Origin of the sequence: Streptomyces griseorubiginosus (genome assembly GCF_017614965.1) — a bacterium.
Classification (GTDB): domain Bacteria; phylum Actinomycetota; class Actinomycetes; order Streptomycetales; family Streptomycetaceae; genus Streptomyces; species Streptomyces griseorubiginosus_B.
This window is the reverse complement of sequence record NZ_WVUG01000043.1, coordinates 1-41,127: the sequence shown is the minus strand read 5'-3', so window position 1 is coordinate 41,127 and position 41,127 is coordinate 1. Positions and strand designations below refer to the sequence as shown.

Annotated in this window: 36 protein-coding genes; 13 read left to right on the top strand and 23 right to left on the bottom strand. The window is 71.3% G+C overall.

Annotated elements, in window-relative coordinates; translation table 11 throughout:
* Positions 1–350 precede the first annotated feature (350 nt).
* Positions 351–1,322, top strand: coding sequence for an LLM class flavin-dependent oxidoreductase (locus tag GRC12_RS11570; protein WP_208779117.1), 972 nt, complete (start codon positions 351–353; stop codon positions 1,320–1,322).
* 110 nt (positions 1,323–1,432) lie between these two features.
* Here GRC12_RS11570 and GRC12_RS11565 read toward each other — a convergent pair whose 3' ends face one another.
* From GRC12_RS11565 to GRC12_RS11550, 4 genes are all read right to left on the bottom strand, one after another.
* Complete coding sequence (locus GRC12_RS11565; protein WP_208779116.1) at positions 1,433–2,854, bottom strand: sugar porter family MFS transporter; 1,422 nt, start codon at positions 2,852–2,854, stop codon at positions 1,433–1,435.
* A gap of 193 nt (positions 2,855–3,047) precedes the next feature.
* Positions 3,048–6,659: a chromosome segregation protein SMC gene (gene smc, locus GRC12_RS11560; RefSeq protein ID WP_208779115.1), complete on the bottom strand. Its 3,612-nt coding sequence runs from the start codon at positions 6,657–6,659 to the stop codon at positions 3,048–3,050.
* A gap of 220 nt (positions 6,660–6,879) precedes the next feature.
* Complete coding sequence (locus GRC12_RS11555; RefSeq protein ID WP_016432419.1) at positions 6,880–7,083, bottom strand: hypothetical protein; 204 nt, start codon at positions 7,081–7,083, stop codon at positions 6,880–6,882.
* Between the two features lie 383 nt (positions 7,084–7,466).
* Positions 7,467–7,748, bottom strand: a complete 282-nt coding sequence (locus tag GRC12_RS11550; protein ID WP_133046777.1) for an acylphosphatase — start codon at positions 7,746–7,748, stop codon at positions 7,467–7,469.
* 169 nt (positions 7,749–7,917) lie between these two features.
* Between GRC12_RS11550 and GRC12_RS11545 the strand changes: the two genes are divergently transcribed.
* Entirely contained in the window at positions 7,918–9,042 is a 1,125-nt protein-coding gene (locus GRC12_RS11545) for a CAP domain-containing protein (RefSeq protein WP_208779114.1), read from the top strand.
* A 12-nt stretch (positions 9,043–9,054) separates the two neighbouring features.
* On the opposite strand, the gene GRC12_RS11540 is transcribed toward GRC12_RS11545, so the two are convergent.
* Positions 9,055–9,636, bottom strand: a complete 582-nt coding sequence (locus GRC12_RS11540; RefSeq protein ID WP_208779113.1) for a flavodoxin family protein — start codon at positions 9,634–9,636, stop codon at positions 9,055–9,057.
* 145 nt (positions 9,637–9,781) lie between these two features.
* Between GRC12_RS11540 and GRC12_RS11535 the strand changes: the two genes are divergently transcribed.
* Positions 9,782–10,183 (top strand): winged helix-turn-helix transcriptional regulator, encoded by a 402-nt coding sequence (locus tag GRC12_RS11535; protein WP_133046774.1) that lies wholly within the window; start codon positions 9,782–9,784, stop codon positions 10,181–10,183.
* On the opposite strand, the gene mutM is transcribed toward GRC12_RS11535, so the two are convergent.
* The 8 genes from mutM to GRC12_RS11495 form a co-directional block, all read right to left on the bottom strand.
* Positions 10,156–11,016 carry a bifunctional DNA-formamidopyrimidine glycosylase/DNA-(apurinic or apyrimidinic site) lyase gene (gene mutM, locus GRC12_RS11530; protein WP_208779112.1) on the bottom strand — a complete coding sequence of 287 codons (861 nt, stop codon included), beginning with the start codon at positions 11,014–11,016 and terminating at the stop codon, positions 10,156–10,158. The genes GRC12_RS11535 and mutM overlap by 28 nt on opposite strands.
* A 79-nt stretch (positions 11,017–11,095) precedes the next feature.
* Positions 11,096–11,947 (bottom strand): ribonuclease III, encoded by an 852-nt coding sequence (rnc, locus tag GRC12_RS11525; RefSeq protein WP_208779111.1) that lies wholly within the window; start codon positions 11,945–11,947, stop codon positions 11,096–11,098.
* A gap of 7 nt (positions 11,948–11,954) precedes the next feature.
* Entirely contained in the window at positions 11,955–12,128 is a 174-nt protein-coding gene (gene rpmF, locus GRC12_RS11520) for a 50S ribosomal protein L32 (RefSeq protein WP_003951102.1), read from the bottom strand.
* A gap of 2 nt (positions 12,129–12,130) precedes the next feature.
* Complete coding sequence (locus GRC12_RS11515) at positions 12,131–12,775, bottom strand: YceD family protein (RefSeq protein WP_208779110.1); 645 nt, start codon at positions 12,773–12,775, stop codon at positions 12,131–12,133.
* 132 nt (positions 12,776–12,907) lie between these two features.
* A complete protein-coding gene (locus GRC12_RS11510; protein WP_208779109.1) occupies positions 12,908–13,960 on the bottom strand; it encodes a DivIVA domain-containing protein in 1,053 nt (350 codons plus the stop codon).
* A gap of 58 nt (positions 13,961–14,018) precedes the next feature.
* Positions 14,019–14,498, bottom strand: a complete 480-nt coding sequence (gene coaD / locus GRC12_RS11505) for a pantetheine-phosphate adenylyltransferase (RefSeq protein WP_308286528.1) — start codon at positions 14,496–14,498, stop codon at positions 14,019–14,021.
* A gap of 26 nt (positions 14,499–14,524) precedes the next feature.
* Positions 14,525–15,109: a 16S rRNA (guanine(966)-N(2))-methyltransferase RsmD gene (gene rsmD, locus GRC12_RS11500; protein WP_208779107.1), complete on the bottom strand. Its 585-nt coding sequence runs from the start codon at positions 15,107–15,109 to the stop codon at positions 14,525–14,527.
* A 38-nt stretch (positions 15,110–15,147) separates the two neighbouring features.
* Positions 15,148–18,369 (bottom strand): helicase-related protein, encoded by a 3,222-nt coding sequence (locus GRC12_RS11495; RefSeq protein WP_208779106.1) that lies wholly within the window; start codon positions 18,367–18,369, stop codon positions 15,148–15,150.
* A gap of 166 nt (positions 18,370–18,535) precedes the next feature.
* Here GRC12_RS11495 and GRC12_RS11490 point away from each other — a divergent pair, with 166 nt between their 5' ends.
* Both GRC12_RS11490 and GRC12_RS11485 read left to right on the top strand, forming a co-directional pair.
* A complete protein-coding gene (locus GRC12_RS11490) occupies positions 18,536–20,404 on the top strand; it encodes an HSP90 family protein (RefSeq protein WP_208779105.1) in 1,869 nt (622 codons plus the stop codon).
* Entirely contained in the window at positions 20,404–23,418 is a 3,015-nt protein-coding gene (locus tag GRC12_RS11485; RefSeq protein ID WP_208779104.1) for a tetratricopeptide repeat protein, read from the top strand. The genes GRC12_RS11490 and GRC12_RS11485 overlap by 1 nt, the downstream gene beginning before the upstream one ends.
* 7 nt (positions 23,419–23,425) lie before the next feature.
* Here the strand turns inward: GRC12_RS11485 and GRC12_RS11480 are convergent, their stop codons facing one another.
* Entirely contained in the window at positions 23,426–25,216 is a 1,791-nt protein-coding gene (locus tag GRC12_RS11480; protein WP_308286527.1) for a DAK2 domain-containing protein, read from the bottom strand.
* 251 nt (positions 25,217–25,467) lie between these two features.
* Here GRC12_RS11480 and rpmB point away from each other — a divergent pair, with 251 nt between their 5' ends.
* From rpmB to GRC12_RS11465, 3 genes are all read left to right on the top strand, one after another.
* On the top strand, positions 25,468–25,653 hold the full coding sequence (gene rpmB, locus GRC12_RS11475) for a 50S ribosomal protein L28 (protein WP_003993230.1): 186 nt from the start codon (positions 25,468–25,470) through the stop codon (positions 25,651–25,653).
* A 112-nt stretch (positions 25,654–25,765) separates the two neighbouring features.
* Positions 25,766–28,822: a BTAD domain-containing putative transcriptional regulator gene (locus GRC12_RS11470; RefSeq protein ID WP_208779102.1), complete on the top strand. Its 3,057-nt coding sequence runs from the start codon at positions 25,766–25,768 to the stop codon at positions 28,820–28,822.
* A 34-nt stretch (positions 28,823–28,856) separates the two neighbouring features.
* Positions 28,857–30,053: an FAD-dependent monooxygenase gene (locus GRC12_RS11465; RefSeq protein ID WP_208779101.1), complete on the top strand. Its 1,197-nt coding sequence runs from the start codon at positions 28,857–28,859 to the stop codon at positions 30,051–30,053.
* On the opposite strand, the gene thiD is transcribed toward GRC12_RS11465, so the two are convergent.
* Positions 30,028–30,834 carry a bifunctional hydroxymethylpyrimidine kinase/phosphomethylpyrimidine kinase gene (thiD, locus tag GRC12_RS11460; RefSeq protein WP_208779100.1) on the bottom strand — a complete coding sequence of 269 codons (807 nt, stop codon included), beginning with the start codon at positions 30,832–30,834 and terminating at the stop codon, positions 30,028–30,030. The genes GRC12_RS11465 and thiD overlap by 26 nt on opposite strands.
* Positions 30,831–31,796, bottom strand: a complete 966-nt coding sequence (locus GRC12_RS11455; RefSeq protein WP_133046760.1) for a thiamine-phosphate kinase — start codon at positions 31,794–31,796, stop codon at positions 30,831–30,833. Before GRC12_RS11455 ends, thiD begins: the two co-directional genes overlap by 4 nt.
* A gap of 206 nt (positions 31,797–32,002) precedes the next feature.
* Between GRC12_RS11455 and GRC12_RS11450 the strand changes: the two genes are divergently transcribed.
* Entirely contained in the window at positions 32,003–32,236 is a 234-nt protein-coding gene (locus tag GRC12_RS11450; protein WP_057616476.1) for an Lrp/AsnC family transcriptional regulator, read from the top strand.
* 20 nt (positions 32,237–32,256) lie between these two features.
* Complete coding sequence (locus GRC12_RS11445) at positions 32,257–32,739, top strand: DUF3515 domain-containing protein (protein ID WP_208779099.1); 483 nt, start codon at positions 32,257–32,259, stop codon at positions 32,737–32,739.
* Between the two features lie 9 nt (positions 32,740–32,748).
* Here GRC12_RS11445 and GRC12_RS11440 read toward each other — a convergent pair whose 3' ends face one another.
* From GRC12_RS11440 to GRC12_RS11430, 3 genes are read right to left on the bottom strand one after another with little or no spacing between them, the layout of a single operon-like run.
* Entirely contained in the window at positions 32,749–33,903 is a 1,155-nt protein-coding gene (locus GRC12_RS11440; protein WP_208779098.1) for a D-alanine--D-alanine ligase family protein, read from the bottom strand.
* A gap of 59 nt (positions 33,904–33,962) precedes the next feature.
* Entirely contained in the window at positions 33,963–34,973 is a 1,011-nt protein-coding gene (locus GRC12_RS11435; RefSeq protein WP_208779097.1) for an NAD(P)H-dependent glycerol-3-phosphate dehydrogenase, read from the bottom strand.
* Positions 34,970–35,734 (bottom strand): lysophospholipid acyltransferase family protein, encoded by a 765-nt coding sequence (locus tag GRC12_RS11430; RefSeq protein WP_208779096.1) that lies wholly within the window; start codon positions 35,732–35,734, stop codon positions 34,970–34,972. Before GRC12_RS11430 ends, GRC12_RS11435 begins: the two co-directional genes overlap by 4 nt.
* A gap of 182 nt (positions 35,735–35,916) precedes the next feature.
* Between GRC12_RS11430 and cofC the strand changes: the two genes are divergently transcribed.
* Positions 35,917–36,555 (top strand): 2-phospho-L-lactate guanylyltransferase, encoded by a 639-nt coding sequence (gene cofC / locus GRC12_RS11425; protein ID WP_208779095.1) that lies wholly within the window; start codon positions 35,917–35,919, stop codon positions 36,553–36,555.
* A gap of 10 nt (positions 36,556–36,565) precedes the next feature.
* Complete coding sequence (locus GRC12_RS11420; RefSeq protein WP_133046754.1) at positions 36,566–36,769, top strand: hypothetical protein; 204 nt, start codon at positions 36,566–36,568, stop codon at positions 36,767–36,769.
* Positions 36,770–36,844: 75 nt separating this feature from the next.
* Here GRC12_RS11420 and GRC12_RS11415 read toward each other — a convergent pair whose 3' ends face one another.
* The 4 genes from GRC12_RS11415 to leuC form a co-directional block, all read right to left on the bottom strand.
* Positions 36,845–37,474 carry an HU family DNA-binding protein gene (locus tag GRC12_RS11415; RefSeq protein ID WP_208779094.1) on the bottom strand — a complete coding sequence of 210 codons (630 nt, stop codon included), beginning with the start codon at positions 37,472–37,474 and terminating at the stop codon, positions 36,845–36,847.
* A 137-nt stretch (positions 37,475–37,611) separates the two neighbouring features.
* Complete coding sequence (locus tag GRC12_RS11410) at positions 37,612–37,842, bottom strand: hypothetical protein (protein WP_208779093.1); 231 nt, start codon at positions 37,840–37,842, stop codon at positions 37,612–37,614.
* A gap of 275 nt (positions 37,843–38,117) precedes the next feature.
* Positions 38,118–38,711 carry a 3-isopropylmalate dehydratase small subunit gene (gene leuD, locus GRC12_RS11405; protein WP_133046751.1) on the bottom strand — a complete coding sequence of 198 codons (594 nt, stop codon included), beginning with the start codon at positions 38,709–38,711 and terminating at the stop codon, positions 38,118–38,120.
* A gap of 5 nt (positions 38,712–38,716) precedes the next feature.
* On the bottom strand, positions 38,717–40,147 hold the full coding sequence (leuC, locus tag GRC12_RS11400) for a 3-isopropylmalate dehydratase large subunit (protein WP_208779092.1): 1,431 nt from the start codon (positions 40,145–40,147) through the stop codon (positions 38,717–38,719).
* A 189-nt stretch (positions 40,148–40,336) separates the two neighbouring features.
* Here leuC and ndgR point away from each other — a divergent pair, with 189 nt between their 5' ends.
* Positions 40,337–41,053: an IclR family transcriptional regulator NdgR gene (ndgR, locus tag GRC12_RS11395; RefSeq protein ID WP_015036427.1), complete on the top strand. Its 717-nt coding sequence runs from the start codon at positions 40,337–40,339 to the stop codon at positions 41,051–41,053.
* The last annotated feature ends 74 nt before the right edge of the window (positions 41,054–41,127 follow it).

Genomic DNA, 41,127 nt, shown 5'->3' with positions numbered 1-41,127 from the left:
GAGCACGACCACGGCGATGACTACAGCAAGGATGACGGTTTCCATAACACCCTCAGTATGGCGTGACGCCCCCCTCGATCGTTCGCTGCACAGGCGGGCCTCGTGCCCTGCCGGGCCGGGCTGGCCCGCGGTCCGGCTTCGGTCGGCCGGAAGCTCCTCGGGAGCGGAGTCACAACGCGTCCGGTATCGGGACGTGCCGGGTGCGCATTGGAGCGTCACCCAGGGCGTGTCGTGGCCCATGCAGTGGGCCGCGACACGCCCTCGCTCATCGCGGCAACCAACGGCATGGCCATCTGACGCTCCGTCAGCTACCGTCCCCCGCACCACCCGCCCTGTGAAGGGGGACCCTCATGCCCGTCACGGTCGTCCGCTTCAACCTCGTCGAGCCCGGCGCCACCCCCGCCACGCTCTCCGCCCGCTACCGCGCGGCCCTGGAGATGGCCGCCTACGCCGACGAGCACGGGATCACCACCGTGCAGACCGAGGAGCACCACGGTGCCGACAACAACTGGCTGCCGTCGCCGTTCGCCTTCGCGGGCGCGGTCTTCGGCGCGACCCGGCGGATCGCGGTGACCGTGTCGGCGATCATCGGCCCGCTGCACGATCCGCTGCGGCTGGCCGAGGAGATCGCCGTGCTGGACCTGCTCAGCGGCGGCCGACTGGTGACGGTCGCGGGGATCGGGTACCGCCCGGAGGAGTACGCGCTGTTCGACGTGGACTGGAAGCGCCGCGGGAGGATCCAGGACGAGGTCCTCGAGACCCTTCTGAAGGCCTGGACCGGCGAGGCGTTCGAGTACCGGGGCCGTACGGTACGGATCACCCCGCGTCCCTTCACCGACCCGCACCCCCTGCTGCTGGTCGGCGGCTCATCGAAGGCCGCCGCCCGCCGGGCCGCCCGTCTCGGTCTCCCCTTCTTCCCGAGCGCGCATCTGCCGGAGCTGGAGGCCTACTACAAGGAACGGCTCGTGGAGTACGGCACGGAGGGCTGGACCATGATGCCGACCGCCGAGACCCCGCTGCTGCACATCGCCGAGGACCCCGACCGGGCCTGGGCCTCCTACGGCTCGCACTTCCTGCACGAGGCCCGGACCTACGCCTCCTGGCAGTCCGGGGACATCCGCTCGGCGGTGAAGTCGGGGGCCACGAGCGTGGAGGAACTGCGCGCCGAGGGCGTCTACCGGATCCTGACGCCGGACCAGTGCGTGGAGCAGGGGCTCGACAACCTCGTCCTGCATCCGCTGTCCGGTGGCATGCCGGTGGAGGAGGGATGGCGCAGCCTGCGCTTGTTCTGCGAGAACGTACTGCCCCGGCTCGGTGAGTGAGCCGGGGCGGTACGTCCTGCGGATGCGGGGAGAGGGGCGGCGGGGACTTGGCCCTTCTCCCCGAGGCGGGGGCTACCCCGAGCCGGGGGCCTACCCCGAGCCTGGGGGCCTCAGCCCATCTCCTCCAGCGCCTTGCCCTTCGTCTCCTTGACGAACTTCAGGACGAACGGGATGGAGAGCGCCGCGAAGACCGTGTAGATCACATAGGTCGCGGAGAGGTTCCAGTCGGACAGCGACGGGAAGCTCGCGGTGATGGCCCAGTTGGCGATCCACTGCGCGGAGGCGGCCACGCCCAGGGCGGCGGCGCGCAGCTTGTTCGGGAACATCTCGCCGAGCATGACCCAGACGACCACACCCCAGGACAGGGCGAAGAAGAGGACGAAGACGTGGGCGGCGACCAGGGCGGTCCAGCCCTGCGCGGCCGGCAGCTTGCCGTCCACCAGGTGGTACGAGAACGCCCAGGCCTCCAGCGCCAGACCGACGACCATGCCGACGGAGCCGATCAGGGCCAGCGGCTTGCGGCCGATCCGGTCCACGAAGATCATCGCGATCACGGTGCCGACGATGTTGATGATCGACGTCGTGAAGGAGTAGAAGAACGAGTCCGTCGGGTCGACACCGACCGACTGCCACAGCGTCGAGGAGTAGTAGAACGCGACGTTGATGCCGACGAACTGCTGGAAGACCGACAGGCCGATACCGACCCAGACGATCGGCTTGAAGAAGAAGCCGCCACCGAGCAGGTCCTTGAACGACGACTTGTGCTCGCTCCGCATCGCCTGCTCGATCTCGGCGACCCGGGCGTCCAGGACGGCGCTCTCGCCTCCCTCGACCTCGGCCAGGATCTCGCGGGCGCGCTCGTGCCTGCCGACGGAGATCAGGAAGCGCGGCGACTCGGGGATGGCGAAGGAGAGCAGGCCGTACAGGACGGCCGGGATCACCATGACGCCCAGCATGACCTGCCAGGCCTCCAGGCCCATCAGCTTGCCGCGCTGGTCGCCGCCGGCCGCGTTGAGCAGGCCCCAGTTGACCAGCTGGGAGATGGCGATGCCGACGACGATCGCGGCCTGCTGGAAGGAGCCGAGCCGGCCGCGGTACGCCGGCGGGGCGACCTCGGCGATGTAGGCGGGGCCGATGACGGAGGCCATGCCGATGGCGAAGCCGCCGACGACGCGCCACAGGGCGAGGTCCCACAGGGCGAAGGGCAGCGCGGAGCCGACGGCGCTGATGGTGAACAGCACGGCGGCTATCTGCATGCAGCGGATCCGGCCGATGCGGTCGGCGATCCGGCCCGCGGTCGCGGCGCCGATGGCACAGCCGATCAGAGCGATGGCGATGACCTGGGCGAGGGCCGCGGAGCCGATGTCGTAGCGGTCCCGGATGGCCTCGACGGCGCCGTTGATCACGGAACTGTCGTAGCCGAAGAGGAAACCGCCCATCGCGGCCGCCGCCGCGATGAAGATGACGTGCCCGAGGTGATCGGGATGAGCCGTACCGGCTCCTGACTTCTGTGCCTGCGCTGTGCTGGTCACGTTCAACTCCTCGGGCCACCGGCAACGCCGCCGGGGCGGTCAGCTCTCCAGGTAGGTGGTACCTGAAGCTAAATCCAACTCTGCTGACCTTATGCCTTCAACTCCCAAAATCAAACGCGAGAAAATGTGAGAACTGAGACAGGATTCCGTGACTTACGTTCACTTCTTGAAGGAACAGGCCGTCGGCGACGGGTCAGCGCAGCCGCTGGCTGATGACCTTCGAGACACCGTCGCCCTGCATGGAGACGCCGTACAGCGCGTCGGCGACCTCCATCGTGCGCTTCTGGTGCGTGATCACGATGAGCTGCGAGGCCTCCTGCAGCTCCTGCATGATCCGGATGAGCCGCTGGAGGTTGGTGTCGTCGAGGGCGGCCTCGACCTCGTCCATGACGTAGAACGGGCTCGGACGGGCCTTGAAGATCGACACCAGCAGGGCGACGGCGGTCAGCGACCGCTCGCCACCGGAGAGCAGGCTCAGCCGCTTGACCTTCTTGCCGGGCGGCCGGGCCTCGACGTCGACGCCCGTGGTGAGCATGTTGTCGGGATCGGTCAGCACGAGCCGTCCCTCGCCGCCGGGGAAGAGCCGGCTGAAGACACCTTCGAACTCCCGGGCGGTGTCCCGGTAGGCCTCGGTGAAGACCTGCTCGACCCGCTCGTCGACCTCCTTCACGACCTGAAGCAGATCGGCGCGGGTCTTCTTCAGGTCCTCCAGCTGCTCACTGAGGAACTTGTGCCGCTCCTCCAGCGCGGCGAACTCCTCCAGCGCCAGCGGGTTGACCTTGCCGAGCTGCTGGTAGGCGCGCTCGGCCGCCTTAAGCCGCCGCTCCTGTTCGGCCCGGTGGAACGGCTTCGGCCGGTTGCGCGGGTGCTCCGGGTCCTCGGGCAGCTCCTCGCCCTCGGCGGGCGGAGAGGGCGGTACGAGCTGGTGGGGGCCGTACTCGGAGACGAGCCCGGCGGGTTCGACACCCAGTTCCTCCAGCGCCTTGGTCTCCAACTGCTCGATGCGCAGCCGCTTCTCGGCACCGAGGACCTCACCGCGGTGCACGGAGTCGGTGAGCTTGTCGAGCTCCGCCTTGAGGTCACGGCCGGCGTTGCGGGCCGCGGCCAGCTCCTGCTCACGCCGGGCCTTGGCGGCCTCCGCGGCGGTGCGCTCCTCGTCGGCGCGGGTGAGCGAGACCTCGACGTGCGCGAGCAGTTGGCGGGCACCGGAGGCGACGGCCTCCGCGACGGCCGCCTCGTGACGCAGCCGGGCCCGCCGCTGCTCGGCACGCGCGCGTGCCTCGCGCTCCGCGCGGGCGGCGCGGTCGAGGGAGTCGGCGCGGCCGGCCAGGCCCTTGACGCGTTCCTCGTGCGTACGGACCTGGAGGCGGGCCTCCATCTCGGTCTGGCGGGCGTTGGCGCCGTCGGCGGCGAGACGGTCCCGGACGGAGGTGTCGGGCTCCTCCTCGACGGGCATCTCCTCGGCCACGGCCAGCCGCTCGGCGAGTTCCTCCACGTCCTGGAGGGCCTTGTCGAGGGCGTCCTGGGCGCGGGCCGCCGCCGCGACGGACCGCTCGGCCTCGCCCGCGGCGCCTCTGGCCTGCCCCGCGAGCCGGCCGAGCTGCTGGGCCACGGTCGACTTCTCGCGGTCGGCGGCTCGGCGGCGGTCGGCCAGTTCCTCGACACGGGCGGCGCATTCCCTGCGCCGCTCCTGTGCCGCGTGCTGGGCCTCGGTGAGTTCCTCGCAGCGGACGGCCAGTTCTTCGAGTTCGGCGGCGGCCTCGTCGACGGAGGCCTGTACTTCGAGGAGGCTCGGGGCGCCTGCGGAGCCGCCGTGGGCGAAGTGGGCGCCGAGGAGGTCGCCTTCGGCGGTCACGGCGGTGAGGTGGGGCTGGGAGTAGACCAGTTCCTCGGCGTCTTCGAGGGTGGGGACGACGACGATGCCGTGCAGAAGGCGACGGACCGCCGGCATCAGGTCGGAAGGGCCGCGGACGAGATCTGCCGCGTGCTGATGTGTGGCGTCTGCCGGTGCGTTGGGGCTGGCCGCGCCCTGCGGCGGAGCCGCATGTTGTTGCAGCCCCGCGCCCCTATGGGGCGCGTCTTCGGGGCCCCCGGCCACAATCAGTGCCGCCCGTCCTCCGTCCTGCTTGCGCAGCAGGCGGATCGCGTCCGCCGCCGCCGACGGTGACGTCACCGCCAGTGCGTCCGCCGCCGCGCCGAAAGCCGCCGCCAGGGGGACCTCGTAGCCCGGGGTGATGGTCAGGAGTTCGGCTGCCGGGCCCAGCAGGCCGGAGAGACGATCCTTCGCTCCCAGCAGAGCACCCGTGCCGTCCTTTCTGCGCAGGCCCAGTGCCAGCGCCTCGTGGCGGGCCTGGGTCGCCGCGCGCCGGCGTTCCGCCGCCGTCGCCGCCTCACGGGCCGCCGACAGAGCGGTCTCCGCCTCCGTCAGCTGCCGTCTGGCCGACTCGTGCCGCTCCGCCAGTTCGGCGTCGCCGGCGTCCAGGCCGTCGACCTCGGCCTTCAGCGCCTCGTACTCCTCCTGGGCGGCGACCGCGCGCTCCTGTGCCTCGTCCCTCGCCGCGGCCAGCCGGTCGATCTCGGCCTGGGCCGAGGCGGCGCGCGAACGGGCCGCGTTGACCTGGCCGTTGAGGCGGGCGAGGCCCTCACGGCGGTCGGCGATGGCGCGGGCCACGTCCTTCAGGCGCCGTTCCTCCTGCGTGAGTTCGCGTTCGAGTTCGGCGCGGTGGGCGACCGTGTCCTCGAGGGCGCGTTCGGCCGCCTCCAGGGCCGCCTCCAGCTCGGCCTCCTGCTCCCTGATCCGGGCGGCCTCGCGCTCCATGTCCTCGGGGTCGCGTCCGCGCCGCTCCTCGGGGGGCGCGGAGGTGGCGCTCTTCACGCGGGCGTCGGCCAGCGAGATCGTGCCGCGCACGCGCTCGGCCAGCTGGGAGAGCTCGTACCAGGTCTGCTGGGCGCGCTGCAGGCGCGGGGTGAGCTGCCGTACCTCGTCCTCCAGGAGGGCCTCGCGCTGGAGGGCCTTCTTCAGTTCCTGCTCGGCGGCTTCCTTGCGCTCCTTCAGCGCGGCCTCGTCGGCGACCTCGGCCTGCAGTGCCTGGCGCAGTCGTACGAGATCGTCGGCCAGCAGACGCAGCCGGGCGTCGCGGAGGTCGGCCTGGATGACGGCGGCCCGGCGGGCGACGGCGGCCTGCCGGCCCAGGGGCTTGAGCTGGCGGCGGAGTTCGTCGGTCAGGTCCTGCACGCGCGCGAGGTTGGCCTGCATCGCGTCGAGCTTGCGGAGGGCCTTCTCCTTGCGCTTGCGGTGCTTGAGGACGCCCGCCGCCTCCTCGATGAAGGCGCGGCGGCCCATGGGGTCGGCGTGCAGCACGGAGTCGAGCTGCCCCTGGCCGACGATGACGTGCATCTCGCGGCCGATGCCGGAGTCGGAGAGGAGTTCCTGGATGTCCAGCAGACGGCAGGTGTCGCCGTTGATCTGGTACTCGCTGCCGCCGTTGCGGAACATGATCCGCGTGATGGTGACCTCGGCGTACTCGATGGGCAGCGCGCCGTCGGAGTTGTCGATGGTCAGGGACACCTCGGCGCGGCCCAGCGGCGGGCGGCCGGTGGTGCCGGCGAAGATGACGTCCTCCATCTTGCCGCCGCGCAGCGACTTGGCGCCCTGCTCGCCCATCACCCAGCTGAGGGCGTCGACGACGTTGGACTTGCCCGAACCGTTCGGTCCGACGACGCACGTGATCCCCGGTTCGAACCGGAGCGTGGTCGCCGAGGCGAACGACTTGAACCCGCGGAGGGTCAGGGCCTTGAGGTGCACGCCGCTGGACTCTACCTTCCGGGGGTGTCTCACTCCATGAACGTGCTGTCTCCCGCGGTTTCACCTTTGAACATGCAGGGCACATCAAACGTTGTAGAAGGTGAAAGGATGCGCGGGGGCAGGTAAGAAAGAAGGGACGCCGAAGCGTCCCTTGCAAATCTGACAACTTAGCGGTTGATACGGGCGGCCCAACCACTGCTGTCGTGGTGCGATGCAGTGATCAGGTGAGCGCAGGCTCCGCCTGGTGTGCGTCGATGCTCTCCATGATCCTGTCGTGAGAAGCGGCAGCCGCGAGCGCGTCGTTCTCGGCCTGGATCCGTACGAGCTCGGATTCCAGGTCCTGGACACGCTGCTGAAGCCGTCGCATCTCGGCGAGGAGTCGAGGGTCGGAGCCGCCGACGTAACCGAGAAGCGCCTTTGCCATGATGGATGGTCCTCCACACTGAGTGACCGACCGAAGCGGTGTGGGTCGTGAGGGAATCGCACCCGTGGTGCTTGACACTATGGAGTTCATGCTGCCGTTCATCCATGCCAAACAGCTAAGGTGCGCGGGGTGCTTTCAGCGTCTCACCAAAAAGTTTGACGGTCAACACGATCACGCCCCGTATTGGCGGGCATCCCGGGGGCGCGCGGCCTGAGAACGGCTGCGCTGCGACTCCTGCGGGCCCCTCGGGGCGTGGCGATCATCTTTGCGTGCGCAGCCTGCCAGAGCAAGCGGTTCTTGGCAACCACCAGCGTCTTTCCGCTCCCGGCAGCTGCCGGTGGCATGTCCGTCCGCTTCCGCCTGGGCCTCTTTACAGAAAGCGGTCAGCGGATGGCGAAGCCGTCGTAACCCCCGCGAGGTGTGTCCCAGATCTCGGTGACGCCCTCCACACGCCCGGGCGTGTCGTCACCCTGGAGCCAGTCCAGAAGTCCTTCACAGGACTCCCGCGAGCCCTCCGCGACCACCTGGACCCGGCCGTCGCCCAAATTGAGAGCAAAACCACTCAGGCCACCGAGCTCCAGCGCCTTGGCCCGCGTGAACCAGCGGAAACCCACACCTTGGACGCGTCCGCGCACCCAGGCGACCAGTCGTACATCCTCGCTCATGGGGGCAACCTAACCGGCCAATGTCTCTCCGGACACTTCCTCCTCTGGCGCCATGCGGTACCGTCCCCACCCAATGAATCTCAGATAAAACTCACTCGAAGGAGTGAGCTGGGTCACCCGCAAGATCCTATCCGGCGGGTTGACCGCCAGGACGAGGAAGGCCAGAAACATGGGACGCCACCGACGCTCCGCCGCCGGCCGCGCCGCCACGGGCCGCGCCACGGGGGTCACAGCGAGGAACGGCTCGCACGCCGGCAGTTACGACCCCCGGCAGTACTCGTACAGCTATGACCCGCCGGAGGCCTACGGGCCTGAGGACCCGCCCACGCTGGGCACGGCCCCGTATCTGAACACGGACGAGTACGCCGAGGCCTCCGCTCGGAGCGCCGCCTACCTGTTCGCCAACGAGGACGACTACCGCACCGTCTTCCCGGACGACGGCTTCACGCCCGACGGCGGGCGCGGCGGGTCGCACCGGCGCCGGAAGCGGACCGCGACGCCGGTGAAGACCGGCCTGCTCGGGGTCTCCGCGGCGGTCGCGATCGGCACGGTCGCGGTCGCCACGGGTGCGGTGCCCGGGCTGGACAACTACAAGCTGGGTGGCGGTGGCGGCGGCGGGAAGGTGCAGGCCGCGAGCACGCCGAGCAACTCGGCGGCCGAGCAGGGCGGCACCTCCGGCAGTGTCCAGGGCCGGGACGACGGCTCCTCCACGAGCCGCGACGCCGACCGCTCGCCCACGCCCTCCGCTGTTCCCTCCACTCCGTCGGCCTCCGCGGCCGCCCCGACCGAGGTGCCGACGAAGAAGCCGAAGGCGCCGCAGAGCAAGAAGCCGAAGACGACGCCCTCGAAGCCCTCGCAGAAGGAGACCGCGCCGCCGAAGCAGTCCGCGGCCGCCCCCGCGGTGACGGTCTCCGCCCAGGCCGCGGCCGAGGCGGAGGTGCTCAAGCTCGTCAACGAGGAGCGGGCCAAGGTCGGCTGCAGCGCGGTGTCCGCGAACAGCACCCTGTCGGAGCTGGCGGAGAACTTCAGCGACGCCATGGCCGCGCAGAACTTCTTCGACCACACCGACCCCAGCGGCGCGACGCCGTGGGACCGGGCCGCCAAGCTCGGCATCACCAACCTCGGCGGCGAGAACATCGCCCGGGGGCAGGCCGACGCGGCCGCGGTGATGGAGGCATGGATGAACAGCCCCGGCCACCGGGCGAACATCCTGAACTGCGACTTCAAGACCCTCGGGGTCGGTGTCCACTTCGGCACCGGCGGCCCGTGGTGGACGCAGGACTTCGGCTACTAGACGCTGCGAGGTTCAGGCGGCGCGGCCCAGCAGGAAGACCCGTGCTGTCTCCGTCACCCGGCGCCCCAGGTGCTCGGCGGTCTGGATGTCCGCCTTGTGGACGGCGTCCGGGCCCTCGTCGACGTTGGTCTGGGCGGCCGCGCCCGCGAAGACGCCGAGGCGGTTGAGGTCGTGCTCGCTGCCCTCGCTGTTGTTCCAGCCGGGGTGCAGCCCGAGGTTGACCCAGTGCATGCCGTGCTGGCCGGCGAGGATCTGGAAGAACTGCAGGGTGTGCAGCTTGTCGCCGCTCTTGGAGCCGGAGTTGGTGAAGCCGGCCGCCAGCTTGTCCTTCCAGTCCTGCCCGAACCAGCGCTTCGAGGACGCCTCGGCGAAGACATGGAAGGCGCCGGAAGCGGTGCCCATGTAGGTCGGCGAGCCGAAGACGATGGCGTCCGAGCCGTCCAGCAGCGCCCACTGCTCGTCGGTGATCTCGTCGACGTTGATCAGGTGCACCTCGGCACCCGCCTCGACGGCACCGGCGCGGACGGCCTCCGCGAGCACCGCGGTGTGGCCGTAGCCGGAGTGGTAGGCGATGGAGACAACGGGGGTGGTCACGATGAGTACTCCTGGGATGAGCGTGGATGAGAGTCGATGAGCGTTCATGGCCAATGACCAGCTCATCGGCGATGACGAAAGGAAAGCACTAACTTATGGTTAGTGCAACCTGTTGGTTAGCGCTGCGTTCGAGTACGCTTGTGCTATGGACAGCACGCAGGAGCGCCCGTCGGCGCACGACCTCCCGTTCAATGTGTTCGCCAAGGCGTGTCCCTCGCGCGGCACCCTCGAACACGTCACGGGACGCTGGGGCTCACTCACGCTGGGCGCGCTGTACGAGGGTTCGCTGCGCTTCAACGAGCTGCGCCGCCGGGTCGACGGCGTGAGCGAGAAGATGCTCTCCCAGACCCTGCACGCACTGGAGCGCGACGGCCTGGTGCACCGCGAGGCCCAGCCGACCAACCCGCCCCGCGTGGACTACGAACTGACCCCGCTCGGCCGCCAGGTCGCCGAGCGGCTGCTGGACCTGATCCACCTGGTGGAGGGCCGCATGAACGACGTCCTCACGGCCCGCGAGCGTTACGACGCCACGCGCGGCGCCCTCTGACACTTCGGGCAGAAATAGCTGGACCGGTTCATCCAGGGACGCCTGCGCATGGGCGTACCGCACCTCTTGCACGGCAGACCCTCACGGCCGTACGCGTCGAGGGACCGGTCGAAGTAGCCGGACTCCCCGTTGACGTTGACGTACAGGCTGTCGAAGCTGGTGCCGCCGACGGCGAGGGCCGCGTTCATCACATCCCGTACGTGGCCGAGGAGTTCGGCCGTGCGCGGTCGGGTGAAGCCGGCGGTGGGGCGTTCGTAGTGGACGCGGGCCCGCCAAAGGGCCTCGTCCGCGTAGATGTTGCCGACCCCGCTGATCAACGACTGGTCCAGCAGGGCCCGTTTGATGGTGGTCCGCTTGCGGCGCAGCGCCTGGTGGAAGGCCTCCTCGTCGAACAGCGGGTCGAGGGGGTCGCGGGCGATGTGTGCGATGACGTCGGGCAGACCCTCGGGGGTGTTGTCGTGCAACGACAGCCCGCCGAAGGTGCGTTGGTCGACGAAGCGGAGTTCCGTCCCGAGAGCGTCGGCGAAGCGGACGCGGATGCGCAGGTGCTTCTCGTCGGGGGCCGTGGCCGGCTGGACCAGCAGCTGTCCGCTCATGCCGAGGTGCGCCAGGATCGACTGGCGGGTGTCCTCCAGGGGCAGCCACAGATACTTGCCGCGGCGGCTCGGGACGCCGACCCGGTGGCCCTTGAGCCGGTGCGCGAAGTCGTCGGCGCCCGCGATGTGACGCCGCACGGCACGCGGGTGCAGCACCTCGGCGTCGGCGACGACACGGTGGGCGACCCACCGCTCCAGGCCGCGCCGGACGACCTCGACCTCGGGCAACTCGGGCATGACGACTCCCGTACCGGACTGTGGATGAGCCGAGCGCCCGCCCCGGTGTGCGGGACAGGCGCTCGGGACGCGCTGTTCGTCAGGCAGAGACGGAGGTCGGGCCTTCGTCGCCGTCGCCGTCGCCGTCCAGGGCGGCCTTCTCGGCCGCCGCCTTCGCGGCGCGCTCGTCCGCGGCGGCCCGGATGGACCGCCAGGCGGACTCGGCGGCCTGCTGCTCCGCCTCCTTCTTGCTGCGGCCGGTGCCGGTGCCGTACGAGACGCCTCCGACGCGGGCGGCAGCAGTGAAGGTCTTCTCGTGGTCGGGGCCGGTCTCCGTGACCAGGTACTCGGGGACACCGAGCCCTTCGGTCGCGGTGAGCTCCTGGAGACTGGTCTTCCAGTCCAGGCCGGCACCGAGGTTCGAGGACTTCTCGATCAGCGGGTCGAACAGGCGGTGCACCAGTTCGGAGGCCGCGTCGAGGCCCTGGTCGAGATAGACCGCGCCGATCACCGCTTCCAGGGTGTCGGCGAGGATGGACGCCTTGTCCCGGCCGCCCGTGCCCTCTTCACCCCGGCCGAGCCGGATGAAGGAGCCGAGTTCCAGGCCGCGACCGACCTCCGCCAGCGCACGCGAGTTGACCACCGCGGCCCGCAGCTTGGCCAGTTGGCCCTCGGGCAGGTCGGGGTGGGTGTTGTACAGCGTGTCCGTGACCACGAGACCGAGCACGGAGTCCCCGAGGAACTCCAGCCGCTCATTGGTCGGCAGACCGCCGTTCTCGTACGCGTAGGAACGGTGGGTCAGCGCACGCACCAGAAGGGCGGACTCGAGCTTGTACCCGAGCCGCCCTTCCAGAAGCGTGTGGGACGAGGCCGTGTTGTCCGCTTTCTTCTTGGCGGACGGGTCCGCCTTGGCGTCATCCGCCTTCTTGGCAGTGGACACGGTGCCTCTCACCAGCCGCTCAGACCTCGAGGACCTGGCGCTTGTTGTAGGTGCCGCAAGACGGGCACGCGATGTGCTGCTGCTTGGGCTCGTGGCAGCGCTCGCACGCAACCAGGGTGGGGACCGCAGCCTTCCACTGCGACCGGCGGTGGCGCGTGTTGCTGCGCGACATCTTCCGCTTCGGAACAGCCACGGCTACTTCTCCTGCTTCTCGTCGACGCCCGCTTCGGCGCCGCTCATCTCGTCCTTCTCGCCGTCCGTCATGGTTTCGGCGAGTCCCTGCAGTGCCGCCCAACGGATGTCGACGGCGTCGTGGTGGTGGTCCGGGTCGTCCGCCAGCCGCGCTCCGCACTCGGAGCACAGACCCGGGCAGTCTTCCTGGCACACCGGCTGCATCGGCAGTGCGAGCACCACCGCATCGCGCAGCACGGGCTCGAGGTCGAACAGGCCGTCCTCGATGAAGAGCCTGTCCTCGTCTTCCTCGGCGTCGTCGGCCGGCTCCGCCTTGGGGCGGCCCCGGTCGTCGGCGTCAGGGTACGAGAACATCTCCTGGAAGTCCGCTTCGACGTCGAGCTGAAGCGGCTCCAGACACCTTACGCACTCCCCCTCGGCCTGTGCACGGGCGGTGCCTGTGACAAGCACCCCTTCCATGACCGACTCGAGCCGGAGTTCGAGCTCCACCGGAGCGCCTTCCGGCACTCCGACGACCCCCTGGATACCGAAGTCCTTGGGGGCGTCGACCGTGCGGGACAGCCGCTGCAGCGCACCGGGACGGCGACCCAGCTCGTGCGTGTCGAACACGAGGGGGTTGCGGTGGTCGAGGCGAGCGTTGGGAGCCATCCTGCTTTCGATCTTCTGAGCTCAGAGGGACGCCGCCCTGCGGTGTCCCCGGGCAGCGTTGATCGCGGACGTACGCGCGACCGAAGAGCCAGGATACTGGACCTTTCGCTCACGGCCCAATCCGGTGGTCCCTTACTGGCCGCGGCCCTGCTCGTAGGCCCTCAACTGCTCCGGCGTGATCATGCCGGTGTCGAAGAGGCTGGTCTCGTCCAGGGCGTACGACTGCTGCGGCTGGTGCTGCTGCGACTGGTGCTGCTGGACCTGGTTCGGGTCGTACGAGGCCTGCTGCTGGGCGTCGTAGCCCTGGTACGCATAGGGGTCGGCCTGCTGGTAGCCGTACGCGTCCTGCTGGCCGTACGTCTGCTGCTGGTAGCCGGCCGCGGCGTAGGTGTCCGTCTGCTGGTAGCCGTAGGCCGGCTGCTGGTCGTACTGCTGCGGCTGTTGCTGCTCGGCGGAGTTCTCCTGCTGGGAGAGCGCGGCGAGGTCGGCCAGGTAGTCGGCGTCGCTGGAGTGCTGGAAGGACGTGGTGTCGTCGGCGAGGGCGCCGAGGTCGTCGGTGGCGATGCGGCCGTGCAGCTTGGCGCGCCCCTTGCCGACCGCCTCCAGCGTCTTGGCGAGGACCGCCTCGAAGGCGCCCAGCTTGGCGTCGACGTAGGCGTCGGCGTCCTTGCGCAGGGTCTCCGGGTCGTGGCTGCGCTCGGGGGCGTCCTCGTCCTCGTAGCCCTGCTCGTCCAGGCCCGGGCCGGTGCCCAGCAGCTTCTCGCGGCCGCGGCCGACGGAGCCCAGGGTCTTGGTGAGGACGACCTCGAAGTTGGCGAGCTTGGAGTCCACGTAGTCGTCGGCCTCGGCGCGGACCTCCTCCGCCTCCCGGCGGGCCTCGCTCAGGATCCGGTCGGCCTCGGCCTGGGAGCGGCGGGCGATCTCTGTGTCGGAGATCAGCGAGCCGCGCTCGGCGTGCGCGCCCTGGATGATCCGCTCGGCCTCCTGGCGGGCCTGCTCGACCATCTCCTCCCGGCCGCCGATCAGCTCCTGCGCCTGGGCCAGGGAGTCGGGCAGGGCCGCGCGGACCTCTTCGAGCATCGCGAGCAGTTCCGCGCGGTTGACCACGCACGACGCCGACATGGGCATCGACCGGGCACTGGAGACCGCCGCGACGATCTCGTCGAGCTTCTTCTGCACGTCCACCGTGTGCTCGCCACTCTCTACCGATGTGTTGGAGACGGACGGGACGACTGTAGCCCCATCAGTCCTGGCGGAGGCGCGCGTTCAGGGCTTCGAGGACGGTCGGCGGCACGAGGTGGGAGACGTCGCCTCCCCAGGTCGCGACCTCCTTGACGAGGGAGGAGGAGAGGAAGCTGTAGGTGGGGTTCGTCGGCACGAAGAGCGTCTCCACGCCGGACAGGCCGTTGTTCATCTGGGCCATCTGCAGCTCGTAGTCGAAGTCGCTGACGGCGCGCAGGCCCTTGACGATGGCCGGGATGTCACGCTGCTTGCAGTAGTCGACGAGGAGTCCGTGGAAGGCCTCGACCCTCACGTTGCCGTACTCGGCGGTGACCTGGCGGATCAGGTCGATCCGCTCGTCGATCTCGAACAGGCCCTTCTTGGACTTGTTGATCATGACCGCGACGTAGACCTCGTCGTACAGACGGGAGGCGCGGGAAATGATGTCGAGGTGTCCGTTGGTGATGGGGTCGAACGACCCGGGACAGACGGCGCGGCGCACTTGTGATCCCTCGCTCTCCGGTCCGGTCATCGTGCGTCTTCGCACGTAGAGGCGGCGCGACCGTACCAAAACGTTCCCTCGCCGTAGCGACGGGCCTTGACCGCCTCGTAGCCCTGCGGCCACTTGAATTCTCCGCCTCTGGTGCTGCGCTCCACGGTGACCAGAGCCTCCGGCGCGAGCCAGTGTTCGGTGCGGAGTGTGAGCAGAATCTCGCGAAGATCGTGGTCCGTGACACGGTACGGGGGGTCGAGGAAGACCAGGTCGTACGGGGCCGCGGGCGCCGACTGGATGATCTGCTCGGCCTTGCCCGCCCTGACCTCCGCGCCGGGGAGGCCGAGGGCTTTGACGTTCTCCCTGATGACGCGGGCGGCCCTTGCGTCGGCCTCGACGAGGAGGGTGTGGCTCGCGCCTCGGGAGAGGGCTTCCAGGCCCACGGCCCCTGAGCCGGCGTACAGGTCCAGTACCCGTTCGCCCTGGAGGGGGCCGCCGAGGAGGGACTGCCAGGTGGAGAAAAGGCCCTCGCGTGCGCGGTCGGAGGTGGGACGGGTGCCGTTGCCCGGCGGCACGGCGAGTCGACGTCCGCCGGCAGCGCCGGCGATCACGCGGGTCATCTTCGGTTCCTCGGTCGTGGGCGGCTACGGGTTCATTCTCAGCCCTTTTCCAGGTACTGCTCCCTCTCCTCGTCCAGGAGGGCGTCCAGCGCCGTCCGCAGCGCCGGGAGGTCGGTGAGCTCCGGGTCCGCCGCCACGACCGCCGCCGCCTCCTCCCTCGCCTCCGCGATGACGTCCTCGTCCTCGATGACGGCCAGCACCCGCAGGCTGGTGCGGGCGCCCGACTGCGCCTGGCCGAGGACGTCGCCCTCGCGGCGCTGCTCCAGGTCGATGCGGGAGAGCTCGAAGCCGTCCAGGGTCGACGCCACCGCGTTCAGCCGCTGGCGGGCCGCGCTCGCCTCCGGCATCTCGGTGACCAGGAGGCAGAGGCCGGGGGCGGAGCCCCGGCCCACCCGGCCGCGCAGCTGGTGGAGCTGGGAGACGCCGAAGCGGTCGGCGTCCATGATGACCATCGCGGTGGCGTTGGGGACGTTGACGCCGACCTCGATGACGGTGGTGGCGACCAGGACGTCGGTGTCGCCGGCGGCGAAGCGGCGCATGACCGCGTCCTTGTCGTCGGGGTGCATACGTCCGTGCAGGACCTCCACCCGGAGGCCGTGCAGCGGCCCTTTCGCCAGCTGGTCCGCGACCTCCAGGACGGCGAGCGGCGGGCGCTTCTCCGCCTCGTCCTCGGGGGACTTCTTCTTGCCGGACTTCTTCGGGTCGTCCTCCTCGTCGCCGATGCGGGGACAGACGACGTACGCCTGGTGGCCCTTGCCGACCTCCTCGCGGACCCGCTCCCAGGCGCGGGCCAGGAAGTGGGGTTTGTCGGCGGCGGGAACGACGTGGGAGGCGATGGGTGAGCGGCCGGCGGGGAGCTGGTCGAGGACCGAGGTCTCCAGGTCGCCGAAGACCGTCATGGCGACCGTGCGCGGGATGGGGGTGGCCGTCATGACGAGGAGGTGCGGGGGCTGTTTGCCCTTGCCGCGCAGGGCGTCGCGCTGCTCGACGCCGAAGCGGTGCTGTTCGTCGACGACGACCAGGCCGAGGTCGTGGAACTGGACCTTGTCCTCGATCAGCGCGTGCGTGCCGATCACGATGCCGGCCTCGCCGGTGGCCAGGTCGAGCATCGCCTGGCGCCGCGCCGCCGTCCCCATGGAGCCGGTCAGCAGCACCACCTTGGTGGCGTGCTCGGAGCCGCCCAGCATCCCGCCCTCGGCCAGCTCGCCCATCATCTCCACGACGGAGCGGTGGTGCTGCTGGGCCAGCACCTCGGTGGGCGCGAGCATGGCGGCCTGCCCGCCTGCGTCGACGGTGGCGAGCATGGCGCGCAGGGCGACCATCGTGTTGTGCGTGACGGTGAAGTTGTCGGTGACATACGCGTGGCTCGGGTGAGCGACGCTGATGCACTGGACCGGCTTCCGTCCCACGTGTTCCACAGTGCGGATGCCCCGACGGAAGGTGTTGTACTTCGCACGTGGACGTACGCGTTCGACCTTGCGGGTAAGCCGAAACGGCGGGTAGCCGTCGGGTAGCGCCACCGAGACGTTGAATGCGGCCTTCTTGGGCAGAACACGCGCCCGGCCCCCCAGGGAGCGCACGAGCCAAGCCACGTCGTCCGCCAACATCGGCGAGGCCGAGCACAGGGAAATACTCAAGCCGTTCTGATCAACCGTACCGTCGGTGTCCATGAGCCCCTGCAGGAGGGCGAGGCGGTTCTTGATCGACGTGTTCTTGAATTCGGCGGGAATGAACTTGCCATGCGACGTCAGCCCCCAAAGACCCAGATCACGCAAGATCTGGATGACCGGGTTACGGGCACCGCCCGAACGTCGGGTCAGCTGAATGGTGTAGTCGCACCGAGAACCGGTCACCGGGACGAGCCGACAGTCCGGAGCCACCGCCGCCACCAATGCATCGCGAATCTCCGCGTCGACGGTGGAAAACCGCAGATTGTGCCGGAACGAGCCGTCGCCCAACAGGAGCCCGAAAAGGTAGGGGTCCAGAGGAAGACCGGAATCGTCGCCGAGATCCACGGGGGTCGCCGCCGGGATGTACCACTTCGACGACCCGTTGGCCTTGAACAGATCGTGTCGGATTTCCCGGGTAGTCATCACCTTGGGGGGCTGACCACGGTCCCAGCCGCAACTCGTGCCGACGATCCAGAGGTGTTCGTCATCGCATTCCACCGAACTTCCGTCGGAGAGCACGACGCGCCACACATCCCGCTCCCCTTGCGGAAAGACCCCGTCGACCAGAGCGATCTCTCCTGCGGGCACAACGACCTCGTCGCCCACCCCCAGGTCTCCCATCCGACGGAAACCGCGGGGTGTGAGCACAAGCGAGTCCAGGGGTTGAGCTTTCCCGGAACCCACCTCGCCCTGCAGCAGCCGGTGCATCGGGTGTTCGGTGGCCAGGTCGTCGAAGATCTCCTTCGAGACCTTCCGCTGGCCCTCGGTGAGGGTGAAGGGGAGGCGGTCGTCGAAGGCGGTGAGGAGGCCGTCGGGCTTGGGTTTGCGGGCGACGGCGGGGAGTTGGGCGTCGGCGTGCCGGCGGCGGGCCAGGGCGACCTGGAGGACGAAGGCCTCGTCCCACTTGAGGCGGGAGCGGGCGTCGGCGATGTCGGCCTTGGTGTGGGGCTGGTGGATCTTCAGGAGGGCTTCGGGCAGGGTGACCAGGCCGCGCCCCTCACGGAGGGTGGCGGGCAGGGGGTCCAGGGCCTCCTGGGCGCTGGGCAGCACCGTCTGGATCGCCTTGCCGATCTTCCAGGACTCGAGCTTGGCGGTGGCGGGGTAGATGGGGATCAGGGCGCCGGCCCAGGTCTCGACCGTCTCCTCGCTGTCGCCGCGCAGCAACTCGTATGCCGGATGGGCCAGTTGGAGGCGGCGGTTGAAGAGGGAGACCTTGCCCGCGAACATCGCGCGGGTGCCCGGCAGCAGTTCCTTGTGGGGCTTGTGGACGCCGTTGCCGAAGAAGACCAGTTGGAGCCGGCCGCTGCCGTCGGTGATCGTCACCTCCAGGCGCTGGCCCTTGCCGCGGGGGGCCCGCGCGGAGGCGAAGGTGTGCAGCCGGGCGTCGGCGACCATGGCGACCACCGTGACGTGCTCGTCCATCGGCAGCTCGGCGAGGTGGGTGAGCTGGCCGCGCTCCTCGTATCTGCGCGGGTAGTGGTGCAGGAGGTCGCCGACGGTGTGCAGGCCGAGGGACTCGGCCATCACCTTCGCGGTGGGTGGTCCGAGCACCTTCTTCAGTGGTTCTTCCAGTGCGGGCACGAGATCCATTGCACACCACGTCACTGACATCGCCGTATACGTCTGTCGAAACCCCTGGTCAGACGGCTCGTTCCGGCTTTAGGATGGCGCGCTCCGGCCATCCCCCGCGGTCACCGCCCCATCGGGACCGCCCGACCCCGCGCCGACGTGCATTCCCCCCACCGGCGCCGCGACGATGGACTCCCAGACCTCACAGTCATCCCAGCCGTCCCAGCCACCTCATACGTTCCAGGTCGACCTGCGCGGACTGGTGGACCTGCTCTCCCATCACCTCTACTCCAGTCCACGGGTCTATCTGCGCGAGCTGCTGCAGAACGCCGTGGACGCCATCACCGCCCGGCGCGCCGAGCAGCCCGACGCCCCGGCGCGGGTGCGGCTGCATGCGGAGGCGGGCACGCTGCGGGTGGAGGACTCCGGCATCGGGCTCACCGAGGCGGACGTGCACAGTCTGCTGGCCACCATCGGGCGCAGTTCCAAGCGCTCCGAGGGGATCGCCGGCGGGATCCAGGAGGTCCGTTCGGACTTCCTCGGGCAGTTCGGCATCGGGCTGCTGGCCTGTTTCGTGGTGGCCGAGCGGATCAGGGTCGTCAGCCGCAGCGCCCGTACCCCGGACGCGGCGCCCGTGGAGTGGACGGCGAGCGACGACGGCTCCTACACCGTGCGGACGCTGCCCGACGCGGCGCGGCCCGAACCGGGCACCACCGTGCATCTGGTGGCGCGGGCGGGGGCCGGGGAGTGGCTGTCGGCCGAGCGGGTGCTCATGCTGGCGCGGGACTTCGGTTCGCTGCTGCCGTACGACGTCCGGGTGGGTGAGGAGGCAGTCACGGACCTGCCCGCGCCCTGGGACCGTCCCTACCCCTCCCCCGCCACCCGCCGGGTGGCCCTGGCGCGGCACTGTCACGAGCTGTTCGGGTTCACCCCGCTGGACTCGATCGAGCTGGACGTACCGCTCGCCGGGATCAGGGGGGTGGCGTACGTGCTGCCGTCGGCGGTCAGTCCGGCGCAGCGGGCCACGCACCGGGTGCACCTCAAGGGCATGCTGCTGACCGAGCGGGCCGAACAGCTGCTGCCGGACTGGGCGTTCTTCGTGCGCTGCGTGCTCGACACGGACAGTCTGCGGCCCACGGCCTCGCGCGAGTCGCTGTACGAGGACGAGACGCTGGCGGCCGTGCGGGAGGCGCTCGGCGAACGGATCCGGGCCTGGCTGACCGGGCTCGCGGCCGGTGATCCGGAGCGGCTGGCGGCCTTCCTGTCGGTGCACCACCTGGGCGTGAAGTCCCTGGCGCGGCACGACCGGGAGATGCTGCGGACGATGCTGCCGTGGCTGCCGTTCGAGACGACCGACGGGCGGCTGTCGCTGGAGGAGTTCGCGCAGCGGCACCGGGTGGTGCACTTCACGCGGACGGTGGAGGAGTACCGGCAGGTCGCGCCGATCGCCTCCGCGCAGGGCATCGGGGTGATCAACGGTGGTTACACGTACGACGGCGAGCTGGTCGAGGCGTTGCCGTCGGTGCGGCCGGGGACGGTGGTCGCGGAGCTGGACGCGGACACCGTGACGGCGCATCTGGACGCCGTGGACGCGGCGGAGGAGCTGGCGCTGTCGGGGTTCCTGGCGGCGGCGCGGGCCCGGCTGGACGCGGTGCAATGTGACATAGTACTGCGCGCCTTCCACCCCGTCTCGGTCCCCGCCCTCCACCTCGACGACCGCTCCGCCCGGCATGAACAGGCCCGCGCGGACGCCGCGGAGCAGGCCGACGACCTGTGGGCGGGCATCCTCGGTTCGCTGCGCGGCAGCGCTCCGCGCGCGCGTCTGGTGCTCAACCATCTCAACCCCCTGGTCCGCAGGATCAGTTCACTGGGTGACGCGGAACTGATCGGCACGGCCACGGAGTCCCTGTACGGGCAGGCCCTGCTGATGGCGCAGCGGCCGCTGAGGCCCGCGGACACCGCCCTGCTGAACCGGGCGTTCATCGGCCTGCTGGAATGGGCCACCCACGGAGAGTCCGCCAACGGAGAGTCCGCACACGGGGAGGACGGCCGCTGATGGCTGGGATCACGGACTTCGACTCCCTGCGCCGGGCGATGGCGGAGAACTCCGAACGGCCGGAGGGGCCGGCCCGCAACGCGCGCGCGGAGCAACTGCTCGCCGAGGCGGAGAAGCTGGGCATCCCGCTCGCCGTCATCGAGGCGCTCGGGCACCAGCTGAAGGTCTACAACTACAGCTCCGAGAAGGACAAGATGTTCGTCCCCTTCGCGCGTCTGCTGCGCATGTGGGACGAGCGGCCCGAGGACTTCGACGAGTACGAGACGCACTCACTGCACTGGGTCTTCAAGTGGATGTCGTCCGGCATGCTCGACCAGCCGCACGTCCCGCTCGCCTCGATCGAGAAGTGGCTCGGCGAGATGGAGCACCGCTACCGGCTCGCCGGGCACTCCGAACGGGCCGTGCGCAGCGCCGAGTTCAGCGTCGCCGCGCACGTGGGTGATCTTCCGCGCGCGGAGCGGGCGTACACCGCCTGGCTCGCGGCGGACCGGGACAGCATGGCCGACTGCCACGCCTGCGAGCTGCACGGGCAGGGCTGGTGGCAGGCGGAGCGGGGCCGGGACGCGGAGGCGCTGCTGCTGTGGCGGCCGGTCCTGGAGGGCGAGTTCACGTGTGCGCACGAGCCGCACACGGTGCTCGCGTCCTCGCTGGTGCCGCTGCTGCGGCTGGGCCGCGCGGACGAGGCGCGCGCCAACCATCTGCGGGGCTTCCGGCTGGTGCGGCCCATGGAGAGCATGCGGGGCGCGTACGCGGACCACGTGGAGTTCTGCGCGCTGACCGGGAACGAGGCGCGGGGCCTGGAGCTGCTGGCGGAGCGGCCCGCGTACTTCACGGACACCGGGCAGCCGCGCAGCCGGCTGGACTTCCTGAGCGTGGTGGCCCTGCTCATGGACCGGCTCGTCGAGGTGGGGCTCGCGGACCGTGAGGTGCCCGGGCCGGCCGGACGGTCCTGGACGGCCGGCGAACTCGCCACGCACGCGCGTACCGAGGCCCTGGCCCTGGCGGCGCGCTTCGACGAGCGCAACGGAACCGCCCACGTCGGTGAGCGGGCACGCGCGCGTATGGCGCAGAGTCCTCTGGTGGAGCGGCTGCCGCTCGGCGTCCGGGCGGTGCGCCCGGCGCCCGCCGCACCGGTGGCGACGCCGGTCACGGTGTCCCCGGAGGAGGAGCGTGACCTGCCGGCCCTGCTGACCGAGGCGCGGCGCCTGTCGGACACCCTGCGGCCGAACGCCGTGGAGGCGTGGGCGGCGGTGGCGCGGGCCGCCGAGGGCGTCGAACTGGACGTCCGCGACCGCGCCGAGATCGTCGACCACGAGGCGATGGGCCGGGGGCCCGAGGGCGTCGAACTCTTCGAGCGGGCCGCCGAGCTGTACGCCGAGGCGGGCGACCCGGGCGAGGCACTGGCGGCACGCACGCGTGCGGCGTACGTACGCGCCCTCACCGGCCGCGTCGACGAGGCCGTCGCCGCGGTCGCCGAGCCCTACGACGCGATCCTCGCCCTGTACGCCGACGAGGCGACGGGGCTGAGGCAGACGGCGTCGGTGCTGATGGGCCGGGCGCGGGTGCTGATGCGCCGGGTGCAGGAGCTGGCCGAGACCGGGGCGGGGGTGAACGGGGAGGACGGGGCAGTCCGTGAGGTGCCGGACGAGACCGGCACGGTCCCCTCGCGGACCTCGTCCGCGGACGGCGTGCTGGCCGAGGCCGAGCGTGCCGTGCGGGAGTTGCTCGCGCTGGTCGGGGGGTACGCCGGGGACGACGTGCGGATCGCCGCCCGGGAGGCCGAGGGGCTGGCCATGCTCGCGGAGCTGGCGTTGCAGGGCGGGGATCCGGAGGGGGCCGTGGAGTTGTTCACGCGGGCCTCGGACGGGTTCGTGGCGGCCGGGCTGCCGTGGTTCGCGGTCGAGTACGAGGCCCGGCTCGCGGGGCTGTCGCACCACCTGGGCGACATCGCCGGGACGGAGCGGGCGCTGCGGGCGGCCCTGGAGCACGGCGGGACGCAGCTGGAGGCGGTCGGGCGGGCCCAGCTGCATCTCCAGCTCGCCGAGGTCGTCGGCGGCCGGGGACTCGCCGTGGAGGCCGCCGAGCATTCCCTGGAGGCCGCGCACTGGGCCGACGAGGCGGGCGAGGGGCCGACGCTCGGTGCCTGGGCCCGGCATCAGCTGGGCGGCTTCCTGCTGCGGCAGGGACGATTCGCCGAGGCCGCGGAGGTGCTGGAGTCCGCGCTGCCCGACCTGACCGTCGAGACCCACGGCGACGGCGCGGTCGTCCAGGCGCAGTGGTGGCTCGGTGACTGCCTGAGCGAGCTGGGCGAGCACCGGGAGGCGGCCGAACGGCGGCTGCGGGCCGCCGAGATCGCCCGGCACTGGCCCGAGCAGCACGACCACGCCACGCTCGCCCACCTCGCCGCCGAGTCCCTCGGGGCCGCCGGACTGCCCGCCGAGGCCGATCAGGCGTACGCGCGCGCGGGCGAGCTGTGGCGCTCGCTCGGCAACGTCCACGGCCTGGTCCGCTCCCTGCGCGCGCGTGCGTGGCTCGCGCTGCGCGCGGACGACGGGGCGGACGCGGCACGGGAGTTGATGTCGGCCGCGGTCGGGGAGTGCGAGCGGGTGCTGGGCGCCGACGAGGCCGAGGCGGAGGCGCGGGAGCGTCTGGTCGCCGAACTGGGCCACACGCACCGCCAGTTCGGGGATCTGCTGGCCCGTTCCGCCGCCGAGGACGCCGACGACGACGCGATCCGGGCCGCGCTGGAGGACGCCCTGGTCCAGGTCGGCGAGGCGGTCGCGGTGTTCGCCTCGCTGGAGGACGAGGACGCCCTGCACAGCCGTACCGGCGCCGAACTCGCCGCGGGCTGGCTGGAGGCCGACCTCGGCCGCCCGGCCGACGCGGCGGACCGCGCGCGTGCCGTGCTCAGGGCGTACGACGGAGCCGGCACCGAGGACGAGACGGTCCGGGCCCGCCGCGCGGAGGCCGACCAGCTGCTGCAGGTGACGGAGGAGCAGGCCAGGGGCCAGTAGGGCTTGGTCACTCCACGCCGATCAGCAGCAGCGCGCCCTGGCGGCCGCCTCGGTAGACCACCGTGTCGACGGCGAGATAGGACTCACGCACGCGTGTCTCCAGTCGCGCGGCCACGGACTCCGGGGCCTCGTCGCCGAGGACGAGGGTGACGAGTTCGCCGCCGGCCTGGAGCATGCGGTCCAGGACGGTCTCGGCGGTGGCGGTGACATCGGTGCCGATCACCGCCACGTCCCCGTCGATGAGGCCGAGGACGTCGCCGGCCTGGCAGATGCCGGCCATGGTCCAGGACTGGCGCTCGGCGACGGCGACCTCGGCGTAGCGGGTCGCGCCGGCCGCCGAGGTCATGGACACCACGTCCTCGTCGAAGCGGCGCTCGGGCTCGTGCACGGCGAGCGCCGCGATGCCCTGGACCGCCGAGCGCGTGGGGATGAGGGCGACCCGGATGCCCTCGGCGCGGGCCTGCTCGGCCGCCGCGGCCGCGGTGTGCCGCAGCTCGGCGTCGTTGGGCAGCAGCACGACCTCACGCGCGTGGGCCCGCCGTACGGCGTTCAGCAGCTCCCCGCTCGCGGGCGGCTCCCCGGGGCGCGCGAGCACGGGGGTGGCACCGGCCTCCGCGTACAGCCCGGCCAGGCCCTCGCCGGGCACGACCGCCACCACGGCGCGCTGCACCCGCTCCCGTGGCGGCCGCTCGGCACCGGTGGTGTGCACGTCACCGGCCCCGAAGTGAGTGATCCGGATCCGGTACGGCCGCCCGGCCTCGACGCCCGCCTCCACGGCGGCGCCCGCGTCGTCCACGTGCACGTGGACGTTCCACAGCCCGTCGCCGCCGACCACGACCAGGGAGTCCCCGAGCGCGTCGAGCCGGTCCCGCAGCCGGGTCACGGCCGCGTCCGCGGCCTCCAGGAGGTAGATCACCTCGAAGGCGGGTCCGGCGTCCGCCACCGGGTCGGCGCACTCCTCGGCCGCGGTGCCGGTGAGGCCCGAGACGATCTCCGGGCGCGCGTGCGGCGCATCGGGAACGAGGTCGCCGAGTTCGCCCTGCGGATGCGTCGCCTCGGACTCCACGCGCGTGTGCGCGGCACCCGCATCCGCCCGCCCGTACCCCTCGCCGCCCGGCCCGGACGCTCCCCCCGGCGTCTCCCCCGTGAACGTCTCCACCAGCGCGCCCAGCACCGTCACCAGCCCGCGTCCGCCGGCGTCGACCACGCCCGCGCGGCCCAGGACCGCCAGCTGGCCCGGCGTCGCGGCAAGCGCGGTGCACGCGCCCGCGTGGGCGGCCCGGGCGACCGACCCGCAGTCGTCCGCGGCGTCGCCCCTGGCCGCGTCGGCGGCGGCCGAGGCGACCGACAGGACCGTGCCCTCGACGGGGTGCGCGACGGCCTGCCGGGCCGAGTCGGCCGCGTGCCGCAGGGCGAGCCGCAGCCCGTCGCCGTCGGTGTGAGGCGTCTCACCGTCCTCGGCGAGCACCTGCGCCATGCCCCGCAGCAGCTGCGCGAGAATGGTCCCGGAGTTGCCCCGGGCGCCGATCAGCGCGCCGTGCGCCATCGCGCGCACGGCCTCCGCCAGGGTCGGCTTCCCGGCGTCCGCGCCGGCCTCGTGACCGGCGAAGACGGCCTCGACCGCGGCCGCGGCGGACTCCATGGTCAGATACAGATTGGTGCCGGTGTCCCCGTCGGCCACGGGGTAGACGTTGATCGCGTCGATCTCCTCGCGCGCGCGTCCGAGCGCCTCCAGAGCGAGACCGCACCAGGTGCGCACCGCGAGAGCATCGAGGAATGTCTGCGGCACCCGCGCCACCTGCGCCTCCCTGAGCTGGACTGGACGCAGCGTAGACCCAGGGACGGTCGGTGCCGGAAGAGGGCCGGGGCCTGGGGTGTCAGCAGCCATGGTAGTTTCGTTGTACTGGCGCAGTCGTTGTATGCTGCTCCGGTTGCCCGATCCACATCGGGCCATTCCCCTGGCAACGCCACTCAGATCTGATCCTGCGATCGCGATCCCGGCATGCCGGGATCCAACCGTAAGTGCATCTGAAGTCTTTGGAGTGACCCGTGGCTGCCAACTGCGACGTCTGCGGCAAGGGGCCGGGCTTCGGCAACAACATCTCGCACTCGCACCGCCGTACGTCCCGTCGCTGGAACCCGAACATCCAGCGCGTCCGTACCGTGGTCGGCGGGACGCCGAAGCGCGTGAACGCTTGCACCTCGTGCATCAAGGCCGGCAAGGTCTCGCGCTGACGCACAGCTAAGCGCGCGGCCACCGCTGGTTCGCTGCACTGAGCCGGTCCACCTCGTGTGGGCCGGCTTTTTGCTGTCCTCCGACAAGGCCGTGCCCTGACAAGCTGTACCCATGCGCTTCGGCATCCTGGGCCCTCTGGAGGTACGTACCGACGACGGCATCCCCGTCGACCCCGGCGGCCCCCGCCCCCGCGCCCTGCTCACCCTGCTGCTCCTGGCCGCCGGCCACCCCGTCTCCACGCAGCGGCTCACGGACGGCCTGTACGGCGCCGAGCCGCCCGCCGGGGCCGCCAACGCGCTGCAGTCCCAGATCTCCCGGCTGCGCCGCCGCCTGGCCCCGCACACGGACGTCGAGGCGGTGCCCGCGGGGTACCGCCTCGCCGTACCGCCCGAGTCCGTCGACGCGCACCGTTTCGAACAGCTGGCCGGTCAAGGGCGAGCCGCCCTCGCCGACGGTGACCACAAGGGCGCGGCGGCCCGGCTGCGGGAGGCGCTCGCGCTGTGGCGCGGGCCCGCGCTGCCCGACCTGCCGTCGGCGCACGCGGAGGTCGCCCGGCTCCAGGAGCTGCGGCTGGCCGCCGTACAGGACCGGATCGAGGCGGACCTGGGGCTCGGTGGCGGTCCCGGGCTCGTGCCGGAGCTGCGGGCGCTGCTGCGGGACCATCCGCTGAGCGAACGGCTGTACGGGCAGCTGATGCGGGCCCTGCACGCGGGCGGGCGGCCCGCGGAGGCACTGACGGTGTACGAGGAGGCCCGGCGCACCCTCGCGGACGAGCTGGGCGCCGACCCGTCGCCTGAGCTGTCCGCGCTGCACCTGGAGCTGCTCCAGGGCACCGAGCCCGAGCGCCGCCGCCTCCCGGTCCAGCTCACCCGTTTCGTCGGCCGCGAGCCCGAACTCGCCCGCATGGCCACCCTGCTCGCCGAGGCCCGCCTGATCACCCTGACGGGCCCGGGCGGCGCGGGGAAGACCCGTCTGGCGATCGAGGCGGCTGCCACCCTCACGAACCGCGCGAGCACCGGTGCTCGCTCCTCCGCGGGCGCCCCCTCCCCCTCCCCCGACGTCTGCTTCGTGGAGCTCGCTCCCGTCGCCGACGGGCAGCAGATCCCGTACGCCGTCCTGACCGCTCTCGGGGTGCGTGAGGGGTTTCGCAGCCGGGCGGCCGACAGTACGGACCGGCTGGTGGGGGCGCTGGAGAACCGGGAGGTGCTGCTGGTGCTGGACAACTGCGAGCATCTCGTCGAGGACGCGGCCCGGGTCTGCGCCCTGGTGCTCGCCGCCTGCCCTGGCGTCCGTGTCCTCGCCACCAGCCGGGAGTCGCTCGGCATCACCGGCGAGGTCCTGGTCCCCGTGCCGCCGTTGCGGCCGGAGCCCGCCGAGCGGCTCTTCCTGGACCGGGCGCGCGCCGTGCGCCCCGGTTTCGACGGCCACGCGCGCGTGCCCGACATCTGTGCCGCCCTCGACGGGCTCCCGCTCGCCATCGAGCTGGCGGCCGCCCGGCTGCGCACGCTCACCCCGGACGAGCTCGCCGAGCGGCTGGACGACCGGTTCCGGCTGCTCTCGCGCGGCGACCGCTCCAAGGCGCCCCGGCATCGCACCCTGCGCGCCGTCGTGGAGTGGAGCTGGGAGCTGCTGGACGAGGAGGAGCGGGAGCTCGCGCGGCGGCTGACGGTGTTCTCCGGCGGCGCAACCCTGGAGGCGGTCGAAGCGGTGTGCGGGCTGCCGTATCCCGAGGACGTACTGGCCTCGCTGGTCGAGAAGTCGTTCGTGGAGGTGTCCGAGGGGCGCTACCGGATGCTGGAGACGATCCGCGCGTTCGCCGCGGAGGACCTGAGCGACCCCGGCGGTCTCGCCGACGCGCACGCCGCGTTCTTCCTGCGGCTGGCCGAGGAGGCGGAGCCGAATATCCGGGGCGGCGGTCAACTGCCGTGGCTGGAGCGGCTGTCCGCCGAGCACGACAACCTGGACGCCGCGCTGCGCCACCTCGTACGCCACGGCCCCGGGGACGCTCTGCGGCTGATGGCCGTCCTGTCGTGCTTCTGGCGGCTGCGCGGGCTGCACGGCGGACAGGTGGCGTCGGCGCGTGAGCTGCTGGCCGCCGTCGGGGACGCGCCGCCTCCGGGGCTGACGGAGGAGTACGTGCTGTGCGCGATCAACGTGCTCCTCGGCGACGGCGAGGACGCGGCCGGCCGCGACGGGCTCGTCGCGCGCGTGGACGCCCTCCTGGCCGCTTACGAGGGTCCGCTGCGGCTGCCGTACATCCTCATGCTGTGGTCGCTGGCGGTCGGCCCCCGGCCGGCGACCAACGACCGGGCCATAGCCCTGGCCGGCGAGGACCCCTGGGCTCGGGCGCTGCTGGAGGTGGGCCTGGGTTTCCAGGAGCGGTTCGCGGGCCGGCCGCGGGAGGCCGAGGAGAGCTTCGCCCGGGCGCTGGAGGCGTTCCGGGAGACGGGCGACCGCTGGGGGATGGCCAACTGCCTCGATCCGCTCGGCATGTTCGCCCTCGCGCGCGGGGACGCGCCGCGCGCCCTGGAGCTGATCGACGAGGGACTGGCGTACATGCGGGAGGTGGCGGCCCCCGAGGAGACCGCCGACCTGCTGCGCACCCGGGGCGCCGTGCTGCTGCACCAGGGCGACACGGCCGGTGCCGAGATCCATTTTGGGCAGGCGTTGGTGCTCGCCCGTGACGCCGGTCTGCCCGACAAGATGGCGGGCGCCCGGCGCTGCCTCGGTGACGCGGCCCGGCTGGCCGGGGACCCGGCACGCGCGCGTGAGCAGTACGAAGCCGCTCTGGAGACCTGTGCCGCCAACTGGTTCAGCGTCGGTGAGACCGCACGGATCCTCATCGGGCTCGGGCGCACCGCCGCCGCCGAGGGCCGTGCCGAGGAGGCCCGCGACTGGTTCCGGCAGGCCGCCGAACTCGCCGTCGAGGGCCCCGGCGAACTCGAACTCGCCGAGGTGGCCGAGGCGTTGGCGTCCGTCGCCGGGTCGCCCGAACGGGCCGCCGTCCTGCTGGGCGCCGCGACGGGCCTGCGGGGCGCCCCCGACGCGGGCACCCCGGACGTCGTACGCACCGAACGGCAGACCCGCGCCGGGCTGTCCGCGGAGGACTACGCGGCGGCCTTCGAGCGGGGCCGGAGCCTGCGGTCAGCGGCGGTCAGCGAACGGTAGGCGGACGGTCAGCGGCCCCGCCGAAGCTCACCGCATGACGAAGAACCTCAGCAACCTCAGTGTCCTGGTCTCCGGCGCGAGCGTCGCCGGCCCCGCCGTCGCCCTCGACCTGTCCCGTCTCGGCGCCCGGGTGACCGTCGTCGAGAAGGCCCCCGAACTGCGCGGCGGCGGCTTCGCGGTCGACTTCCGCGGCCACGTCCACCGCACGGTCCTCACCTCCATGGGCATCTGGGACGAGATCCACACCCGTCAGACCCACATGGGCCGCCAGACCGTCGTCGACGCGGACGGCACCCCGCGCGTGGACCTGCCCGCGGACATGATGAGCGGCGACGTGGAGATCTTCCGCGGCGAGCTCGCGCGGATCATGTACGAGCGGACGAAGGACGACGTCGAGTACGTCTTCGGGGACTCGATCGCCACCCTCGCCGAGGACCCGCAGGGCGTGGACATCACCTTCGAGCGGGGCGCTCCCCGCCGCTTCGACCTGGTCGTCGGCGCGGACGGACTGCACTCCCACACCCGTCGGCTGGTCTTCGGCGACGAATCCCGCTACCTGCGCTTCTTCGACCACTACGTGGCCGGCTTCGACGTCCCCAACCATCTCGGCCTCGACCGGACCGGCCGGGTCTACAGCGAGCCCGGCCGCGCGGTCGTCGTCGGCAACTACGACGGCGACCCGGACCGCGCCGGCGCGCTGCTGGTCTTCCGGTCGGAGGAACTGCGCTACGACCGACGGGACGTCACCGCGCAGAAGCGGATCCTCAGGGAGCGTTTCGCCGGACTGGGCTGGGAGGGGCCGACCATCCTCAAGGCCCTCGAGGAGACCGACGACCTGTACTTCGACGCCATCGCCCAGATCCACGTCGACCGCCTCACCAAGGGGCGCGTGGCACTGCTCGGCGACGCCGGGTACGGGGCCACCATGGGAGGCATGGGCACGGGCGTGGCGATCGTCGGCGCCTACGTCCTCGCCGGTGAACTCGCCCTCGCCGACGGCGACTTCCGTACCGCCTTCGCGGAGTACGAGACCCGGATCCGGGACTTCGCCAAGGGCTGCCAGAAGATCTCCGGGAACGCGGGCCCGTTCTTCGCCCCGGCGACCGAGCGGCGCATCCGCAGCCGGGACCGGATGTACCGGATCCTCGCCTCCCGTCCGCTGGCCCGCTTCTTCAAGCGGATGACCGAGAAGGCGGCGACGGACATCAAGCTGAGGGAGTACCCGTTCTGAGCGCCCAGGCGTGGTCCACGGGCCCGATCCCGCCGCCGAGCGCGAAGCCGGCGGCGACGGCCCCGGTGACGTAGTCCTTGGCGGCGGCCACCGCCTCCGGCACGGTCAGGCCTTTCGCGAGCTGCGACGCGATCGCGGAGGCGAGGGTGCAGCCCGTGCCGTGCGTGTGCCGGTTGTCGTGCCGGGGCGCGCGCAGCCAGTGCTCCTCGGTGCCGTCGGTGAGCAGGTCCACGGCGTCACCGGGCAGATGACCGCCCTTGACGAGCACCCATCGCGGTCCGTACGACAGCACGGCCGCCGCGGCCTCCCCCAGCTGTCCCTCCGACTCGACCCGCACGCCGGTGAGTTGGGCGACCTCGTCGAGGTTCGGGGTCGCCACGGTCGCGACCGGCAGGAGCCGCTGGCGTACGGACTCCAGCGCGGACGCGGCCAGCAGCGGGTCCCCGTGCTTGGAGACGCCCACCGGGTCGACGACCGCCGGTGCGTCCGTCCCGGCGATCAACTCGGCCACGGCCTCGACGAGTTCGGCCGAGGCCAGCATCCCGGTCTTGACGGCCTGTACGCCGATGTCGTCGACCACGCTCCGGTACTGCGCCCGCACCGCCTCCACCGGCAGCTCCCAGGCCCCCTGCACACCAAGGGAGTTCTGCGCGGTGACGGCCGTGACGACGCTCATGCCGTGCACGCCGAGCGCGAGCATCGTCTTCAGGTCGGCCTGGATCCCGGCGCCTCCGCCGGAGTCCGACCCGGCGACCGTCAGCACCCGGGGCGGGGGGCTCATGACTCGATGTCCCCGAAGTGGTCCCAGCCGCCCTTGCTCGTCCACGGCGCCCCGTCGACCGTCACCTGGGGCAGCGCCGAGGGGTTGAGGACCTCCCCGATCACCTTCCAGCGCGCCGGGAGCTTCACGTCCGGCGGGAAGGTGGCCACGATCGCGTGGTCCTCTCCCCCGGTCAGCACCCACTGCATGGGATCGACACCGACGGCCTGTCCGATGTCGTTCATCTGCGAGGGGATGTCGATCGCCCCGGAGCGGATGTCGATGCGCACCTTGCTGGCCTCGGCGATGTGCCCGAGGTCGGCGATCAGCCCGTCGCTGACGTCGCACATCGCGGTCGCACCGAGCCCCGCGGCCGCCGGGCCCGCGTGGTACGGCGGCTCGGGGCGCCGATGGGCCTCCACGAAGGCGCGCGGCGAGCGGAAGCCGCGGGAGAGCACCGCGTACCCGGCCGCCGACCAGCCCAGCCAGCCGGTGACCGCGACGAGGTCGCCGGGCTGGGCGCCGCCCCGGGTGATGGGTTCCTGGTTGCGCAGATCGCCGAGCGCGGTGATCGACACCATGATCGTGTCGCCGCGTACGACATCGCCGCCGACCACGGAGGCGCCCGCGACCTGGCACTCGTCGCGGATGCCGTCCATCAGTTCGCTCGGCCAGGTCACCGGCAGTTCGGCGGGGACGACCAGGCCGAGCAGCAGCGCGGTCGGCACGGCGCCCATGGCGGCGATGTCCGCGAGGTTCTGCGCGGCGGCCTTGCGGCCCACGTCGTACGCCGTGGACCAGTCGCGGCGGAAGTGCCGGCCCTCCAGGAGGATGTCGGTCGAGGCCACCACCCGTCGGTCGGGGGCGGCGACCACCGCGGCGTCGTCGCCGGGGCCGACCCGGACCGCCGGGGTGGTGGTGAGACGGGAGGTGAGCTCCCTGATGAGCCCGAACTCCCCGAGCTCACCAACAGTGCCCTTCATTGCCCTTGCTCCCCTTCTGTCCCTGGCCGTTCCCGGTCGCGCGTCATCAGTGTCCTCGATACGGTCGAGGTGTCCGTCAACCTGTGTCGTGACCGCACCCCGGCGCGTGAGCCACGGCCTTCGCGGGTCTCCCCGCGGCGCGCGGCGACGCGATACCGTGGCGTTCCTTTTCCCCACATGATCCTCGTGGCCGCCCTGGAGGTTCCGTGGTACAGGCGTACATCCTGATCCAGACGGACGTCGGCAAAGCGTCGACCGTCGCCGAGACGATCAGCAAGATTCCTGGGGTGATCCAGGCCGAGGACGTGACAGGACCCTATGACGTGATCGTGCGGGCGCAGGCCGACACCGTGGACGACCTGGGCCGCCTGGTGGTCGCGAAGGTCCAGCAGGTGGACGGCATCACCCGTACCCTGACCTGCCCGGTCGTCCATCTGTAGCCCCCGTCTACCCTTGGCCGGTGAACTTCTACCGTCACCGGCTCACCGGCCTGCCCGTGCTCGCCCTGCTGATCACGCTCGCGGGCTGCTCCTCGGCAGACGACAGTGCCAGGGCCGCGGTTCCCTCGCCTGGTGCGACGGTGACCGGGCTGTGCCAGAAGCTGGACAAGGTGCTGCCGGCCGAGGTGGACGGTCAGGATCGCCGGGATCCCGAGCCCGCGTCCGCGCTGACCGCGGGCTGGGGGAACCCGGCGATCATACTGCGCTGCGGTGTCGTACGGCCCGCGAAGATGAGCGATCCGGAGGCCGACGGGGTCGAGGTGAACGGGGTGGGCTGGCTGCTGGAGAAGCGGGGCGACGGCTCGTTCCGGTTCACCACGACCCTGCGCAGGGCGTATGTCGAGGTGACCATCCCCAAGGGCCGCACGGGAGACGGCATGTCCCCGCTCGTCGACCTGGCTCCGGCGATAAAGAAGGCGATCCCCGAAGGGATCGCCGACTAGCCGCGACGGCTAACGAAGGCCGGTCGACCTGCGCAGGGCCGCCTGGATGAGCCGGTCCACCAGCTCCGGGTAGCCGATGCCGCTCGCCTGCCACATCTGCGGGTACATCGAGATGGGCGTGAAACCGGGCAGGGTGTTGATCTCGTTGATGACGAAGCCCTCGTCGGTGAGGAAGAAGTCCGCGCGCACCAGTCCCTCGCAGGACGCCGCCTCGAAGGCCTCCACCGCCAGGCGCTGGACCTCGGCCGTCTCCTCCGGGGTGAGGGGCGCGGGCACGATACCCGGGGTCGAGTCGATGTACTTGGCCTCGAAGTCGTAGTACGCGTGCGCGTCCGGCGGCGGGATCTCCGCGGGGACGGAGGCCCGCGGACCGTCCTCGAACTCCAGCACCCCGCACTCGATCTCGCGCCCCACCACCGCCGCCTCGACCAGGATCTTCGGGTCGTGGCGCTGGGCCTCCGCGATCGCCTCGTCCAGGCCGGACAGGTCGTCGACCTTGGTGATGCCGATCGACGAACCCGCGCGCGCGGGCTTCACGAACAGCGGCCAGCCATGCTCGCCGACGAAGTCCACGATCTTCCCGCGGGCCGCGGACTCGTCCCGCTCCCACTCCCGGGGCCGGATCACCACGTACGGGCCGACCTTCAGCCCGAAGGAGGTGAACACCCGCTTCATGTACTCCTTGTCCTGGCCGACGGCCGAGGCGAGCACGCCCGCGCCCACGTACGGGACGCCGGAGAGCTCCAGCAGGCCCTGCAGGGTGCCGTCCTCGCCGTACGGGCCGTGCAGGACGGGGAAGACCACGTCGACCTCGCCGAGCGCCTTGGGCACCGATCCGGGCTCGCTGACGACGACTTCGCGGTTGCCGGGGTCAAGGGGGAGCACCACGCCGCCCTCGCCCGACTCGGCCACGTCCTCGACCTCCGGCGTACGGCGGTCGGTGATCGCCATGCGCTCCGGCTCGTCGGCGGTCAGGGCCCAGCGGCCTTCCCGCGTGATGCCGATCGGCAGGACGTCGTACTTCGTCCGGTCGATGGCCTTGAGGACGGCGCCGGCGGTGACCACGGAGATCCCGTGTTCGGAGCTGCGCCCGCCGAACACGACGGCCACGCGCGGCTTGCGAGACGGCTGCTCAGGGCTCTGGGGAAGGTTCTCGGTGCTCATATCGCGTTGAGAGTACCCGGTGGTAGTGCCCTGAGACAGCGTGCGCCCCGGGGGGTCGCTCAGTGTCGTTCCGGCTTCGCGCTGCGCGACATCAGTTCCTTCAACGCCACGACGGGCGGCTTGCCTTCGTGCACGATGTCGACGACCGTCTCCGTGATCGGCATCTCCACACCGTGCCGGCGGGCCAGATCCGCCACCGACTCGCAGGACTTGACGCCCTCCGCGGTCTGCTTGGTGACCGCGATGGTCTCCTCCAGGGTCATGCCCTTGCCGAGGTTGGTGCCGAAGGTGTGGTTGCGGGACAGCGGCGAGGAACAGGTGGCCACCAGGTCGCCGAGGCCGGCGAGCCCGGAGAAGGTCAGCGGGTCGGCGCCCAGCGCGACCCCGAGCCGCGTGGTCTCGGCGAGGCCGCGCGTGATGAGCGAGCCCTTGGCGTTGTCGCCGAGCCCCATGCCGTCCGCGATGCCGACCGCGAGCCCGATGACGTTCTTGACCGCGCCGCCCAGTTCGCAGCCGACCACGTCGGTGTTGGTGTAGGGCCGGAAGTACGGCGTGTGGCAGGCCGCCTGGAGCCGCTGGGCCACCGCCTCGTCGGTGCAGGCGACCACGGCGGCGGCCGGCATCCGGGCGGCGATCTCGCGGGCGAGGTTGGGCCCGGTGACGACGGCGACACGGTCCGCGCCGACCTTGGCGACGTCCTCGATCACCTCGCTCATCCGCATGGCGGAGCCGAGTTCGACGCCCTTCATGAGGGAGACGAGAACCGTGTCCGGGGCGAGCAGCGGGACCCACTCGGCGAGGTTGGCGCGCAGGGTCTGGGAGGGGATCGCCAGTATCGTGAAGTCGGCGTCGCGCGCGGCCTCGGCGGCGTCCGCGGTCGCCCGGAGGTTCTCCGGGAGCTCGACTCCGGGGAGGTAGTCGGGGTTCGTACGCGAGGAGTTGACCGCTTCGGCGAGTTCGGCGCGGCGGCCCCAGAGGGTCACCTCGCAGCCCGCGTCGGCGAGCACCACGCCGAAGGCGGTGCCCCATGAACCGGTACCGAAGACCGCCGCCTTGACGGGCCTGCTCACTTGCTCGTCTCCTCCTCGTGACCGGACTGCGCCTGGGTCCTGCGCCGCTGCTCGATGCGCTCGCGGCGCGGGTCGTACGGCGTGGCGGGCGCCTTCTCGCCGCGGATCTCCTCCAGCTGGCGGGTGATCGCGGCCATGATGACCTCGGTGGCCTCCCTGAGCACGTCCGCGGTCATGTCCTTGTCGTAGAAGCGCGAGAGGTCCACGGGCGGGCCCGCGAGCACGTGGTGGGTCTTGCGCGGCAGGATGTACGCCTTCTTGCTGTACGGCGGCAGCAGCTCGTTGGCGCCCCACTGGGCGATCGGGATCACCGGGCACTTGGTCTGCAGGGCGACGCGCGCCGCACCGGTCTTGGCGGTCATGGGCCAGCCGTCGGGGTCGCGAGTGATCGTTCCCTCGGGGTAGAACACCACGCACTCACCGCGTTCCACGGCGTCGACCGCGGCGCGGAAGGCGCTGAGCGCGTCGGTGGACTCGCGGTAGACGGGGATCTGTCCGGTGCCGCGCATCGCGGCGCCGACGAATCCCTTCTTGAAAAGCCCGCTCTTCGCGAGGAATCGCGGGACCCGTCCGGTGTTGTACTGGTAGTGCGCGTACGCGAAGGGGTCCACGTGGGAATTGTGGTTCACCGCGGTGATAAATCCGCCCTCGGCCGGAATGTGCTCCATTCCGCGCCAGTCCCGCTTGATCAGAACCACCAGCGGCGGTTTGCAGAGCACCGCGGCGAAGCGGTACCAGAAGCCGATTCTGCGGCGGGGCACGCGCGCACCTTCCTCTAGGGGCCAAGTACGTCGGCCCGGTACATCGGGCCGGGGGGCCGCACAAGTGTCGCCCCAGGCCGCCGGTCTGTCGAGAACACCGTACGCCCCGACGCCCGGACCACCAGATGGTCCAGGTGACGGCTGAGTGACAATGACCGCGAGAAGAGAGGGACGGAACGCTCGTGCAGTGGACGTTGGTCATCCCCGTGAAGCCCCTGGCGCTGGCCAAGAGCAGGCTCTCGGACACCGCCCACGACGGGGTGCGCCCGGGCCTCGCCCTCGCGTTCGCCCAGGACACCGTGGCCGCGGCGCTGGCCTGCCCGGCGGTGAAGGATGTGGCGGTCGTCACGGACGACGCCCTGGCCGGCCGCGAGCTGGCCGCGCTGGGCGCCCGTGTCGTCACCGACGAGCCGCGCGGCGGGCTGAACGCGGCCCTGGAGCACGCGGTGGCCGCCGTGCGCGCCGACCGGCCCGACACCCCCGTGGCCGCCCTGAACGCCGACCTCCCGGCGCTGCGCTCCCTGGAATTGGCCCGGGTCCTCGACGCGGCGGCGGAATTCCCGCGCGCATTCATGCCGGATGCCGCGAATATCGGCACGACTCTGCTGGCCGCTGCCCCGGGCCGGGAATTGCTGCCGGCATTCGGTACGGATTCCCGGGCCCGGCATCGTGCGTCCGGTGCCGTGGAACTGGCGCTCGACGAGGTGGACTCGGTGCGCCAGGACGTGGACACCGGCGACGATCTGCGGGCCGCGCTGGCCCTCGGGGTGGGTCCCCGGACGGCGGCGGTGGCCGCGCGGTTGCTGATCCCGGGACAGTAGGCTGCGCTTCATGCAGGCGACCGCGTACACCTACGACGCCGACACGCGCAGCGGCAGTGTGCTGCTCGACGACGGAACCCCCGTCCCGTTCGACGCCGAGGCGTTCGACGCGGGCGGGCTGAGGCTGCTCAGGCCCGGTCAGCGGGTACGGATCGAGGTCGAGGGAGCCGAGGACGGCCCGCACATCACTCTGGTGACGCTGCAGACCTTCTGACCCGGCCGTCCCACAACGCGCCGCGGGCCGGACTCCACGGGGAGTCCGGCCCGGCGCGTGAGTGCCCCTGTGCCCTTACCTGGTGCGGGCCGTGGCCTTCTTGGCGGTGCTGCGGGCGGCCGACTTCTTGGCGGGGGCCTTCTTGGCCGGCGCCTTCTTGGCCGTCGCCTTCTGGGCGGTGGTCTTCTTCGCCGCGGAGGTCTTGGCGGCGCCGGTGGTCTTCTTCGCCGTCGTCTTCTTCGCGGTGGTCTTCTTGGCGGTGGCCGTGGTCTTCTTGGCCGTCGTCTTCTTCGCCGTGGTCTTCTTCGCGGCGGCCGCCTTCGTGGTCGCCTTCTTGGCCGCGGCCTTCTTCACGGTCGTCGAAGCACCGCCGGTCAGGCTGCCCTTGGGCGCCTTCTTGACGGCGACCTCGCCGCCGCGGGGGAGCTTCTTCGAGCCGCTGACCAGGTCCTTGAAGCCCTGACCCGCGCGGAAGCGCGGAACGGAGGTCTTCTTGACCCGAACCCGCTCGCCCGTCTGGGGGTTGCGGGCGTAGCGGGCCGGACGGTCGACCTTCTCGAACGAACCGAAGCCGGTGACCGAGACACGGTCACCCGCGACCGTCGCGCGGACGATGGCGTCCAGGACCGCGTCGACAGCGTCGGCTGCCTGCTGGCGGCCGCCGAGCTTGTCGGCAATCGCTTCTACGAGCTGCGCCTTGTTCACGTCTTCCCCTTCGGAGACATCGCCAGAACGAAAGTGTTCAAGCTTTTTCGCACGTTAGGCAGATATATACCGCAAATCAAACACGAAACGGGCTAATCACCCGTGCGCCGCAACGAACTCGACTGCCCCGGCTGCGATCAGTGGCCCTCTTCGGGGATTCGCCCCTCGTCGAGGTCCGCTCCGAACGCCTCCAGACGCCTTGCCGCGTCGGCGAGATCGTGCTTGGCCGCGGCCGTAATGACCAGCAGCTTCCGGGTCAGCGCCATCCGTACGCCCTCCGGGACTTGCAGTGCGCGCACTCTTGCGTGCGCTTCCTTGAGTTGGCCCGCGACCGCCGCATAGAGCTCGAGTTGGCCGTCGTGTTCCATGCACAGATTGTGCCATCTGGGGCGAGTTGTCGCCTGCCCAGGGGGCAACTGCCACCTCAAACGGCCGTCCGGGCGTCTGCGGAAGTCGCGGCTACAACCCTCGCGTACCCCGGCAACCCCCTTTCTAACGTGGGAAGTTGAACGAAGTCCAAGAGCCACGCGGGGCTGATCGGGCGCAGATCGGGCGCAGACATGGCGGTACCCCCGATCGGGCTGATCGGGGGTACCGGGTGGCTGAAACCAGCCGTGTTCAGATGCTCCGGAAGGGGCCGGAATCAGACCTGGAGCGTCTTCGGCTTGTACGAGGGCCGCTTCGCCTCGTAGGCGGCGATGTCCGCCTCGTTCTGGAGGGTGATGGAGATGTCGTCCAGACCGTTCAGCAGCCGCCAGCGGGAGTTCTCGTCCAGCTCGAAGGAGGCGGTGATCCCCTCGGCGCGCACCTCGCGGGCCTCGAGGTCGACGGTGATCTCCGCCTCGGGGTCCTTCTCGGTGAGCTCCCACAGGGCGTCCACGATCTTCTGCTCCAGAACCACGGTGAGCAGGCCGTTCTTCAGCGAGTTGCCGCGGAAGATGTCGGCGAACCGGGAGGAGATCACGGTCTTGAAGCCGTAGTTCTGCAGCGCCCACACCGCGTGCTCACGGGAGGAGCCGGTGCCGAAGTCCGGGCCTGCGACCAGGACGGTGGCGCCCTTGCGTTCCGGGCGGTTGAGGATGAAGTTCTCGTCCTTGCGCCAGGCCTCGAACAGCCCGTCCTCGAAACCGTCCCGGGTCACCTTCTTGAGCCAGTGAGCAGGGATGATCTGGTCGGTGTCGACGTTGGAGCGGCGCAGCGGGACGGCCCGGCCGGTGTGCGTGGTGAATGCTTCCATGACTCTCAGACTCCAGCGGGCGCGGCGGCGGTTACGTCGGTCAGGTCGGCGGGCGAGGCCAGGTGGCCCAGCACGGCGGTCGCGGCGGCGACCTGCGGCGAGACCAGGTGCGTACGGCCGCCCTTGCCCTGCCGTCCCTCGAAGTTGCGGTTGGAGGTGGAGGCGGAGCGCTCACCCGGGGCCAGCTGGTCGGGGTTCATGCCGAGGCACATCGAGCAGCCCGCGTGCCGCCATTCGGCGCCGGCCTCCTTGAAGACGACGTCCAGGCCCTCGGAGACGGCCTGCAGACCCACGCGCGCGGAGCCCGGGACGACCAGCATCCGTACGCCGTCGGCGACTTTGCGGCCCTTGAGGAGTTCGGCCGCGGCCCGCAGGTCCTCGATGCGGCCGTTCGTGCAGGAACCTACGAAGACAGTGTCCACGTTGATGGAGCGCAGCGGCTGTCCGGCCGCCAACCCCATGTATTCCAGGGCCTTTTCGGCGGCGAGGCGCTCCGAAGCGTCTTCGTACGAAGCCGGGTCGGGGACGGACGCCGAAAGCGGCGCGCCCTGGCCGGGGTTGGTGCCCCAGGTGACGAACGGCGACAGCGAGGCGGCGTCGATGACCACCTCGGCGTCGAACTCGGCGTCGTCGTCCGTCCTGAGCGTCTTCCAGTACGCGACGGCCGCGTCCCACTCCTCGCCCTCGGGGGCGTGCGGACGGCCCTTGAGGTAGGCGAAGGTCGTCTCGTCGGGGGCGATCATGCCCGCGCGGGCACCGGCCTCGATCGACATGTTGCAGATGGTCATCCGCGCCTCCATCGAGAGCTTCTCGATGGCGGAGCCGCGGTACTCCAGGATGTAGCCCTGGCCGCCGCCGGTACCGATCTTGGCGATGATCGCCAGGATCAGGTCCTTGGCGGTGACGCCCTCGGGCAGTTCGCCGTCGACCGTGATCGCCATGGTCTTCGGGCGGGCCAGCGGCAGCGTCTGGGTGGCCAGCACGTGCTCGACCTGCGAGGTGCCGATGCCGAACGCCAGCGCGCCGAAGGCACCGTGCGTGGAGGTGTGCGAGTCACCGCAGACGACGGTCGTACCGGGCTGGGTCAGGCCCAGCTGCGGGCCGACGACGTGCACGACGCCCTGCTCGACGTCGCCCAGCGGGTGCAGCCGTACCCCGAACTCCGCGCAGTTCTTGCGCAGCGTCTCCAGCTGGGCCCGGGAGACCGGGTCCGCGATCGGCTTGTCGATGTCGAGGGTCGGGGTGTTGTGGTCCTCGGTCGCGATGGTGAGGTCGAGACGGCGCACCGGGCGGCCGTTCTGACGCAGGCCGTCGAAGGCCTGCGGGCTGGTCACCTCGTGCAGGAGGTGGAGATCGATGAAGAGGAGGTCGGGCTCGCCCTCGGCGCGCCGGACGACGTGGTCGTCCCAGACCTTCTCCGCGAGTGTCCTACCCATCGCTTTCCCTCCGGCCGGCAAACGTCCACCGGCCCAACTAGAGATCTTGAGAGACGGCGCACCCGGCCCCTGTTCACGGGCGTCCGTCATCCGGCCCGTTCGGTCAGCGGGCCGCTGTGGATACAAGGGTTGCGCGTCTCACGGAAAAAGGAACTTGCGTTTCACAGAGTGAGACGTGAGTATCGTTGCATGGACAACAGTAGCGGCGTGGGCGTTCTGGACAAGGCAGCCCTTGTCCTGAGCGCCCTCGAGTCCGGCCCGGCCACCCTCGCGGGACTGGTGGCGGCCACCGGACTGGCACGACCGACGGCCCATCGACTGGCCGTGGCCCTGGAGCACCACCGCATGGTGGCACGCGACATGCAGGGCCGTTTCATTCTCGGCCCCCGGCTGGCCGAGCTCGCGGCCGCGGCCGGCGAGGACCGCCTGCTCGCGACGGCCGGCCCGGTGCTCACGCATCTGCGCGACGTCACGGGCGAGAGCGCCCAGCTCTACCGCCGCCAGGGCGACATGCGCATCTGCGTCGCCGCGGCCGAGCGGCTGTCCGGCCTTCGGGACACCGTCCCGGTGGGCTCGACGCTCACCATGAAGGCCGGCTCCTCCGCGCAGATCCTGATGGCCTGGGAGGAGCCCGAGCGCCTCCACCGCGGCCTGCAGGGCGCCCGTTTCACGGCGACGGCCCTGTCGGGCGTACGGCGCCGCGGCTGGGCCCAGTCCATCGGCGAGCGCGAGCCGGGCGTCGCCTCCGTCTCGGCGCCGGTACGCGGCCCGTCCAACCGCGTGGTGGCCGCCGTCTCGGTCTCCGGCCCCATCGAGCGCCTGACCCGCCACCCCGGCCGTATGCACGCCCAGGCGGTCATCGACGCCGCCGCCCGTCTGTCGGAGGCCCTGCGCCGCACCGGCTGACGTGCGGCCACGCACGGGAACGTCAACGGGGAGGGCCCGCCTCGACGCCGCGGCGGCCCCTCCCCGCTCCCCCG

What these genes read in the sequence shown, in the direction of transcription:
- GRC12_RS11470 (WP_208779102.1), top strand. Translation starts at nt 25,766, where the DNA reads ATGCGCTTCGGCATCCTGGGCCCTCTGGAGGTACGTACCGACGACGGC.
- leuD (WP_133046751.1), bottom strand. Translation starts at nt 38,711, where the DNA reads ATGGAAGCATTCACCACGCACACCGGCCGGGCCGTCCCGCTGCGCCGC.
- GRC12_RS11550 (WP_133046777.1), bottom strand. Translation starts at nt 7,748, where the DNA reads ATGAGCGAGGATGTACGACTGGTCGCCTGGGTGCGCGGACGCGTCCAA.
- GRC12_RS11555 (WP_016432419.1), bottom strand. Translation starts at nt 7,083, where the DNA reads ATGGCAAAGGCGCTTCTCGGTTACGTCGGCGGCTCCGACCCTCGACTC.
- GRC12_RS11440 (WP_208779098.1), bottom strand. Translation starts at nt 33,903, where the DNA reads ATGAGCACCGAGAACCTTCCCCAGAGCCCTGAGCAGCCGTCTCGCAAG.
- thiD (WP_208779100.1), bottom strand. Translation starts at nt 30,834, where the DNA reads ATGAGCCCCCCGCCCCGGGTGCTGACGGTCGCCGGGTCGGACTCCGGC.
- GRC12_RS11420 (WP_133046754.1), top strand. Translation starts at nt 36,566, where the DNA reads ATGCAGGCGACCGCGTACACCTACGACGCCGACACGCGCAGCGGCAGT.
- GRC12_RS11535 (WP_133046774.1), top strand. Translation starts at nt 9,782, where the DNA reads ATGGACAGCACGCAGGAGCGCCCGTCGGCGCACGACCTCCCGTTCAAT.
- GRC12_RS11545 (WP_208779114.1), top strand. Translation starts at nt 7,918, where the DNA reads ATGGGACGCCACCGACGCTCCGCCGCCGGCCGCGCCGCCACGGGCCGC.
- GRC12_RS11465 (WP_208779101.1), top strand. Translation starts at nt 28,857, where the DNA reads ATGACGAAGAACCTCAGCAACCTCAGTGTCCTGGTCTCCGGCGCGAGC.
- leuC (WP_208779092.1), bottom strand. Translation starts at nt 40,147, where the DNA reads ATGGGTAGGACACTCGCGGAGAAGGTCTGGGACGACCACGTCGTCCGG.
- GRC12_RS11570 (WP_208779117.1), top strand. Translation starts at nt 351, where the DNA reads ATGCCCGTCACGGTCGTCCGCTTCAACCTCGTCGAGCCCGGCGCCACC.
- GRC12_RS11455 (WP_133046760.1), bottom strand. Translation starts at nt 31,796, where the DNA reads ATGAAGGGCACTGTTGGTGAGCTCGGGGAGTTCGGGCTCATCAGGGAG.
- GRC12_RS11515 (WP_208779110.1), bottom strand. Translation starts at nt 12,775, where the DNA reads ATGGCTCCCAACGCTCGCCTCGACCACCGCAACCCCCTCGTGTTCGAC.
- GRC12_RS11410 (WP_208779093.1), bottom strand. Translation starts at nt 37,842, where the DNA reads ATGGAACACGACGGCCAACTCGAGCTCTATGCGGCGGTCGCGGGCCAA.
- mutM (WP_208779112.1), bottom strand. Translation starts at nt 11,016, where the DNA reads ATGCCCGAGTTGCCCGAGGTCGAGGTCGTCCGGCGCGGCCTGGAGCGG.
- ndgR (WP_015036427.1), top strand. Translation starts at nt 40,337, where the DNA reads ATGGACAACAGTAGCGGCGTGGGCGTTCTGGACAAGGCAGCCCTTGTC.
- GRC12_RS11490 (WP_208779105.1), top strand. Translation starts at nt 18,536, where the DNA reads ATGGACTCCCAGACCTCACAGTCATCCCAGCCGTCCCAGCCACCTCAT.
- GRC12_RS11485 (WP_208779104.1), top strand. Translation starts at nt 20,404, where the DNA reads ATGGCTGGGATCACGGACTTCGACTCCCTGCGCCGGGCGATGGCGGAG.
- rsmD (WP_208779107.1), bottom strand. Translation starts at nt 15,109, where the DNA reads ATGACCCGCGTGATCGCCGGCGCTGCCGGCGGACGTCGACTCGCCGTG.
- GRC12_RS11495 (WP_208779106.1), bottom strand. Translation starts at nt 18,369, where the DNA reads ATGGATCTCGTGCCCGCACTGGAAGAACCACTGAAGAAGGTGCTCGGA.